Source organism: Halobacillus dabanensis, from assembly GCF_900114165.1.
GTDB lineage: Bacteria > Bacillota > Bacilli > Bacillales > Halobacillaceae > Halobacillus > Halobacillus dabanensis.
Map to the genome: position 1 here is coordinate 1 of NZ_FOSB01000017.1, position 53,357 is coordinate 53,357.

46 protein-coding genes, 3 pseudogenes and 1 riboswitch are annotated in these 53,357 nt (G+C 42.1%); of the genes and pseudogenes, 38 read left to right on the forward strand and 11 right to left on the reverse strand.

Annotation, left to right across the window (positions count from 1 at the left end):
* The 5 genes and pseudogenes from BMZ58_RS19565 to BMZ58_RS19585 all read left to right on the forward strand — a co-directional run.
* A pseudogene (locus BMZ58_RS19565) lies at positions 1-220 on the forward strand (transposase); the annotation flags it as partial.
* Positions 221-328: 108 nt separating this feature from the next.
* Positions 329-4,711, forward strand: a pseudogene (gene gltB / locus BMZ58_RS19570) (glutamate synthase large subunit); the annotation flags it as partial.
* Positions 4,712-4,730: 19 nt separating this feature from the next.
* Positions 4,731-6,218: a glutamate synthase subunit beta gene (locus BMZ58_RS19575; RefSeq protein ID WP_075038212.1), complete on the forward strand. Its 1,488-nt coding sequence runs from the start codon at positions 4,731-4,733 to the stop codon at positions 6,216-6,218.
* Between the two features lie 355 nt (positions 6,219-6,573).
* Positions 6,574-8,610: a catalase gene (locus tag BMZ58_RS19580; protein WP_075038213.1), complete on the forward strand. Its 2,037-nt coding sequence runs from the start codon at positions 6,574-6,576 to the stop codon at positions 8,608-8,610.
* A gap of 896 nt (positions 8,611-9,506) precedes the next feature.
* Positions 9,507-10,856 carry a dipeptidase gene (locus BMZ58_RS19585; RefSeq protein ID WP_139207383.1) on the forward strand — a complete coding sequence of 450 codons (1,350 nt, stop codon included), beginning with the start codon at positions 9,507-9,509 and terminating at the stop codon, positions 10,854-10,856.
* 30 nt (positions 10,857-10,886) lie between these two features.
* On the opposite strand, the gene BMZ58_RS19590 is transcribed toward BMZ58_RS19585, so the two are convergent.
* Positions 10,887-11,402, reverse strand: coding sequence for a GrpB family protein (locus BMZ58_RS19590; protein WP_075038215.1), 516 nt, complete (start codon positions 11,400-11,402; stop codon positions 10,887-10,889).
* 280 nt (positions 11,403-11,682) lie between these two features.
* Between BMZ58_RS19590 and BMZ58_RS19595 the strand changes: the two genes are divergently transcribed.
* The 15 genes from BMZ58_RS19595 (at position 11,683) to BMZ58_RS21365 (ending at position 27,513) form a co-directional block, all read left to right on the forward strand.
* Positions 11,683-12,612 (forward strand): hypothetical protein, encoded by a 930-nt coding sequence (locus BMZ58_RS19595; RefSeq protein ID WP_075038216.1) that lies wholly within the window; start codon positions 11,683-11,685, stop codon positions 12,610-12,612.
* 15 nt (positions 12,613-12,627) lie between these two features.
* On the forward strand, positions 12,628-12,981 hold the full coding sequence (locus tag BMZ58_RS19600) for a hypothetical protein (protein ID WP_075038217.1): 354 nt from the start codon (positions 12,628-12,630) through the stop codon (positions 12,979-12,981).
* 384 nt (positions 12,982-13,365) lie between these two features.
* Positions 13,366-13,530 carry a hypothetical protein gene (locus BMZ58_RS21280; RefSeq protein ID WP_167360124.1) on the forward strand — a complete coding sequence of 55 codons (165 nt, stop codon included), beginning with the start codon at positions 13,366-13,368 and terminating at the stop codon, positions 13,528-13,530.
* A 244-nt stretch (positions 13,531-13,774) separates the two neighbouring features.
* Positions 13,775-14,962, forward strand: a complete 1,188-nt coding sequence (locus BMZ58_RS19610; RefSeq protein WP_075038219.1) for a carboxylate--amine ligase — start codon at positions 13,775-13,777, stop codon at positions 14,960-14,962.
* 136 nt (positions 14,963-15,098) lie between these two features.
* The gene (locus BMZ58_RS19615) at positions 15,099-16,646 is read left to right on the forward strand and encodes a Mur ligase family protein (protein WP_075038220.1); all 1,548 of its coding nucleotides are present in this window, start codon (positions 15,099-15,101) and stop codon (positions 16,644-16,646) included.
* 45 nt (positions 16,647-16,691) lie between these two features.
* Complete coding sequence (gene cuyB / locus BMZ58_RS19620) at positions 16,692-17,402, forward strand: cysteate racemase (protein WP_075038221.1); 711 nt, start codon at positions 16,692-16,694, stop codon at positions 17,400-17,402.
* A gap of 58 nt (positions 17,403-17,460) precedes the next feature.
* Entirely contained in the window at positions 17,461-17,751 is a 291-nt protein-coding gene (locus BMZ58_RS19625) for a hypothetical protein (protein WP_075038222.1), read from the forward strand.
* A 380-nt stretch (positions 17,752-18,131) separates the two neighbouring features.
* Positions 18,132-19,025 (forward strand): permease-like cell division protein FtsX, encoded by an 894-nt coding sequence (ftsX, locus tag BMZ58_RS19630; protein WP_075038223.1) that lies wholly within the window; start codon positions 18,132-18,134, stop codon positions 19,023-19,025.
* Between the two features lie 52 nt (positions 19,026-19,077).
* Positions 19,078-20,427 (forward strand): murein hydrolase activator EnvC family protein, encoded by a 1,350-nt coding sequence (locus BMZ58_RS19635; protein ID WP_083412907.1) that lies wholly within the window; start codon positions 19,078-19,080, stop codon positions 20,425-20,427.
* Positions 20,428-21,008: 581 nt separating this feature from the next.
* Positions 21,009-21,977 carry a S8 family peptidase gene (locus BMZ58_RS19640; protein WP_075038224.1) on the forward strand — a complete coding sequence of 323 codons (969 nt, stop codon included), beginning with the start codon at positions 21,009-21,011 and terminating at the stop codon, positions 21,975-21,977.
* A gap of 619 nt (positions 21,978-22,596) precedes the next feature.
* The gene (locus tag BMZ58_RS21520; protein WP_244151678.1) at positions 22,597-22,749 is read left to right on the forward strand and encodes a S8/S53 family peptidase; all 153 of its coding nucleotides are present in this window, start codon (positions 22,597-22,599) and stop codon (positions 22,747-22,749) included.
* Positions 22,750-23,515: 766 nt separating this feature from the next.
* The gene (locus BMZ58_RS19650; RefSeq protein WP_075038225.1) at positions 23,516-24,703 is read left to right on the forward strand and encodes a ParM/StbA family protein; all 1,188 of its coding nucleotides are present in this window, start codon (positions 23,516-23,518) and stop codon (positions 24,701-24,703) included.
* Positions 24,704-24,713: 10 nt separating this feature from the next.
* The gene (locus BMZ58_RS19655; protein WP_075038226.1) at positions 24,714-25,313 is read left to right on the forward strand and encodes a hypothetical protein; all 600 of its coding nucleotides are present in this window, start codon (positions 24,714-24,716) and stop codon (positions 25,311-25,313) included.
* A gap of 113 nt (positions 25,314-25,426) precedes the next feature.
* Positions 25,427-26,122: an ABC transporter ATP-binding protein gene (locus BMZ58_RS19660; RefSeq protein ID WP_075038227.1), complete on the forward strand. Its 696-nt coding sequence runs from the start codon at positions 25,427-25,429 to the stop codon at positions 26,120-26,122.
* Positions 26,122-27,513 carry a hypothetical protein gene (locus BMZ58_RS21365; RefSeq protein ID WP_075038228.1) on the forward strand — a complete coding sequence of 464 codons (1,392 nt, stop codon included), beginning with the start codon at positions 26,122-26,124 and terminating at the stop codon, positions 27,511-27,513. The genes BMZ58_RS19660 and BMZ58_RS21365 overlap by 1 nt, the downstream gene beginning before the upstream one ends.
* 10 nt (positions 27,514-27,523) lie before the next feature.
* Here BMZ58_RS21365 and BMZ58_RS19670 read toward each other — a convergent pair whose 3' ends face one another.
* Complete coding sequence (locus BMZ58_RS19670) at positions 27,524-27,787, reverse strand: DNA alkylation repair protein (RefSeq protein ID WP_075038229.1); 264 nt, start codon at positions 27,785-27,787, stop codon at positions 27,524-27,526.
* Between the two features lie 129 nt (positions 27,788-27,916).
* Here BMZ58_RS19670 and BMZ58_RS19675 point away from each other — a divergent pair, with 129 nt between their 5' ends.
* From BMZ58_RS19675 to BMZ58_RS19705, 7 genes are all read left to right on the forward strand, one after another.
* Entirely contained in the window at positions 27,917-28,513 is a 597-nt protein-coding gene (locus BMZ58_RS19675) for a sensor histidine kinase (protein WP_075038230.1), read from the forward strand.
* The gene (locus BMZ58_RS19680) at positions 28,510-29,163 is read left to right on the forward strand and encodes a response regulator transcription factor (RefSeq protein ID WP_075038231.1); all 654 of its coding nucleotides are present in this window, start codon (positions 28,510-28,512) and stop codon (positions 29,161-29,163) included. The genes BMZ58_RS19675 and BMZ58_RS19680 overlap by 4 nt, the downstream gene beginning before the upstream one ends.
* 16 nt (positions 29,164-29,179) lie before the next feature.
* Positions 29,180-29,617, forward strand: coding sequence for a GAF domain-containing protein (locus BMZ58_RS19685; protein ID WP_075038232.1), 438 nt, complete (start codon positions 29,180-29,182; stop codon positions 29,615-29,617).
* Complete coding sequence (locus BMZ58_RS19690) at positions 29,614-30,954, forward strand: PAS domain-containing sensor histidine kinase (protein ID WP_083412909.1); 1,341 nt, start codon at positions 29,614-29,616, stop codon at positions 30,952-30,954. The genes BMZ58_RS19685 and BMZ58_RS19690 overlap by 4 nt, the downstream gene beginning before the upstream one ends.
* A gap of 219 nt (positions 30,955-31,173) precedes the next feature.
* Positions 31,174-31,296: a cytochrome C oxidase subunit II gene (locus tag BMZ58_RS19695; protein WP_075038255.1), complete on the forward strand. Its 123-nt coding sequence runs from the start codon at positions 31,174-31,176 to the stop codon at positions 31,294-31,296.
* 11 nt (positions 31,297-31,307) lie between these two features.
* Positions 31,308-31,781, forward strand: a complete 474-nt coding sequence (locus BMZ58_RS19700) for a cytochrome c oxidase subunit II (protein WP_075038233.1) — start codon at positions 31,308-31,310, stop codon at positions 31,779-31,781.
* A complete protein-coding gene (locus tag BMZ58_RS19705) occupies positions 31,778-33,436 on the forward strand; it encodes a b(o/a)3-type cytochrome-c oxidase subunit 1 (RefSeq protein WP_075038234.1) in 1,659 nt (552 codons plus the stop codon). The genes BMZ58_RS19700 and BMZ58_RS19705 overlap by 4 nt, the downstream gene beginning before the upstream one ends.
* A 189-nt stretch (positions 33,437-33,625) precedes the next feature.
* On the opposite strand, the gene BMZ58_RS19710 is transcribed toward BMZ58_RS19705, so the two are convergent.
* Positions 33,626-34,195 carry a biotin transporter BioY gene (locus BMZ58_RS19710; protein ID WP_075038235.1) on the reverse strand — a complete coding sequence of 190 codons (570 nt, stop codon included), beginning with the start codon at positions 34,193-34,195 and terminating at the stop codon, positions 33,626-33,628.
* A gap of 256 nt (positions 34,196-34,451) precedes the next feature.
* Between BMZ58_RS19710 and BMZ58_RS19715 the strand changes: the two genes are divergently transcribed.
* Positions 34,452-36,359 (forward strand): LTA synthase family protein, encoded by a 1,908-nt coding sequence (locus tag BMZ58_RS19715; RefSeq protein WP_075038236.1) that lies wholly within the window; start codon positions 34,452-34,454, stop codon positions 36,357-36,359.
* A gap of 294 nt (positions 36,360-36,653) precedes the next feature.
* Here BMZ58_RS19715 and BMZ58_RS19720 read toward each other — a convergent pair whose 3' ends face one another.
* The 7 genes from BMZ58_RS19720 to BMZ58_RS19750 form a co-directional block, all read right to left on the reverse strand.
* Positions 36,654-37,430, reverse strand: coding sequence for a sulfite exporter TauE/SafE family protein (locus tag BMZ58_RS19720; protein WP_075038237.1), 777 nt, complete (start codon positions 37,428-37,430; stop codon positions 36,654-36,656).
* Positions 37,431-37,507: 77 nt separating this feature from the next.
* Positions 37,508-37,738, reverse strand: a complete 231-nt coding sequence (locus BMZ58_RS19725; RefSeq protein ID WP_075038238.1) for a sulfurtransferase TusA family protein — start codon at positions 37,736-37,738, stop codon at positions 37,508-37,510.
* Positions 37,739-37,808: 70 nt separating this feature from the next.
* Positions 37,809-38,939 carry an MBL fold metallo-hydrolase gene (locus BMZ58_RS19730; protein ID WP_075038239.1) on the reverse strand — a complete coding sequence of 377 codons (1,131 nt, stop codon included), beginning with the start codon at positions 38,937-38,939 and terminating at the stop codon, positions 37,809-37,811.
* Positions 38,940-38,982: 43 nt separating this feature from the next.
* Complete coding sequence (locus tag BMZ58_RS19735; protein WP_075038240.1) at positions 38,983-39,546, reverse strand: sulfurtransferase TusA family protein; 564 nt, start codon at positions 39,544-39,546, stop codon at positions 38,983-38,985.
* Positions 39,547-39,592: 46 nt separating this feature from the next.
* Positions 39,593-39,889, reverse strand: a complete 297-nt coding sequence (locus BMZ58_RS19740; protein ID WP_075038241.1) for a rhodanese-like domain-containing protein — start codon at positions 39,887-39,889, stop codon at positions 39,593-39,595.
* Positions 39,890-39,904: 15 nt separating this feature from the next.
* On the reverse strand, positions 39,905-40,384 hold the full coding sequence (locus tag BMZ58_RS19745; RefSeq protein ID WP_075038242.1) for a DsrE/DsrF/DrsH-like family protein: 480 nt from the start codon (positions 40,382-40,384) through the stop codon (positions 39,905-39,907).
* Positions 40,385-40,441: 57 nt separating this feature from the next.
* Positions 40,442-40,699, reverse strand: coding sequence for a metal-sensitive transcriptional regulator (locus BMZ58_RS19750; RefSeq protein WP_075038243.1), 258 nt, complete (start codon positions 40,697-40,699; stop codon positions 40,442-40,444).
* A gap of 153 nt (positions 40,700-40,852) precedes the next feature.
* Between BMZ58_RS19750 and BMZ58_RS19755 the strand changes: the two genes are divergently transcribed.
* Positions 40,853-41,569, forward strand: coding sequence for a DUF421 domain-containing protein (locus tag BMZ58_RS19755; RefSeq protein ID WP_244151679.1), 717 nt, complete (start codon positions 40,853-40,855; stop codon positions 41,567-41,569).
* A gap of 109 nt (positions 41,570-41,678) precedes the next feature.
* Here the strand turns inward: BMZ58_RS19755 and BMZ58_RS19760 are convergent, their stop codons facing one another.
* Positions 41,679-42,062: a DUF302 domain-containing protein gene (locus BMZ58_RS19760; RefSeq protein WP_075038244.1), complete on the reverse strand. Its 384-nt coding sequence runs from the start codon at positions 42,060-42,062 to the stop codon at positions 41,679-41,681.
* A gap of 758 nt (positions 42,063-42,820) precedes the next feature.
* Positions 42,821-42,941, forward strand: a riboswitch (SAM riboswitch).
* Positions 42,942-43,022: 81 nt separating this feature from the next.
* Between BMZ58_RS19760 and BMZ58_RS19765 the strand changes: the two genes are divergently transcribed.
* From BMZ58_RS19765 to BMZ58_RS19805, 9 genes and pseudogenes are all read left to right on the forward strand, one after another.
* Entirely contained in the window at positions 43,023-44,051 is a 1,029-nt protein-coding gene (locus BMZ58_RS19765) for a methionine ABC transporter ATP-binding protein (RefSeq protein ID WP_075038245.1), read from the forward strand.
* Positions 44,041-44,703, forward strand: a complete 663-nt coding sequence (locus BMZ58_RS19770; RefSeq protein ID WP_075038246.1) for a methionine ABC transporter permease — start codon at positions 44,041-44,043, stop codon at positions 44,701-44,703. Before BMZ58_RS19765 ends, BMZ58_RS19770 begins: the two co-directional genes overlap by 11 nt.
* Before the next feature lie 11 nt (positions 44,704-44,714).
* Complete coding sequence (locus BMZ58_RS19775; protein WP_075038247.1) at positions 44,715-45,551, forward strand: MetQ/NlpA family ABC transporter substrate-binding protein; 837 nt, start codon at positions 44,715-44,717, stop codon at positions 45,549-45,551.
* Between the two features lie 71 nt (positions 45,552-45,622).
* A pseudogene (locus tag BMZ58_RS19780) lies at positions 45,623-46,750 on the forward strand (M20 family metallopeptidase); the annotation flags it as partial.
* A gap of 93 nt (positions 46,751-46,843) precedes the next feature.
* Complete coding sequence (locus tag BMZ58_RS19785; RefSeq protein ID WP_075038248.1) at positions 46,844-47,584, forward strand: Cof-type HAD-IIB family hydrolase; 741 nt, start codon at positions 46,844-46,846, stop codon at positions 47,582-47,584.
* Between the two features lie 543 nt (positions 47,585-48,127).
* Positions 48,128-49,276 (forward strand): acyl-CoA dehydrogenase family protein, encoded by a 1,149-nt coding sequence (locus BMZ58_RS19790; protein WP_075038249.1) that lies wholly within the window; start codon positions 48,128-48,130, stop codon positions 49,274-49,276.
* 12 nt (positions 49,277-49,288) lie between these two features.
* Positions 49,289-50,434 (forward strand): thiolase family protein, encoded by a 1,146-nt coding sequence (locus tag BMZ58_RS19795; protein ID WP_075038250.1) that lies wholly within the window; start codon positions 49,289-49,291, stop codon positions 50,432-50,434.
* Between the two features lie 2 nt (positions 50,435-50,436).
* Positions 50,437-51,204, forward strand: a complete 768-nt coding sequence (locus tag BMZ58_RS19800; RefSeq protein WP_075038251.1) for a 3-hydroxyacyl-CoA dehydrogenase — start codon at positions 50,437-50,439, stop codon at positions 51,202-51,204.
* A 232-nt stretch (positions 51,205-51,436) separates the two neighbouring features.
* The gene (locus BMZ58_RS19805) at positions 51,437-52,993 is read left to right on the forward strand and encodes a fatty acid--CoA ligase (protein ID WP_075038252.1); all 1,557 of its coding nucleotides are present in this window, start codon (positions 51,437-51,439) and stop codon (positions 52,991-52,993) included.
* Positions 52,994-53,357 lie beyond the last annotated feature (364 nt).

Below are 53,357 nucleotides of genomic sequence, written 5' to 3' on the forward strand. Positions count from 1 at the left end.
AAATGCGCCTGTATATTATGAACATAAACAACGCCAGGAAACCAAAGAATTTAAAGAGATATACAAAGAACGTGCAGCACAAGAACGAAAGAATGGGGAAATGAAGAATTTCCATGGTTTAGATCGTGCCGAAGGGTATGGTCTAAGAAGTGTGTCTTCACAAACCAAGTTAACGGCAATAGCGGTTAACTTGAAGAGGATAGCGAAGATAATATCCTCTACCTGAGGCCACCAGCCTCTCCCAAGATCCATTTTTATGGACCTTGGGAGTTTTTTTATGGGCTGAGCCGTATTCTCACAAAAAATACCGTACTTTTTCAGTGGTCTCATACTGACTCAGATTCCTCATCACTTTTTTGAAGCTCAATGTGAAAAAGAAGATATATACCTTCCTGAAGCCGGAAATTACGGCATTGGAATGGTTTTTCTACCAGAAGACCATGATACCAGAATCGAATGCATGGAAGCGTTCGAACGGATCGTAAAAGAGGAAGGTCAAGAGTTCCTCGGTTGGCGTACAGTGCCAGTCAACGATTCTTTCGTCGGGAATGATGCGAAGAAAACAAAACCTTTCATCAGACAAGGGTTCGTCGCTCCATCAGATCAGATTCAAACACAAATGGATTTAGAACGCCGTCTTTATATCATAAGAAAGCGTGCCGAGGTTGAAATTGCTACGAAAGATGGGTTTGATGATTTCTATATTAGTAGTCTTTCAACAAACACTATCGTATATAAAGGGATGCTGATTCCTGAACAGCTCGACTCCTTTTATATCGATTTGAATCATCCGGATTTCAAAACGGCCCTCGCTTTAGTGCACTCCCGCTTTAGCACGAACACATTCCCGAGCTGGAAACGGTCACACCCGAACCGTTATACCATCCACAATGGAGAGTTCAATACACTACGAGGCAATGTGAACTGGATGAGGGCACGCCAGGAACTTTGTAACTCTGAATATTTTAGTGAGGAAGATTTGGAGAAACTTCTTCCTGTCATCGATTCAAATGGTAGTGACTCTTCCATGTTTGATAATGCTTTTGAATTCTTATACTTGTCTGGCCGTTCCCTTGCTCATACGGCAATGATGATGGTCCCTGAACCTTGGTCGAATGATGAAACCATCCAGGAAGACAAGAAGAATTTCTATGAATATCATAGTTGCTTGATGGAACCTTGGGATGGCCCGGCTGCCCTTGCTTACACAGACGGAAAGCAAATCGGTGCTTGTCTTGACCGTAATGGTTTGCGTCCTGCACGTTATTACGTTACAAAAGGCGGCATGATTGTACTAGGCTCAGAAGTAGGGGCATTGGACATTTTTGCGGATGACATTTTATATAAAGATCGTTTAGCGCCAGGGAAAATGCTGCTTGTCGACTTAGAAGAAGGGAAGATCATCCCTGATGATGAGATTAAATTGCAGATTGCCCGTGAGCACCCTTATAAAGAATGGCTCGATGAACATAAATTCGAGTTGGCGGACCTTCCGGAGCCGATGGCGGAACATCGCCCAGTAGATAATCTGCTTGATCAGCAACTGGCATTCGGTTATACCACAGAAGAATTGAACAAAATTCTTATGCCAATGGTCAATGACAAAAAGGACCCGGTCGGATCTATGGGATATGACTCCCCTCTCGCGGTATTATCTAAGAAACCTCAGCTGCTGTATAGCTACTTCAAGCAGTTGTTTGCACAGGTAACGAACCCGCCGATTGATGCGATTAGGGAAAAGCTGATTACCATGGTCGAAACGACTATCGGGGCAGAAGGGAATCTAGTTGATCCAAAGCCGGATAGCTGTCGTCAGATTCGCTTGCAAACTCCGATTCTGACTAATCGTGAATTGGAACAGCTTCGTCAACAGAACATTGAAGGGTTCCGTGCACGTAACCTCTCTATTCTTTTCGACGCAAAAGAAGGGGGATTAAAGCCCGCCCTTGACCGTTTATGTAAGGAAGCTGATCAGGCGGTAGAAGAAGGAACAACATTACTAGTACTTTCCGACCGTGGCATCAGCGAAGAATTTGCGGCGATTCCATCGTTGCTGGCTGTGTCAGGTTTGCATCATCATTTGATTAGAAAAGGCACACGAACAAAAGTGAGTATCTTGATAGAATCAGGGGAAGCACGCGAAGTGCATCACTTTGCAACTTTACTTGGATACGGAGCGGAAGGGATCAACCCTTATCTTGCTTATGAATCCTTAAGAGATTTACTGGAGAGAGATCTTGTTCAAGCAGAATCACATGAAGATGCAGTCCAAACTTATATCAAATCTGCGACAGACGGAATTATTAAGGTTCTTTCCAAGATGGGTATTTCTACTATCCAAAGTTACCGTGGAGCTCAAATCTTTGAAGCGGTCGGGATTCATAAAGATGTTATCGATCAATACTTTACAAGGACGGCTTCTCGTCTGGGCGGCATTGGTCTTGACATCATCGAAAAAGAAGTCCTCATGCGTCATGAAGTAGCATATGGGGAAACACGTGGATCTAACCGTACACTCGAAGCTGGTGACGAATTCCAGTATCGTAAAAACGGGGAAGACCATCAATACAATCCTCAGACGATTGCTACCTTGCAACATGCGTGTCGCTCCAATGATTATGATCTTTTTAAACAATATTCGAAAATGCTTACAGATGAAAATGACAACTTGCAGTCTCTACGCGGTTTGCTTTCCTTTAAGGAGCGTCCATCTATTCCCGTGGATGAAGTAGAGTCTGTCGAAGATATATGCAAGAGATTTAAGACTGGTGCAATGTCCTTCGGGTCCATCAGTGAAGAAGCCCACGAAGCCCTTGCTATCGCGATGAATCGCATCGGTGGCCGAAGCAACTCAGGGGAAGGTGGAGAGGATCCGAAGCGTTTTACGCCAGAAGAAAATGGTGACTTGAAGCGAAGTGCGATCAAGCAAGTCGCATCCGGACGCTTTGGAGTGAATAGCCATTACCTTGTGAATGCCGATGAAATTCAAATCAAAGTGGCTCAAGGAGCTAAGCCTGGAGAAGGAGGACACCTGCCAGGTAAGAAAGTATACCCATGGGTAGCGGAAGTCCGTGGCTCCACGCCTGGTGTGGAACTGATTTCTCCACCACCGCACCATGATATTTACTCCATTGAAGATTTGGCAGAGTTGATTTACAACTTGAAAAACGCGAACCCTCAAGCACGTGTGAGTGTGAAATTGGTTTCCGCAGTCGGTGTCGGAACGATTGCTGCAGGTGTAGCAAAGGGACGTGCTGATCTTGTTTTGATCAGTGGTTACGACGGTGGTACAGGGGCCGCTCCACGAACGAGTATTAAACATACCGGTCTCCCTTGGGAAATCGGTCTAGCTGAAACTCACCAAACGCTTGTGCTCGACCGTTTGCGTGACCGAATTGTCGTCGAGACAGATGGTAAAATGATGACAGGGCGAGACGTCGTTGTCGCATCCTTGTTAGGGGCAGAAGAATATGGATTCTCAACTGCACCACTTGTAGTCCTTGGTTGTGTAATGATGCGTGTCTGTCATTTGAATACCTGCCCAGTAGGTGTAGCGACACAGGATCCAGAACTTCGTAAGAAATTTACGGGCGAAGCTGATCATTTGGAAAACTTCATGCGCTTCATTGCACAAGAAGCACGTGAAATCATGGCGGAACTTGGTTTCCGTACCATCAACGAAATGATCGGCCGTACAGATGTACTGGAAACCAACGAGGCCATCGATCACTGGAAAGCCAAAGGTATCGACTTGTCTGCTCTCCTTTACCAGCCTAATGTTCCAGCTGAATATGGGCGCTATGCTGTTAGAAAACAGGATCACGCGCTAGAGAAGACTCTTGATGTAGAGGAACTTCTTCCTTTATGCAAGAAAGCGATTGAGACAGGTGAGCCGGTAGAAGGCACAGGTTCCATCCGTAACATCCACCGTGTCACCGGTACAATTCTGGGGAGTGAGATTACTCGCCGTTACGGGGCAGAAGGGCTTCCGGATGATACCGTCAAACTTACTTTCAAAGGATCTGCTGGTCAAAGTTTCGGTGCATTTATTCCAAAAGGGGTAACATTGCGACTTGTCGGTGATTCCAATGATTACGTTGGAAAAGGTTTGTCTGGAGGTAAAATCATCGTCCATCCATCGCAGAAGTCGTCCTTCAAACCAGAAGAGAACACGATAATCGGTAATGTATCCTTTTATGGAGCATCCGACGGAGAGGCTTATATCAACGGTTTAGCCGGCGAACGTTTCTGTGTACGTAATAGTGGCGCAGAAGTCGTGGTCGAAGGAGTCGGTGACCATGGTTGTGAATACATGACCGGAGGTAAAGTCGTCGTACTCGGAGGAACAGGACGTAACTTCGCTGCAGGTATGTCCGGAGGTGTCGCTTACATTCTTGATGAAGGTAAGCAGCCATTTGAAACAAAATGCAACAAAGAACTTGTCCATTTGCATCAGCTTTCGGATGTACAAGAAATTCAAGAACTCTATGACATGATAGAAAAACATGTTTCTTATACAAATAGTCCATTAGGTCAAAAGATTCTAGCTAATTGGGGCGATTATGTATCTAAATTTGTCAAGGTCATCCCGAGAGATTACTTGGCTATGCAAGAGAAAATCAAGTATTTGAAAGATAGTGGTCTTGAGAAATTTGATGCAGAAATGACCGCTTTTGAAGAAAGAAACAAACCGGTAGAAACAGTCAAATAATGGCGAAGGGGGAGATCTGATGGGTAAGTCTACTGGATTCATGGAATACAATCGCCAATCAACACCGGAGCGCGATCCTGAAACACGAATAAAAGATTGGGAAGATTATAAACTTCCCCTGTCAGATGAAGAAGCACAAAAGCAAGGGGCACGCTGCATGGACTGTGGCGTTCCTACTTGCCACTCCGGAATGGAGATCAACGGCATCACAACAGGTTGCCCTGTGTATCACCTTATTCCAGAATGGAACGACCTTGTATATCAAGGAAAGTGGAAGGAAGCTTTGCAGAAGGAACATGAAATGAACAATTTCCCGGAATTCACAGGTTTCGCCTGTCCGGCACCTTGTGAAGGGGCATGTGTCTTAGGCATCAACGAACCTCCTGTGGCTATTCGTAGTGTCGAACGTTCCATTATCGAAAAAGGTTTTGAAGAAGGGTGGGTTCAACCACAACCACCAGCTTACCGTACGGGTAAACAGGTTGCTGTTGTCGGTTCAGGGCCTGCAGGGCTAGCAGCAGCAGCTCAGCTGAACAAAGCCGGTCATTGGGTCACCGTTTACGAACGGAACGATCGTGTAGGCGGGTTGCTGACGTATGGCATTCCAGAAATGAAGCTGCCTTATTCTGTTGTGGAACGTCGGGTCAACATTTTGAAGCAAGAGGGAATCAGATTCATGACGAACACGGAAGTAGGAAGAGACTACCCCGTGTCCCGTTTGAATGAAGAATATGATACCGTCATTCTTTGTGGTGGTGCTACTACTCCAAGGAACCTTGAGGTGGATGGACGGAACTTGAAAGGCATCCATTATGCAATGGATTTCCTTCATTCCAATACAAAAAGCCTTCTTGATTCCGATCATCAGGATGGAAATTACATCAGTGCGAAAGATAAAAATGTCATCGTTATCGGTGGTGGGGATACCGGAACCGACTGTATGGCTACATCTATGCGTCACGGATGTAAGACATTAACTCAATTCGATATTTATGATAAAAAAGGTTCGACACGTGATAACGAAGTCAACCCATGGCCACAGTTCCCTATCATTCACCGCGTCGAGTATGGTCAAAAAGAAGCAGAAGCGAAGTTTGATAAAGATCCACGTGCTTATGCTGTCATGACAAAGAAATTTGTAGGCGATGAAAACAACCGTATCAAAGAAGTGCATACAATAGATGTTGCGCTCTCTTATGATGAAAAAGGCAACAAAGTCCGTACCGAGATTCCAGGAACAGAAAAAGTATGGGAAGCAGACCTTGTCTTGCTTGCTATCGGTTTCAGTGGACCAGAACAAGATTTGATTGATAAGCTGGGTATTGAAACGACGGTGCGTTCGAACGTTGCTGCACAGTATGGGAAATATACGACGAATGTGGAAGGTGTTTTTGCAGCTGGAGACATGCGTCGTGGCCAAAGCCTAATTGTATGGGCAATTAATGAAGGGCGTGAAGTGGCCCGCGAATGCGACCGTTATATGATGGGAAGCACTCAACTGCCATAAACACTTCTATTTGAAGTGACTGGGGGATACACTTGTTGTCTTTCCTAATTTGAAATAAAGACGCGTGAAATCAAGATGATCCATTCTGATTTCACGCGTTTTTTGTTGTCTCCGCTTCTTTTGGTTATTTAGAAAACCATACTTGTACACTACTCCCTGAGTGTGTACGTATCCAGTTCTAATGTACAGTGGCTAGCTGACGTATTTCTAATTAGTATGGAAAGTAAGGTCAAATCGGTAAACACACCTATAAAACTATATGGTTGTGTTTATTTTGTCGAATGGATGGGTACTTACATTGTAATGGTTATTAAATACTTACCGTTCCAATGAATGGTTTACAAGGAGGAGCTCAATGAGTAACAAACGTACTAGTAAAGACGAGCAGCTTGATCAGTTTAGGGTAGACGACTCTGGAAAGCATCTGACGACAAACCATGGGGTCAAAGTATCGGAGGATGAATTCTCTCTGAAAGCCGGTGAACGTGGACCGACTCTTCTGGAGGACTTTCATTTTCGTGAAAAAATGACCCATTTCGACCATGAGCGTATCCCGGAGCGTATTGTGCACGCAAGAGGATTTTCCGCTCACGGGGAATTCCAATTGTATGAATCTCTTGAAAAATATACGAAGGCAGACTTCTTGAATGATACATCAAAAACAACGCCGACTTTTGTTAGGTTCTCGACCGTCGCCGGTTCCAAAGGTTCGGGAGAAACTGTACGTGATGTACGTGGTTTTTCAACGAAATTTTACACAGAAGAAGGGAACTATGATTTAGTCGGAAATAACATACCTGTATTCTTCATCCAGGACGCTATCAAATTTCCTGACCTTGTACACGCGCTAAAACCAGAGCCACATAACGGAATGCCTCAAGCGGCATCAGCCCATGATACATTTTGGGATTTTATTGCTCAAAACCAGGAGTCCGCTCATATGGCCATGTGGGCAATGTCCGACCGTGCCATTCCCAGAAGCTTTCGAATGATGGAAGGTTTCGGTGTCCATACCTTCCGTCTCGTAAACAAAGAAGGGAAAGCTCACTTCGTTAAGTTCCACTGGAAGCCGGTATTAGGTACACATTCCCTCGTATGGGACGAAGCACAGAAAATCAATGGTAAGGACACGGATTTCCACCGTGGTGATCTATTTAGTTCTATAGAGGATGGTGACTATCCTGAATATGAACTGGGTATTCAGGTTATACCGGAAGAAGACGAGTTCAATTTCGATTTTGATGTCCTCGATCCGACTAAAGTGTGGCCAGAAGAAGATGTACCGGTCCAAATCGTCGGTAAAATGACATTGAACCGAAATGTGGACAACGTATTTGCTGAAAACGAACAAGTCGCCTTCCACCCTGGAAATGTAGTACCTGGAATCGACTTTACCAATGACCCATTGCTTCAGGGGCGTCTATTCTCCTACACAGATACACAGTTGATTCGTTTAGGCGGACCGAACTTCCACGAGCTGCCGATTAATCGTCCTGTGTGCCCGTTCTTTAACAACCAGCGGGATGGATATGGCCGTCAGACGATAAATAGAGGGCAGGTCAGTTACCATAAAAATTCCTTGGCGAAAAATACACCAACCCCAGCAAGTGAAGAAGAGGGTGGCTATTCACACTACCAGGAGAAAGTGGAAGGGCATAAAGTACGCGCGCGGAGTGAAAGTTTCAAAGACCATTTCTCCCAAGCGACATTGTTCTGGAATAGTATGAGTGATCATGAAAAAGAACATATCATTCAAGCATTCAGTTTTGAGCTAGGAAAAGTAGAAAGTGAATCGGTCCGCGAGGATATCGTAGAAATGTTCTCTAACGTCAGCTTGGAGCTTGTCCAAGGATTCGCACCGAACATTGGTGTCACCCCTCCACAAAGTGGTGGTTCCGATGTAACTAAGGCTTCCCCAGCGCTAAGCCAAGCGAATACCGTACACAAGCCAGACACGCGTAAAGTTGGTGTCATATTGGCAAACGGATTCAATGACAAAGATGTGAAGAAGACGCTTGAAAAGCTTTCTGATGAGGGAATTGTGACGGAAATAATCAGTGAAAAGCAAGGAACCATCAAAGGTGAGAGCGGTACTGAATTAAAAGTGGATCATACATTCCTTACAATCGATTCCGTCCTGTATGATGCTCTCTATGCAGTCGGTGGGAAGGAGGAAGGAGAAGCGTTCAAAAAGCATGCTTCTCATTTCCTGAATGAAGCCTTTTCTCATTACAAACCACTTGGTGCCACTCATAATGGTATCGAATGGCTAAGCCTCAATAAACTGGACGGATATAATGGTGTGGTGACTGGGGATGATCCAAGTGGATTCGCAAAAGAATTTACGCAAGCTGTAGCCGCCCACCGTTATTGGGATCGACAAATGGTATAAATATGAAATAAAACCGACCTTGGGCCACCACCCAAGGTCGGTTTTTTTATGAAAAATATGTTGATTTCCCCCTTCCTATCTTCAACAAAATGGCAGTATTCCGGAAGACACAATTTCGAGTTATTGTGAGCGCTCTAGGGGCTACGGGAACGTTCCGCCCCTGGCCTATATGTGTTTCTCGAAATCACCTTACATGAACCTGCCATATGTGACTGGAAGAATTATGCTATAACGTCGGGGGGATAGCATTTTCCGCCCCCAATGCTTCTCTCCTGTGAAGGTAGTTTCGAGCATCTCTTTATCCGTATGGTGGGTGGGGAAAACGGGGAGACTCCTGCGGGAATGGATGGGCAGGCGAGACCCCGCAGAGCTTTAGCTCGAGGAGGCTCACCGCCCGCCCCACGGAAAGCGAACCTTTTCCCGTAGACCCTAAACTCCCCCTAAAGTCTCGAAACTGAGTCTTCCCTTAAAGGGAGCTTTAGTGGAGGATAAAAAGCCTAGTAGATAAGATTTTATGGGGGAAAAGGAACGATATTTCGTATAGATTGTTTAAATGGCGTGAATATAAGGGAAAGGAAGAACAAACACAAAAAAAGACGAAGAGGTGATCCCATGATTCGTACAATTTTAATGATCATTGGTTTAATCGTTGTGATTAGCTTCATTATTTCCATGCTATAATATCCTACTTACCACATGTATTATTAATCATAGGAGTGTCCAGTATAGATGACTGGCCACTCCTATTTAGTGTGCTGAGGTGCCTCGTAAAGTATGGGGGCTTATTTATGTTAACCTTATTATCATATTTAAATTACTTCCTGCCAATGAGGTCGTTTCATGCTATTCGGTAATCTCTTGTATAATAGAATAAACAGAATTTAGGAGGGCCTATGATGAAAGAAGCAGTGCAATTACATAAAGATCAGTTTATTGAGGAATTGAAACAGTATCTAAGCATTCCAAGCATATCTTCCTTATCGAAACACAAAGAAGACGTACAGCGAGCTGCAGATTGGACAGCAAATGCCTTGAAGGATGCAGGAATGGAAAATGTTGAAGTCATTCCGACAAACGGCCACCCTGTTGTATATGGGGACTATCTTCATGCTGAAGGAAAGCCTACTGTCCTCGTTTATGGTCATTATGATGTTCAACCGGAAGATCCAGTTGACTTGTGGGACACTCCTCCGTTTGACCCGGTCATACGTGATGGTAAATTGTATGCTCGTGGGGCTACAGATGATAAAGGCCAGCTCTTTATTCATATCAAAGCCGTAGATTTACTGATGAAAGAAGAAGGCGAACTTCCAGTCAACGTCAAATTCGTCATAGAAGGGGAAGAGGAGATTGCCAGTCCGAACCTTGCTCCGTTTATTAGTGAAAATGAAGGGAAGCTTGCCTGTGATGCTGTGGTCATAAGTGATACGTCCTTCAGTGAAAAAGGGCAGCCAGCTCTATGCACATCTCTTCGCGGAGCGCTTGCCATGGAATTGACTGTATCGACAGCTAATTCTGACTTGCATTCAGGAACTTATGGTGGCGGGGTGCCGAATTCCATTCATGCCCTCGTGCAATTGCTTGATTCCTTGCATGGGAAGGATGGGAAAATTGCAGTCGATGGTTTTTATGATGGTGTCCCTGAGCCCACGGAAGCTTTAAGAAATGAAGTGGCAGAGGTACCATTCAACGAAGAGCGGACAAAGCAGGAGCTAGACCTTGAGGATTTATATGGGGAAGAAGGGTTTACCTTCCAGGAGAGGGTCGGCATACGTCCAACTTTGGAGATTAATGGAATTACAGGTGGATTCCAGGGAGAAGGTTTGAAGACGATCGTCCCTAAACAAGCGAGTGCGAAAATCAGTTGCCGACTAGTCGGAGAGCAAGACCCTCAGGCGGTTTACGAGGCGATCGAGAATCATATCAATAAAAATAAGCCTGTGGGTGCTAAAGTGGGTCTCCATCAGTATATTAAGGCAGATCCTGTGGCGATCGATTCTCAAAACTCTTATATTCAAGCAGCAGCTGATGCTTTTGAAAATGTATATGATGTGCGTCCATTGTTCCCGAAAGAAGGCGGATCGATTCCGATTGTTGAAGTATTCGGGCGGGTGTTGGATGCTCCCGTCGTCTTGATGGGGTTCGGGTTGCCTACAGAGAACTTGCATGCACCTAACGAACACTTCCATCTTGAAAATTTCACAAAAGGAATAGAAACGGTTTGCGAATACTTTAAGAAGTTATAAGGTGGAAAGGTTGAGGGTCGTCTGTGATTCTCAACCTTTTTCTCTGGATTTTTTGATAATGGATAGTATGAACGGGCCTTTCATTTCTGTATATAAAGACCGTTGATGCTTATAGTCCTTTGCTAGTTGTTTTTTTAATGCGGTATACTCGGAAGCTTCCTCAGGATTTAATCTTAAATAATCTCGAAAAAATACTTTCTCGTTCCATTCTTCTCCATTCCATTCACATAGGTGCAAGTGACAGATGCCACGACCAGGAGCCCCTTTTCTAAAGAATCGACGTGTCTTTAATTCAGGTTTGGGAATATATTCATATCCTGCTCTTGATAGAGAGGGAATCAATCGAGAGAAATCGGTTAAATCATCCACCCCTAATAAGATATCAATGATTGGTTTAGCAACCATTCCTGGTATCGATGTGCTCCCGATATGTTCCATGGGGAGAGGAGATGGATCCAAAGTTCGAGTGATGATCTCCTTTTCTTTTTTAAATCTCAACTGCCAATCTGGATCGTAAGGGTAGAGCTCGACTGTATTATTCAACATCCTTTTTCTTCCTTTCTTCACAAGGGAAGCAGACTAACGTATGGTCGTTCTCTAATATAGCGTTCAAGAAGCCATTTTCACAGAAAAGTTCTTTACCACAAATTGTACAATATCCAACTTTTTCTTTCATAACGTACTCCCTTTCTTTTCCTTGTGTAAATGTTCAAGAATATTTACACTTTCATTCTAATAAGGAAACTATGAAACATCTGTCTTTTTTTGTCAAAAGGAATGTGTGAAATGTTAGAATAGTAAGAAGATACCAGTTAGGAGGATGAGTATGGAACAACCACAGACAAAGCCAAGATCATTTGGTGAGATACTTGATTATACATTCAGTATATCAAAGAAAAATTTTGGTCCACTATTTCTCGTTTTATTGATTTTAAGTCTACCAATATACATAATCGATTACTTGTTCATGGTGTTAAGCGGGGTCAGTATTTTCCGGGATTCTTTAGAAGGTGGTTTTACAGAAGGGTTTATCAATAATTTGGATTCGGCTGCGACGACACAGGAGATTGTCGCTAACAATCTTGGTTTGGGAATGGAGGTCATCTACCTAGTCCTGTCTACTGTACTCGCATTTATTCTCTACCCGATGGCACAAGCTTCCATTATTATCGCCACAAGTAAAGTAATGAAACAAGAAAGTTGGAAGAAAAGCCAGGTTATGAAAGGGGCATTTTCAAGATTTTTCCCACTAGTCGGTAGTACTGCATTGATGGGCGTCATCTTTGGGGTTGTCTTCTTCCTAGGTTTTCTCCTCCTTGGCATGATGGGAGGCGTCAGTTTTGCAAGGGATGGATTTGGTCCAGGCTTGATCATCACGATTATTCTTGCACTCGCCTTTTTGGGAGTTCTAGCTTATTTCGCGGTTAAGTTGAGTATGTTTTTTGGTTCTGTCGTTTTTCAAAAAGTTGCTCCAGGATTTTCGAAAAGCTGGAAACTGACAAAAGGAAGGTTCTGGGCAACATTAGGGTTGTTCATCGTATTCATGATCATCGCCTTCCTGCTTACCTCCGTTATGGAAGGAGTATCGGTGCTGTTGTTAGGCGGCAGTGTACTTGGCCGCATCTTTACAGATATAGCATCAATTATTACGACTTTATTCCTGATGGTGGGATATACCGTGTTGTTCTTTGACTTGAAAACGAGAAATGAAGCGGATGATTTGAAGGACATGATTGCCTCTTACAAAGAATCATGAACGTAGGTGAAACATATGAGCCAGCAAAATGAAGGCAAAGAGCGACTGAAAGAAATACTCGAAAAATCAGAGTACCAGGCCTATGAGAAGGAAACACAAACTGCCAGCCAACGGTTGATTGACTTAATTGGCCAATGGGTCGAAGGCCTGTTAGAGACATGGTTTCCTGATTTCCATATATCAGGAAGTACGATCAACGGCTGGATTTACTTCTTTGGCTTGATTGGTATCGGTATTCTAATATTTTTGATGGTAAAACTATCAGGTCGAATATCAGGGGAAAAAAAGCTGGCACAGAAGCGAACATTTTCTTCATCTGAAGATTTATCATGGTCACAGGAAAGACATTGGCAAAAGCGGATGAATTAGCTTCTAAAGGGCAATGGACTGAAGCCGCCCGCCATTTGTTCCTCGGTATGTTGGTGAACTTCGACGATTGAGGGTTAGTCGAAGCAAAAGCATGGAAAACAAACAGTGATTATTTTAAAGAGGTTGACTTTCGTCTCTAATCCCATTACTTTCCCTTTTCCTGACGCTTTTGAATTTCACCCAATATCTCCGGGTAGAGAAACAAGAAAACAGGACACCCCTTAATGGGTGTTCTGTTTTGGATGAAGGTGTATGAGGGAGTATTTTAATGCGTTTAAAAGAATTAAAAAAATATATTTACTTAATCGTAAAATCTGGTATTATATACTAGGATTTATTGATATATCCAGATTATTATTATTAGGGAAAGGGGATTATAGCATCATGCTTACATCTCTTTATATATTATCACTGACAGTTTTGCTTACGTTCCTTGTATTATATTCGGTTGATAAAGTCGTACGTCGCGTTAAGAAGGTTGAAAATACCACTGTCTCCCAAGAGCCGCTCCCTACTGAAATGGATTTCAGCCATCAATCGTTTAAATAAATACTAGTTTGTCTTTCAAAGTGACCCTGTCAGCCGGGGTCACTTTTTATATACCCTCACAAACTTTTTCATAGGAGTTCCCTATTCTTGAGGACTCAGTTTCAAGACGGGTGGGTTTACGTTTTGTTACCTAGGTGTTTGTGGTAGAATAAGAATGTTTACATATATGAAGAAAAAGCTGATGGCGATAGTTATTTATAATAAATGATTACAGATTCTAACTGATGGAAAAGGGGATTTCTCAATGGGAAATAAAGCGGTTGTTTTAGGAGCTAACTATTATATCGGACTAAGTACGATCAGGTGTCTTGGGGTGCACGATGTTCACGTAGCAGCAGTGGATTATGCCTGGGAAGGTGCGTACGGATTGGAGTCCAAATATTGTTCTGAAGCATTGATAGGCCCTCATTATAAAGAGGATCCAGCAGGCTTGGTTACTTTTTTAATTGATTATGCAAAAAATCAAGACAGCCCGCCTGTACTTATTCCGACAGCGGATCCATATGTCGAGTTCGTTGACGATCATCTTCCGGAATTACGGGAACATTTCCTTATTCCCCAAAAAGAACAAGGGTTATATACTAAGATAATGGACAAAGGCACCCTTCATACTTTGGCCTCCCGACATGGAGTAGCCGTACCTGAAACAGTCGAGATGGATGATGAAAACCTCGTTGGAAAAGTGGAAGAGGAAATCAAATACCCATGTCTGGTAAAGCCGGTCGATTCCCCAGCTTTTGTAGCCAAATTCAGAAGAAAACTTTTCAAAGTTTATAACAAGGAAGAACTGTTAGAGAAAGTACAACAAGCGAAAGAGGAAAATATAGAAGTCATCGTGCAAAGGATCATACCAGGGTTCGATGACCATATGTACACATTTGATGCTTATTTGAATCAAGACTCCAAAGTTACTCACTGGGTCACTTGTCAAAAGCTTCGTCAGTTCCCTGTAAATTATGGGGCTTCTGTGTATACTCAGCAGAAGTATGTGCCGGAACTCTATGATCTTGGTTCGAAGTTTTTAGAAGGTATCCAATACAAAGGATTCGCAGAAATCGAGTTCAAAAAAGATGCGGAAACAGGGGACTATTATTTGATTGAGATCAATGTTCGCATTACTAATTTGAATCATTTATTACAAAAGGCGGGGATCAATATCCCTTATATCACCTATCGTGAGCTAACCGGCAACCCTATAGAGCCTAAAGCGATAGAAGAAGATCAGAACCTCGTTTTCTGGTATGCTTACGAAGATTTATTAGCCGTAAGAGAATATATAAAAACAGGGCAACTGTCACCGCAGAAAGTACTCAAATCATATTTCAGGCCAAAAGCTCACGCGATTTGGGATCCGAAAGATCCGAAACCGGCTTTTGCCTTTGGTAAGAAGCTTGCAAACCTAGTTGTCGGTAAAGTGACGAATAAGAAATAAACTAGTGCTGCATGTTGCGGAGAATAGGAATAAGTGACCGTAGGAAATGCTAACCAATAGACGAACGGTGTGTACGGAGGAGAATCCATTTATCCAATCTAAATGGTAAAAACAATGGCAGGGAAGGTAGATACGAATGGCTAAGTTAAAAGAATTATTATCATCCATTGAAGTGCTTGAAGCATGGAATGATGTCGAATTGGAGGTCCGAGGGCTTGCTTACAATTCAAGGAGTGTGGAAGAAGGAGATGTATTCGTCTGTATAAAAGGGTTTAAGACAGATGGACACATGTATGTCGCAGAAGCGGTTAAAAATGGAGCCTCTGCAATTGTGGTCGAAGATTATCAACCCGGTTGGGATTCATTGCCACAATATCGTGTAAGTGATAGTCGTCGTGCCCTGGCAGCTTTAAGTGATGCCTATTACAACCATCCTTCCCAATCAATGAAAACGGTTGGGATTACAGCGACAAATGGTAAGACATCAACATCCTTCATGGCCGATGCAATTTTGGAGGAGCATAAATTGAAGACTGGCCTGATTGGTACAGTGGTGGTTAAATATGGGGATTACACGGAACCTACAGAACTGACAACGCCCGAGTCATTGGACTTGCATCGCTATTTCGCCCAAATGAGAGATAATGACGTGTCCCATGTCACTATGGAAGTATCCTCCTCTGCACTTGATTTAAGCCGTGTCGGTAGTGTGGACTTTGATATTGTGAGCCTTAACAATATCAGTCGCGAGCATATCGATTTACATGGGTCTTTTGAAGAATATTTCAATAGTAAAGCAAGCTTAATCCGTAATGCAGAAAAAGGGAAATGGGCAATCCTGAACTTGGACGACCCTTACTCTGCTTCTCTCGTAGAGGAAACGGAGGCGAACTTGCTGACCTTCAGCGTTGAAACAGGTGATGGCGATCTTATTTGTAAGAATCTCGATCTTTCTACTGGGCGAGCAAAATTCACTGTTGAAATCAGGAAGCCAATCATTGTGGAGGATGAAAGAATAGAACCACAGGAATTTACGATTGAATTATCTACACCTGGCTATCATTCCGTTTATAATTCCATGGTTGCTATAGCTGTTGGGTTGTTGAATGAGGTACCGATTCCAACAATCCAATCCGGCTTGAAAGGATTTGGTGGAGTAGAGCGTCGATTTGAAATGGTCTTTGAAGATGAATTTAAAATCCTTGATGATCACTTCGCGAATTACGGTAATATAAACGTTACACTGAACACACTGCAGCAAATGGATTACGAAAACCTTAAACTTGTCTATGCTATCCGTGGGAGTCGAGGGGTTACAGTAAACAGAGAGAACGCCAAGGCTATTGTTGAGTGGGCTCCGAAACTTGGACTAACTGAAGTGATTGCAACAGTCAGTCACTCTCATGTGTCGGAAAAGGATGTCGTGACAGAGGAAGAGTTGCGTGTCTTTCAGGAAATGATGAAGGAAGCTGGCATCCATGTTGACCTTTACCGGGAATTAGATGATGCTATTCACCATGCTTTGTCAGAAGTACAAGAGGATGATGTTGTCTTGTTAGCTGGTTGCCAAGGTATGGATCCAGGTGCTCAAATTGCACTTGAACAATTAAACAAAACACGACCAGATATAGATGAAGAGAAATTGTTTAAACCATTGAAAAACAGAGTAGCAGGAATCCTATAAGTCATCTTAGAAAAAGGTTCCGGTCTTTTGTAAGGAGGCAAAACAGTGAATGATAAAATCATCGGCATACTTGGGGGAATGGGACCTGAAGCTACAGCCGAATGTTATTTGAAGATCATCCGTGCGACGAACGCCAGTAAAGATCAAGATCATTTCCGGGTCATTATTGACAGCAATGCCAAAATCCCTGACCGTACGGAAGCGATTTCCGGCAGAGGTGCAAATCCTGTTCCAGAAATGATTCATACTGCTAAAAACCTTGAAAAGCTGAATGTAGATGTAGCATGCATCCCTTGTATGACATCCCACTATTTTATAGAGGAAGTCCAAAAAGCCGTCTCGTTCCCGTTACTGAATGCTTTTTTGGAGTTAAAGAAATATATTCAAGATTATTATCCTCATGTAAAGAAAATAGGAGTGCTTGCTACAACGGGGACGCTTGAAACAGGACTTTTTAACGAATATTTGGATTACCTTCATGTAATCAATCCCACTCCTTACACTCAAAATGATAAAGTGATGCGTGCGATTTATGGGAAGAATGGTATTAAAAGTGGCAATACAGGCGGTGAGCCATTACACCTTTTAAAAGAAGCCTCTCAGGAATTGATGGATAATGGTGCCGAACTCATTATCTCCGGTTGTACAGAAATTGGGCTTGTTTTAAAGCCTTACCACTTACCTGTACCATTGGTTGATCCAATGGAAGTCGTTGCTAATGTAGTCGTCAAAGAAACTGTATATCAAAAGTCATGAATGGCTCCTTGTGGTCTTATATTATAATGTAAAACCAATCTTCAAAGGGGTGCTCACAATGGCAAAAAGTGGATTTGAGCAATTTTTGTCAGAATCATTCAAGGAAGGCATCTACTTTCGGGAATTAAGGCTATCAGAAAGAGAAGTCGTCCGCTTGAAGTCTCACTTTCCTCTCGCTAATGTAAGACGCACAAGCGAAGTGAATGATGCGTATTGTAAGTCTTGGTATGAAGTTAATTTGTTACCTGTTGAAAAGAAATCGGAGAGTCTGAATTCGATACGGGAGGAAAATATGAGGTTGAAACGTGAGCTGGAGACCTTGAAGAAAATGAATATGGGAAAAACATAAGACAATTCTTTTGAGTTGTCTTTTTTTTTATCTTTATGCGGGCATAAAGACCTATTTAATTTAATGGGTCAGGAAAGGCACTTACGCAAAATTTGTCGAATAGACGACAGGGGATTCAGCATTCTGTAATGCTATGAAACATAAATGTAATAATAATTTGTCTTTATTTAGCGAATTTCTTTGATATAATGAATAAGGTAAATGAGACAGACGAGCAGGATTACATAGAATCGACATCATAGATAAACAAAAATGAGAGTTTAGTAGGAAGTGATATAAATTGTTCGATCAACATCACCGCAGTCAAGCATCTTATGTTTTGAGGGATACCGTTCAAAAAGAGAGAATGATTGAACGGATTGCATGGGGTGACCTGGGACATGAAGCTTAAAACATTCGGTCGCCATGGTAAAGAAGGGGTCAAAAGCTTGACAAGAAATAGATGGATGTCACTAGCTTCCATATCAGCTGTGACAGTCACTCTGTTGTTAGTCGGGGTATTTGCCGCACTCCTTTTGAACTTGAATGACATTGGAACACAAATAGAAGAAGACGTGGAAGTACGTGTCTTTATTGATAGAACATCAGAGGAAGCCAGCCAGGATCAATTACAAGCACAAATAGAAGAATTATCAGCTGTATCCTCTGTAGAATTTCAGTCGAAAGAAGAGGGTTTGAACCAGCTCATTGAAAGTCTAGGTGATGATGGAGAAGCCTTCGAATCATTAAAAGATGAAAACCCATTGAATGATGTTTTCGTTGTGAAAACAGAGCAACCAGAAGATACCATCATGGTTGCGCAGACAATTGAAGACTTTAATAGTGTGGAAAAAGTCGAGTATGCAAAAGAAACCGTGGAACGGCTATTTAGTGTAATGGACGTAGCGCGAAACGTCGGATTAGCGATTATAGCGGGACTTTTGTTTACAGCAATGTTCCTAATTGCTAATACTATTAGGATTACGATTGTTGCACGTAAGAGAGAGATTGAAATCATGAAAATGGTGGGTGCGACCAATTGGTTCATTCGTTGGCCATTTCTTTTTGAGGGAATATTAATCGGTATATTGGGATCAGCAATTCCAATTGTTGTAGTCGTATTCGGGTATGATTATCTCTACACAGAGATAACAACGAGATTTCCAACCCTATTCATCGAACTACTACCGGCTTACCCTTTCGTGTTAAAAGTATCCGCACTTTTACTCGCAATGGGAGTTCTCATTGGACTTTGGGGAAGTTTTACATCCATTCGTAAATATTTGAAAGTATAAACTATAAAACTACTATTCTATACACAGGGAAGGATCCGGGGGAGGAAAAGAAGTGAAGCTGAAAGTTTTAATAGCCGCTATGACCGTTAGCTTAGTTTTATCTGGACTACCAATCGATTCTAATACTGTTGCAGCTGAATCCAATCAGGAGAAGCTTGAGAAGAACCGGGAGAAACAATCGGAGAAAGAGCAAGAGAAAAAAGAAAAGCAAGAAGAGATTGATAGACTTCAAAAAGAACAAGAAAAAGTGAATGAAGAAATTGCTCGCTTGGACAAGCAAGTGATGGAAGCGATGAATGAGATTGAAACAAAAGAAAATGAAATTGCACAAACGAAAGAAAACATAGAGCAATTGAAAGCAGATATTGCAGAACTAGAAAAGCGGATCGCAGAACGTGATGAGTTGTTAAAAGACCGTGTGAAATCCATGTACCAAAATGGTGGGGCTGTTGATTATTTAGATGTCCTCATGGGTGCGGAGAGTTTTGGGAACTTCCTAGAGCGTGTCATGAGCTTGAACACTATCGCTTCACAGGATAAAGAAATATTAGAGCAGCACAAGGCAGATAAAGAAGAAGTCGAAAAGAAAAAAGCACAAGTAGAAGAAGAGCTAGCCTCTCTAGAAGAGAAGCTCGGAGAACTTGAAGGTTTGAAACAGGATTTAGAAAGTAAAAAGCAAGAAAAAAATGAATTAATGGAGAGCCTGGAGAAAGATGAAGAAATGGCTCATAACCATGTGATGGACCTTGAAGAAGAACAAGAAACATTAGCCGCACAAGAAGCAGCGATTCAAAAAGAAATTGAACGTCAGAAAAAGGCTGAAGAAGAAGCGAGAAGAAGAGCCGCAGAAAAAGCTGCCGCAGAAAAAGCAGCTGCAGAGAAGAAGGCATCTAATAGCTCTAGTGCTTCAACTACGAACAGTAGTTCAAGTTCCAGCACAGACTCTAGCTCAAGTTCGTCCAGCCAAGCATCATCGAATAGTGGATCATTTTTTGCTTGGCCATCGAGTGCACCTGTTAACTCTGAGTTTGATCGAAACAGAATTCACCCTATCTATGGAACTCCGAGACTTCACTCGGGAATAGATATGGCTGCAGGTGGTACAGTACCAATCCGTGCGTCTGCTGATGGAACCGTAATCCGAGCAAATTATTCTTCCAGTTACGGAAATGTAGTTATGATTTCTCATAGGTATAAAGGACAAACATTTACTACTGTGTATGCTCATATGAGAAGTGCTCCAGCAGTATCTGCCGGGCAATCCGTTTCTCAAGGACAGTTCCTCGGTAACATGGGAAGTACAGGTGACTCTACAGGACAGCACTTACACTTCGAAATTCATGAAGGTTCTTGGAATGGCAGTCGTTCTAACTCTGTAAACCCTCGTAAATACTTGCCTTAATGATAAAAAAAGGTTGCGCAAACATTGCGTAACCTTTTTTATATACAATTCCACTAAAACTCCCTTTTCCCTAAGACTCCATTTTCTTTAACAGGTAGGAGAGGAGAAATTTCAGTATAGAAGTATGTTATTCACATGTTGATAACTCTAAATAGCTATATACTTTCATAAAGCATTCTTGCTTTTATAGTAGAGGTGGATAGCTTTAGTTTTGGGTGTCTTGGAAGTGCGGTTGATAGCCGGGAGTGGTGATAATTGAGTCAAGTCTTCTTTACAAATAGGACAAATCCAGCGACCATTACTGCTACTAAAGGAGGAACGCTGACATTTGGTGCACACCTTTTTAATCATGCCTTTCAACCCTTTTATCGTTCTTTATAAGGAACATTATACTGTATATTTCTTGATTTACAAGTTTTATCAAGAAATTCAGTGCTTTTTTAAGAACAACAAAACCCGTCCCTAAGTCTCATTTATTCAATATAAGATAATAGAAGAGGGGAGGGTGTTATAATAAAATCAGAAGCGCTTCATGACCAGTCCTCGATCATTTATATTCTCATAACAATAGGAGGCAAAATATGAGTGAAATGAAGTTGATTCCTTATCGGATGGATGCAATCCTGGATAGCGCTAAAGAAATTCCAAGAGGAGTGCAGATGGTTGAAGCACAAAGTTTATGGGAAGAAACGGATCAAGGGGAAGGGAGTGTAGTTGCTGTCATTGATACAGGGTGTCAACTGGATCATCCTGATCTGGCTGGCCGGATAGTTGGCGGAAAAAATTTCACTAAGGATTATGATGGGGACCCTGAATTATTTGATGACAACAATGGCCACGGCACACACGTTGCTGGAACTATAGCTGCGATCGAGAATGAAGAAGGCGTTGTGGGCGTGGCACCTAAATCAAAACTTCTTATTTTGAAGGTGTTAGACAAAGAAGGCAGTGGAACTTATGAAGCGATTATTGATGCTATTAAATACGCTTCTGAGTGGCGAGGACAAAATAATGAACGTGTCCGGATAATATCTATGTCTCTAGGAGGCCCAGAGGATACCCCTGCGATGGAAGCATCAATTAAAGAGGCTATAGATAAAGGGATATCTATTGTTTGTGCTGCCGGTAATGAGGGGGATGGGCGAGAGGATACGATGGAATTCGCTTATCCTGGTGCTTATAATGAAGTCATTCAAGTAGGGGCGATCGATGAAGGACGCAGCTTAGCGGAATTTACCAATACTAATGACCAAATTGACCTTGTTGCTCCGGGTGTAAACATTATAAGTACCTATATAGAAGGTAAGTATGCACGCTTATCAGGTACTTCTATGGCTACTCCTCATGTAGCTGGTGGTCTTGCATTAATCATCCCTCTTGTAGAGAGCCAGTTTCAGAGGTCGATGTCCGAATCAGAGATCTTTTCTCAGCTTATCAAAAGAACAACCCCTCTAGGGCATTCTAAAGTCGCGGAAGGAAATGGCCTTATGACTCTAGCTCTTACTAAGAAATTAGAAGATTTATTCACACCTTATAATATCCATCAATAATAAAAACCTTTTCCCTGAAGGATCTATCTTTCAGGGTTTTTTATTTCAAGAATAGTAAAGTTTAAGGTTATTACTTTACTCATTTTAGTCTGCCCAGTCTATTCTCCCTGTGTTCCTAGAGTAAGAGCAAGAGCTTATCTTAGTAACCTAGGAAAAATAAGCTTACTATTTTCGTTTAGTGGAGCCACCTTGTGATTTTACCCTGTTATTAGTCCAGCATATTGAAAATAGGGAGAATTCTAAGTCCGTATATTTGTGTCGTTATAACTTATTTATTGTAAAAATATTATTTGTGTACAATTATGAATACATGTACGCAAAAAAGAATGCATGAAGTGTGCAATTATGTTTACATGCATTCAATTCTGCATGCATGCTGTCATATGAGTGTGTGTGCAAATGTGTGTGCATGTACACGTAAAAGTATACATAATATGCAATAATAAACACGTAAAAAAGCGTATTGACTATTTTCTGATTGATCACTAGATTTTATTAATGTCTCTAGGAGTCCTTAGGAACACGCCTGAGTTGGAAGCATCAATAAAAGAGTCTTATAGATAAAGACATATCTATCGTTTGTGCTGCCGGTAACGAGGGCGATGGGAGAGAGGATGCGATGGAATTCACTTATCCTGGTGCTTATAAGGAAGTCATACAAGCAGGAGCGATCGATGAAAGACGCAGCTTAGCCGAATTTACAAATACGAAAGACCAAATTGACCTTGTTGCGCAGGAGGTTAACATTTTAAGCACCTATTTAGAAGGTTAGTATGCACGCTTATCAGGTACCTCCATGGCTATCTTTCATGTTGCGGTCTTGCTTTAATCATACCTCTTGTTGAAAAACAATTTCAGAGGTCGATGTCCGAATCAGAAATCTTTTCTCAGCTCATTAAAAGAACAAACCCCTCTAGAGCATTCTAAAGCCGCAAAAGGGAATGGTCTTATGATTCTAGCTCTTATTAAGAAATTAGAAGATTTATTCAACACCTATAATATTGATCAATAATTAATTAATACATTTTCCCTGTAAGGACCTTTTTTTGGTTGGGATAGTAAATTTTCAAGAATAACATTCCTTCCTCTCTTTTTGTATCCTCTTATTTCCTCTCTCTCCCAGAATCCTATATCAAAATCTCATTTTTAGAACCAAGGGGAAACCAGCTTAATATTCTCGCTCGGGCTAGTCCGGCATATAGAAAACAAGGAAAATACTAAGTCCGTACTTTTGTGTCATAAAACCTACTTTAATGTAAGAATAGAGTTTGTGTACATTTTATGAATACAAGTGTACAAATAAGTTTACATGTGTGCGAAAAAGAACACCTAAAGTTTGCAACAGTGTTTTCATGTATACAAATGCGTGTGCATATTGGTATGAATGGATGTATGCAATTAAGAATACAAGTAAACAAAAATGCACACTTGTATGCAATAATGAACACGTAAAAAGGCGCATTGACTATTTTCTGATTGTTTAATAGATTTAAAGGAAGGTGAGGTCAAATATAGCAAATAAAAAGGAGAGCTGTTTAATGACAAAATCAAGAATTGCAGCTGTTGATGTTGGTAATGATGCTTTAAAGGCGAACTTTGGAAACTTGGAATCTTCTTTATATATTCCTAACGTACTCGCTAGAGATTTGGAGGATCGACCAGTCATTGGTATTGAAGATCTCGATGATAAGGATCCACTCGATAATTTACATATTCGAGTGCACTCCCCTGCTTTGCGTGAAAACAATGCGATTTACCGTGTAGGGAACTTAGCGACGAAAACAACAAATTCAACGGAGCTGGATCCGGGTAGTTATAAGTCAGAAGAAGATCAAACATTGATTATGCTATTTGCTTCACTGGCTTTGGATGCTGTGAATGGTAAGGATGCTTCATCTGCCAATAATAGCGTTGTGGAAGCGAATTATACATTGGGGACAGGCTTGCCTTTACGTGAAGTTAAAGAAGGTAAAGATGTAGGTTATCGCTCTCAATTACTAGGTTCTGTGCACCAGGTAGAGTTTCTGGTTACACCGAAGTATCAAGGGATGAAAGTTAATCTGAAGTTTGAAGAAGTGAAAGTATATCCAGAAGGATTTGCTGCCTATGTGAACCTTGTCATGGATAATGATTTGAATATCATCAATAAAGAATTAGTGGACAAGCAAATTCTTATCCAGGATATCGGTGGTCTATCCACAGATATCGCAGTTATTCGTAACCGCAATGTAGATGATGATAAAGCCCAAGGTTTCAATCTTGGAGTATCTGAATCTCTAGAAATGATTCGTGATGAAATTCTTACAAAGCATGGGGTAGAACTCGACAGCCGACGTGATGTGGTTGATATAATTACGCGTAAAAATGATCGTCATCACATCATGGTCCGTGGTAGCCGTACGAACGTCCACGATATTACGGATCGCATTTTACTTGAGCTTGCGAAGAAACAATATCGTTATTTGAGAAATGTCTGGCAGAAAAACTCTCAATCAGAAATCTGCTATTTCGTTGGTGGCGGTTCAGCTGTTCTGAAAGATTATATCAAGTCATTAAATAACAAACTGGATGGCTTCAATATTGAATTTTTTGAGGATGAAGATGAGAGCATCTGGATGATGGCTAACGCTTATTATAAGTTGATCTCTGATTATATTCGCAAGAACAAGAAAGTAGAAGAAAAACCAAATAAAAAAGTAGAACAAAAAGCCGGATCATCGAAGTAAGGTGATTTAGATGAGTCCTTCTAGAAAAAGTGTGGAGAGGGGACAATCGATTACGTTCCGAGTCCCCTCGGATACACCTGATCACTTATTGAAGCAACTATCCCAGTTGAAAGAAAATGAACGTAGAAATTTTTCCAGCAAAATTGCTCAATTCGTCTTAGAAGGTGTAAATGAATCGATGACGAAAGAAAAAGAGACAGTAACGATTCCACTGCCCAAAGCGCTTACGAAAGAGCAAAGGAACTGGATCAAACATGAACATTCCGAAGCATTAATTGGTAGTATCCTTTATCAACTCCTGATGGACCCTGTGAGAGCCACAACCTTATTGGCTTCTTTGAATAGCAATGCCTATGATATAAATGATGCATTATATTTACAGGAAGATGCAGCGGCAACAAAGGAAGAGGAACAAGACCAGGATCAGGATCAAGTCGAGAAAAAGTCTTTCATGCCTGAAACACCCCTTGAACTCGAAGATGATAGTGATTTGGAGGATATGAGTCTTGATTTGCTTCAGGAAGACCTTCATGAACAAGGAGAGGCCCAAGTAGAGGAAGAAGATGATGATGATTTGCTAGGTGATTTCCTATCAAGAATGAATAAGTAAAAGTAAGCCCCTCGTAAAAGAAGAGAGGGCTTATTTTTATACCTTTTATGGATAATTTTGAAACGAATTCACTTTTGCTTCGTAAGTAATAAAAAACGGTAGGGGGAGAATTAATGGAAAAGGCCGCCTTAGTTGTGAATCGATGTTGTGTGGATATTAGGAAAGAACGGATACTAACGGACATAGATTTTCAGGTGAATCAGGGGGAAATTTTAGCCCTCGTCGGCCATAATGGCGCAGGGAAATCCACTCTTATCAAAGCAATGATCGGGGCACGTGAGAAGGCATCCGGCACCTGTAAGATTGGAGACTATGACCAGGATAAACAATATAAGGAGTATAAAAGAAGTTTTACCAATATTCCAGAAGAGCCGGTTTTATTCAGTGAACTTACTGTTTTTCATCATTTCAAGCTTTATCAAAAAAGCTACAACATCGAAGAGGGTTTGTTTAACGAGAGAGTCGAGTATTATACCGGGGCCTTCGAGCTCACGGACAAAATGAACTCATTTCCGGAGTCGTTGTCAAAAGGGATGAGACAGAAGGTACAGACCATCTGCGCTTTACTTCCTGATGTACCGATTATCTTCATTGATGAACCTTTTATGGGTCTGGATGTCTATGCAGGCGCTACCCTCGAGCAAGTATTAAAGGATAAACGAAGGGAAGGTGTAGGATTTGTGTTGACGACTCATCAATTGGAAAAGCTTAGTACGTTAGCGGATCAATATGTCATGCTTTCAAATGGGAAGGTTTCCTCGAAAGGTACGGTTTCCGACTTCACTCAGTTAGATAGAAGGTTTACATGATGGCTATCTCAGATTCCATTTCCGTGTATCGTTGGCTGAGGAGAAAGAGACATGAAAAAAAGAAAACCCTTTATAAACAATCTTGGCAGTTGGTCGTTGATCCCGTGGTTCTGTTTTATAGCGCTCTGTTTGTCATTTTTTGTTTTTTTATTGGATATGATTGGCTGAAACAACTTCTCCCACTTGTTCAGGCAAGAGAAGGATTTGTAGAAAGGTATGTTCTAATCCTTCCTTTTATTATTGGATTCAACGCCACTCTTCAGGCATGGACCGATCCGTGTCTACGGTTTACCACGTCCGAATTACTGCTTAGCTTACTGCCCCACTCTCGACAGTCTATCGTAAAATATCTGATAATAGAAAAAATAGCTGTACAGTCTATCATAACTCTATGTATTGCCCTATTCGTTGGAATTCTCATGCCTTTTACACCCTCTGACCTCCTTTTATGGACACTTCTTTATTTATCCAGCATTCCGTTATCAGTTTTAGTGCAATGGAAACTGTTTTCTCAAAATAGATGGATGAAAGCGTTAGCCTTTCTTTTTATTGGTGGGCTCATACCGCTATTTTTTGTAGGAACTACTCCACTTATTTTATATAGTCTATTGTTGCTGGCTGTACTTCTTATCCTTTTTAAAAAAGGGGAACCTTCCTGGGATAGGGTGGCGGAAGTCAATGATGCAAGGGTTTGGAACATGTGGATTGTTAGCCAAATGACCAATGTGCAGGTTAAATCAGGACGGCGTTTTGGTGCAACGCAAAACGATTCGGAAAAAGACCGAAATCCAGACCTTTCTGTTCAAAAGTTATATGAACGAATTTGGATAGGTCACTTCAGACGTTCCTCTAACTACATTTGTCAAACTATACCAGTGTTGATGGTGATCACTGCAGTGGTACCGTGGCAGGTCAATTGGATGCTAGTCTTCACGCTTCCGCTCGCGGTACTTATTTATCAAGAAGTGGCTACAGGTATTTTTGCAGACCTTTTTCAGCAAGAAAATGCATTCCAATCACTTCCAATTGATGAAAGGAATAGTGTATCCAGCTATTTGAGATGGGTCTATATTGGATTTTTGCCTATACTTATGGCATTTGTCGGAGTCCAGTGGGCCCTCGGGGAACCTATAGTTGTATGGGTGATTCAGTTACTTGGAATCTCCCTTTGGGTGTACCATGACATGAAAAAAGTCATACATGAACGGCTAAAAATAATATTAAAGGAGAATTTTTTCCGAAATGAATGGATGAGGGGATTAGGTTTCCTGATTCTTGCCGCAGGAATCTACCATCCGTCATTCATGATATTCCTCCCTTTATTACTGCTATATCCTAATTTGCGTGCAAGGTTAAAACCTCAACGAGAAATGAAAAAGCCCTCTGTCTAATGTCAGAGGGTTATTTCAATTGATTGTGTTCAGCAAAAGCAATAAAGGATTTTTCTTCCTCTATCAAACCGCAGGCGCCGCACTGGACTTTCCTTTGCGGACCTTGATAAGCCATATGGAATGGATCCATATTTTCAGAGGAATATGTCTGGTCTAATTCCCCTGTTCTTGGATTCACCTTTATTGCTTTTGCTTCTTGTTCAATAAGGTTGAAACGGGAACGATTCGTTTTGCAATTGGGGCATAAATAAGGTTTTATAGCGTCCACCTCCATCCTTACGTTTCCCGAATCCCTGCCTTTTATTATTATTTAAGGCAGAAAATCGGGGAATGCCCTAATATCCCCAATATCATGGGGGAGGTATGATAGGAATAACATTACATTCGATAGAGGTGGATGAGAATGGACTGCACGAAAGATTCAAAAGTGGATACTTTAGCAAATATGTATGAAAGGATGATGTATGATTTTTCTTACGATCTGCATGAGAGGTACAGTCATCTGTTGACAGGAGTGCTCCATCAATTAGAGCAGGACGATAGTAAAAAAGGGATAGCACTACTAGTCTCCCACATCATTGAGGATATGAGAAATAAATCGAATGAAACAACACCGCTTTCTTTATATCGTAAAGGGTTATGGGCTGCTCTCAAACAGGTGGGAAGACAATTAGAAAACCGCTTTGGTGTAACCATCACTTTTCTTTCTACTAATCGTTGTCCAGAGATCTCTGACGAGGAAAAGTCAGTGTTATTCCGTTTGCTGCAAAGGACACTACAAACCATTGTGGAAATCGGAGATACAGACAAGATAGAAGTAAGAATTGATATGGAGCGTGTCACCTTTTCCTTTCAATCGGAACAAGAATATATTCCGAATAAGCAAAAGGATTTATTCATCCTTTTAGAGAAGAGAACAGACACACAGAGTAAATTGGAACGAGCAGGTAGACACTGGAGTTGGACCTATGTAATGAGAAAGGGGGAGACGGCGGAATGATATCTATTGTGATTGTTGATGACCATGCAGTTGTACGCTCAGGTCTGACTATGCTTTTAGAGGCTGTTAATGATTTTAGTGTAGTTGGAGAGGCTTCTGAAGGAGACGAAGCCTACGCTCAAGTGGAAGAAAAAAAGCCTGACGTGGTATTAATGGATTTATCGATGCCTCATGGTAAGGACGGTCTCTCAGCTACTTCAGAAATAAAAAAACAGTTTCCAGGCACTCAGATATTAATTTTGACTATGCATGATGATGAAGAATACTTGTTTCGGGCGATTGAGTTGGGAGCCTCCGGTTGTATTTTGAAGAATGCTCCTCATGAAGAATTAGTAAAAGCAATTCATCAAGTGGCTAGTGGGGATGCGTATCTTTATCCTTCAGCAACGAAACGGTTGATGGAAGAGTATATGGACAAGTTGAAAAACGGCTCAAAAATGGATTCCTATCGTTTACTGACAGACAGAGAACGAGAAGTTCTTGCCCTTGTAGCCAAAGGGTTTGCTAATAAAGATATTGCGCAAAAACTAGTGATCAGTGTAAAAACTGTCGAAGCTCATAAAGCGCATGTCATGGAAAAGCTTCAATTAAAAACAAGACCGGAATTAGTCGAATATGCCTGGAAAAAAGGGTTGATTGGCTATTCTTGATATAGGAGGGAAAGGGATGGGGGAGACGATGACTATCGAGAAAATTTGTCTGCACATTTCTCAAGTGACAGGCGCTTCACTTATAGCTGTCGCTGAATATAATCCTTCTTCTCAAGCCATTGAATGGGTCTATGCGGATCATCCATTGAATAATCGGTATAAACGCATGACGGTATCCTATGGTAAAGGTGTTGCCGGCAGAGTGATGCAGACGGCTACCCCTTTTTTATGTGAAGATACTGATCATCTTCCAGCACCGTTGAAAGAATATCCGATTATTCTGGCTGAGAAATTGCGTTCATTTATTGCTCTGCCCATATCCACATCATCTGTTTTCGGAGCCGTGCTTTTAATTGGTTACCGCACAACACAATCATTACCGGATATTGACACCTGTCGTCACCAAGTATCTTTACTCACCCGGTTTCTTCAGGAAAAGGAGGCAATAAAATGAAAGATAATCAATCCATACCTGTCGTATCCCCTCGGCAGGAAGGCTTTTTAATTGTCAGGGAGGACGGGATCATCACAAGTCTGAACGAAAAGGCGCAAGACCTTTTTCAATGGAAGGGGGGAGAAGTCGAGGTAGGAAATTTGTTTCTCCACATGTCTCTTGAAGATCTACATAAGTGTGAAAAAGGCGTATTGTTACAGCATTACATCAATCCTGAAGGGAGAAATCCTTATCCCGTTTTTATGGTTGTCCACACAGCCCGTACCAATGGCGCTTTATACTTTTATATTAGTATTCATAACCTTGTGGAAAGAAGTTTAATGGATCGTCAAGTTTATGAACCCTTAAAAGAACTGCTGGATACCAAATATGCGTTAGACGAATCTTCTATTGTTGCCGTTACAGATCAACGTGGGACTATCCGTTACGTAAACAAAAAATTTTCAGAGATATCGAAATATGAAGTGGATGAATTGATCGGTCAAGATCACCGGATTTTAAACTCTGGATATCATTCCAAAGCGTTTTTCAAAGAGCTTTGGAGAACGATTGGTACAGGGAACGTTTGGAAAGGAGAGGTGCGGAACAGAGCGAAAGATGGGACGTATTATTGGGTGGATACGACTATCGTGCCTTTTTTAAATGAAAAAGGCAAACCTTATCAGTACTTGGCGATAAGAAATGAAATCACAGAACGAAAACGGGTAGAAGCTGAATTACAACATATGATGACACGTCTTATTAACGTCCAAGAAAATGAACGAAAACATGTTTCCCGTGAACTTCATGATGGAGTAGGTCAAGAATTATATAGTTTGCTGATCAGTATGCATCGTTTGGAGAAGGAGTTCGGCCACCCATTAATTCAGCAGATGACAGCAGATATCAGTGGACTCATTCAAAATGTGAGAGACATGTCCTGGGAATTACGCCCTTCGGCCCTGGATGAATTAGGCTTGATCCCGGCTGTCCGATCCTTTTTGAACCGACTTGGTACATCCTATGGCCTGAAGGTGGATTTTCATACAGAAGTCCGTTGTCGTTTAGCTCCAGAAGTAGAAACGAGTATTTATCGTATCATTCAGGAAGCACTGACCAATGTACGGAAGTATTCGGGAGTAAAAAGGGCGAGAGTGAGCATATCAGAAGAAAATCAACGTGAGCTGTTGGTCTGTATTGAAGATGGAGGGGCTGGCTTTTCTCCCGATGAGTACAGGAATGGTGTAGGTTTGTTCAGCATGGAAGAGCGGGCTCGGTCGATCGGAGGTTTCCTTCAAATTCATTCCTCATACGGACAAGGTACAAAAATAGAATTAGCCATCCCCTTAGAAGCTTGAGTTGTTTCAAGCTTCTTTTTTATGGAAGAAACCTCTACCACATAAAGAGGGAGTATGGTCTTCTGGCTATTTTTGAATTGATTCCAGGGCCTTGCAATTAAGGGAGGCTTCCATTTAAGGGATTTCACTATGGAAGATGGGGGGATTCCCCAATACTTTCTCGAAAGGCCTCCCGATACAATGAAAGTAGGTCAAACAAAGATTGTAGGGGGCGGGGAAATGAAGAAAGACCACGATTCAAACCTGAATTTAAAAGGGACGTTCATCAGTGTCATGGCTGTTGGAGTAATCATCATCATTATGTGGGTGAGCATTTACTTTTTATATATCAACCGTTTGTAGGAGGGGATACTATGCATTTACACAAGTATGAAAAAAATTGGCTCATTTTCGGGATTGTAGCACTCATTCTATTTTTATCTGTCGTAGGGGTCAGTGCTTTTCATCAAGGCCATACACCTTCAGGGGGGCATATGAAGATCGACCCTGAAAAAGTGAATGAAACGGCACCATTCGATAACCCTGGGTTATATCAAAGGGAGGATGGAACTTATGAGGTCATCATGACTGCTAAAGCCTTTGGATATGACCCTGGTAAAGTCCAAGTTCCTGCAGGGAAAGAAATCACCTTTACCGCCACTAGTGAAGATGTGGTCCACAGTTTTTCCATTGTTAAAACGAATGTCAACATGATGGTCGTGCCAGGGGAGATCAACCATAAAAAACATACGTTTGATGAGCCTGGCACGTACTTGGTTGTGTGTAATGAGTATTGTGGATCAGGTCATCATTTCATGAGTACAGAAATCGAGGTGATAGAACAATGATTAATTCTAAAGTTCCCAAGGGGGAAAGAAAACTCGCGTTAGCAAACTTGGGTTTTGCCTATACTGCCTTTCTGATCGGTACATTATGTGGATTGTTCCAAGTTTTTATTAGAAATGATGCGTTAACCTTACCTTCATGGCTTGATTATTATCAAGTATTGACAGCTCACGGTTTGTTGTTAGCCATTGTTTTTACGACATATTTCATCTTTGCTTTCTTTCAAACAGGAATGAGTAGAACGCTTGGTGCGTTCGGTCCGAAAGTGCTGTCATGGAACTGGATTGGTTTTGCTATTACATCTGTAGGAACTATTCTTGTTGTTATTATGATCATTGCTGGTGAGGCTTCGGTGTTGTATACATTTTATGCACCACTACAGGCACATGGTTTGTTTTACATTGGTCTTGCTCTTTTCGTCATCGGTACATGGGTGCAGGGCTTTGCTCTTGTAGGTCACTACAGGGTATGGCGGAAACAGAATAAGGGAGAGCTTAGCCCTTTATTTGCCTTCATGACTGTCGCCACAGTCATCCTCTGGGTTATTGCTTGTCTTGGTGTGGTTGCTGCTGTCCTATTCCAGTTCATCCCCTGGGCCTTCGGTTGGGTAGAGGGCATTAACGTCGAGCTTAGCCGTTCATTATTTTGGTATTTTGGACACCCACTTGTCTATTTTTGGCTATTGCCCGCTTACATGGCGTGGTATGTGATTGTACCAAAGATTTTAGGGACGAAAGTTTTCAGTGATTCCCTTGCACGTCTATCCTTTGTACTGTTTATTCTGTTCTCCATTCCTGTCGGTTTTCACCACCAGTTAACAGAACCGGGGATTGCAAGCTTCTGGAAGTTTCTCCAGACGGTACTTACATTTATGGTTATTATCCCATCCCTTATGACGGCATTCTCCATGTTTGCGACATTTGAATTACGTGGACGTGAGCTCGGAGGGAGAGGGGTGTTCGGTTGGTTTCGTAAATTGCCATGGAAGGATGTTCGTTTTACTTCCATCTTCATTGCAATGGCGTTCTTTATACCTGGAGGTGCAGGGGGAATCATCAATGCTAGTTTTCAAATGAACGAAGTGATACACAATACCTTATGGGTGGTCGGCCACTTCCATATTACAGTAGGCACACCGGTGGCAATGACCTTTTTTGGACTGACATTCTGGTTGATTCCATACTTGACAGGGCGCAGGTTCACAAAATCACTTCAGAGGTTAGCTTTCATCCAGGTGATTTCCTGGTCAGTAGGCATGGTTTTTATGAGTACAGCCCAACACCTATTAGGTTTATTGGGAGCGCCGAGGCGGACAGCCTACACGGGTTATGCTCATGATGATGCCCTAGCCTGGTTTGACGGCATATTGTCCAATCATGTGACAATGGCTGTCGGCGGGTCCATCCTTTTTCTCTCGGCCGCATTGCTGGTCTTCATAGTAGTCCAACTATGGTGGATCGCTCCTCAGGCCAATGAAAAAAACAGGGAAACTTTCCCTGTTGCCCCAAGTGATTCATCTGCTACCCCGCACTTCTTAGAAAATTGGAAACTATGGATTGGAATAGCTTTTGTCCTTATAGCTATTGCGTACACGGTTCCGCTGGCTGACATGATTCAGCATGCACCACCGGGTTCTGGACGCTTTCAAACTTGGTAAAGGGGGATGGGGACATGACATTTGCTTTTGCATTTACAATATCGATGGTTCCTTTGTTTATCGTCATTAGTACTATTTTGGTAGATTTACAAACAGAAGAAGAATGAAAGAAAAAACGGCCGGAGTCAAATTCCGGCCGTTTTTTCTTTCATTTCCTGGGGAATAACAACCTTTCATTAAATAAAATTACTAAGCAGCAGAAGGAGTATCTCCTTTAATAAGACGAGCCTGGATAAGTCTTCTTCTAACGGTGATACCGATCCAACTGGCAAGAAAAGCTTTGATTAGACCGACTGCTATGAATGGATAAACACCGGCAGTTAGAGCTTGACTCCATGTCATATCAAGTACGAATTTTAGTTGGAAGGTGCCACAGACTAGCGTAATGATCATTCCGACCATATTGGCAACAATAGCCATTGGCAAACTGAAAGTTGTTTTCTCGAGGGTATATCCGGTAACGAATGCTGTTAAAATGAAGCCGAATATATACCCTCCTGTCGGTCCTGCTAGTACTTGCGCACCTCCGCTGAAACCAGCAAAGACAGGTAAACCCACTGCCCCTAACGCAGCATAGCCGATCATCGCTACAGCCCCTTGTCTACTTCCAAGAATGGTTGCGGTCAGACCTACCGCTAATGTTTGACCGCTGATCGGTACAATTGGCAGAGGAATTTCTATCTGAGCCATGATTGCAGTGAGAGCTGCGAAAATGGCCCCGTTTACTATGAATCTTAATTTTTCACTGTGACCTGACATTTGTGCCTCCCTCCTTATGTAAACTTATTTTTATATAGGTTAACATATAAAGTGTGAAGGAGATAGAGGGTATTGGTGGAATTGGATGATATAGGAAAAATGTCAGGGTGGTAGGTAAAGAGTTTCATTTTTTATGCAGGAACCTTTAATGTTAGCGTTGCAAATGTGACAGAGTATTAAAACTATCCGTAGAATGGTACAAAAAAGCTTTGATATAAGGTAGAATAGGGTAATGTAATTTAACGGAGGTTTTACAATGTTTACAAACAATAAATATATTAATAAAAACACAGGATTTAAACTATTAGTCTATGCACTTGTAATAGGTTTATTTTGGCTGAAGATGTCCTACATACAAGGGAACATTTTCTCGTTGAATGTAGAAAACTCGAATGAAGCAAAGATTTTAGCATTCAACCCGTTGAGTAGTATCTTCCTTATCTTCGGTATTGGAATATTATTAGGCGGACGCCGCGGAATGTTCGTCTCTTATATTTTGGGTTCCATCCTTTTGTATGTGAATATTCTTTTTTACCGGGAATATAGTGATTTCATTACAATCCCTATGTTGAGTCAGGTAGCAAACTTGGCTGATTTAGGGGGCAGTATCGGTACCATTCTTGAGTATTCGGATATTTTGCTGTTTGTAGATGTGTTGATTGCTGCTTTTCTATTATTCTATTTGAAACCTTCTCGATTTCAGGTATTCAAACCGAAACGTAGGGAAGGGTTCATTCTAGCGATTATAGCGATCCCTTTGTTCATGATTAACTTACAGTGGGCCGAAACGGAGCGTACAGACCTATTGGAACGTACATTTGACCGAAATATGCTGGTCAAATACATTGGCTTGATCAATTACCATGTGTATGATGCAGTTCTTCAAGGTCAGACGGAAATGAAACGGTCTTTTGCAGATAGTAACGAATTAGTACCCGCGATTAACTACCTGAATGAAAATAAACAAGAAGACAGTAACAGGTTGGAAGGTGTCGCGGAAGGTAAAAATGTTATTGTCCTTTCTCTTGAGAGTACACAAACGTTCGTTGTTGACAATACTCTTCATGGGGAAGAGGTAACACCATATTTTAACGATTTGAAAGAAGAAGGAATATACTTTGATAATTTCTATCACCAGGTAAAGCAAGGACGAACATCAGACTCTGAATTCTTGCTTGCCAACTCCATGTATCCATTAAACCGTGGAGCCGTATTTTTCACTCATTCGGGGAACGAATATAGAGGCTTACCAAACCTCTTGAGTGAAAATGGATACTTCACCAATGTGATGCATGCCAACGACAAAACGTTTTGGAATCGTAATGTCATGTATGATTCATTGGGATATGATGAATTTTTCTCGAAAGAAGATTATCCTGTAACCCCTGAAAAATCCTACAGTTGGGGATATTTGGATGAATACTTTTTCCAGGATTCATTGAATATGATGAAAGAGATGGAACAACCATTTTACTCGAAAATGATTACTTTAACGAACCACTATCCATTTACGCTTCCAGAAGATAAAAAGTATATTGAAGAAGGTGAAACAGGTAGTGGAACATTAAACCGTTATTTCCAAACAATCCGCTATCAGGATGAAGCGTTGAAGCAATTTGTAGAGGAATTCAAGAACTCTGATTTGTATGAAGACACGATTCTCGTCATCTATGGTGACCACTTCGGTATTTCTGAAAACCACCAAAAGGCAATGGGAGAATACCTGGATAAAGAAATCAATGATTATGAGCAGTTCCAGTTACAACGAGTACCACTATTGATTTATGGTAAAGGAATTGACGCTGAGAAGAACCATACCGTTGGCGGTCAAATCGATCTTCGCCCTACTCTGACAAATTTGTTAGGGATTAAAGATGAAAACCCTATTCAATTCGGTCATGATTTAATGGATAAAGATAGAAGAGAGTTGATGGTTACTCGCGAAGGTAACTTTGCCAATGAAGACTATGTTGGTATTCAAGGCACATGTTACGATCGTGAAACAGGTGAGGAAATAGAAAGTGATGTTTGTGAGGAAGGTTTTGAAAAAGCACAAGAGGAACTGGAAACATCTGATTCTATCATCTACGGTGATTTGCTGCGATATCTGGATGAAACAGAAATGATAGAAGAGGAAATGAAGAGTAATAAAAAAGAAGAATAGTCAATAACCCCTCCTTTTGCAGAACGGTGCAAAAGGAGGGGTTTTATATGCTCTTTTCTTTTGTAATTGGCAGTATTGTGTAAGACTCGATTTCGAGATATTTGTGGAATTTACAGGGCGCACAACCCGAGGAGGCTTGCCGTCTTCCCCGCGGAAAGCGAGTAGCTTCCAAGCCCCCATTCGCATTTCACCAGATGCCTCGAAACTGAGTCTTAAGCAAACTGGAGCATTTGTGGGAAGGTTATCTTCCTTCAGCCGTTTTGGTTTATACGCTTTTCTTAGTGATAGGTGAATTTAAAAGATATCCAGCCAAACTTTTATAGTTGTCCCTAATATAAGCAGGGCGAGTATGGTTTGAAGGGCCTTTGTGTTTACTTTCTTACCGGCCATAGCCCCAAGTGGCGCTGCGATCAAGCTAGCTACTACCATGATCGCAGCTGGTAAATATTCGACCTGACCAGTGGTTACTTTACCAACTGTCGCTCCAATGGACGATATCAAGGTAATCGCAAGGGAAGAAGCGATTGTCATACGTGTTGGAATCTTTAATACGACAAGCATGATTGGTACTAACAAGAACGCTCCTGCAGCACCAACAATACCAGCCCCGACACCTACAATTAAAGCGAGTACCGCTGCTAGTGGTTTGTTGAATGTTACCTCATCTAATGGCTTGTCATCAATACCTTTTTTAGGTATGAACATCATGACAGTAGCTATTAGTGCAAGAATTCCATAGATGATGTTGATTCCGTCTTCGGTCATGAATCTTGACCCATATCCTCCAATGAAGCTACCGATAAGAATGCTGACACCCATGTAGAGAATGAGGGATTTGTTCAAATAACCGCCTTTCCGGTATGCCCATACACCACCGATGGTCGCAAAGAAAACCTGAACGGCACTGATGCCGGATACTTCGTGGGCGGTGAAGGCTGTGGAACCTACAAGTGAGGGAATGTATAATAACATTGGATACTTAATGATGGATCCGCCAATCCCAAGCATTCCCGAAATATAAGAACCTATGAAGCCGATGAGAAAGATCGTGATAATTAATCCGAATTCCATAGTCTGTTTACCTCCTAAAAAAGGGAACCATCCGAGGTTCCCTTTTATCCATAATGGTTGTAATCAGGTGTCTACGATTACTCTCCCTTTTTAATCCAAAACTTGAATACACCGTTGTCTTCTTCTGTCTGTAGAAGTTCGTGACCACCGGATTTCGCCCAAGCAGTCAAGTCAGCTTTTGCACCTTGATCTGTTGCTTGGATTTCAAGTACATCTCCAGCTTCGATATCTTTCATCGCTTTCTTCGTTTTTACGATTGGCATTGGGCAAGCTAGTCCTGTTGCATCAAGTGTTTTTGTTACGTTCATAATTGAATACCTCCAAAAAGTGATTTAAATAATTTAGTGGGAGCCCGGCTAAACCAGGCTCAGGTGTTGTTTATCTTACGGCACAACGGTTAGGGCCGATTTCCATTTCACGCTGTTCTTCGTTTTCTGGGTTGATTTTACCCATGTTTGTTTCGCGGATTTCCTGATATGCGTTCGGTTGTGGCGGCAGGTCCTCTGTCACCATTTTTCTGAACTCATCTTGATTATCAATATTCAAACCGTGGTTCTTTTCAAATAGTGTACCTAGTTTTTCTGCTACAGTTCCATCTTCATTCAGCTCCTCCATAATCATGAAGTGAGCAGGAAGAACGATTAGCTCGTCTGAAAGGTCTTTATAGCGTGTATAAAGGGTTTCTCTTAAATCCATCACCCAGTCGTCCGCTTTACCGGCAAGGTCTGGACGTCCGATAGAGTCGATGAATAAGATGTCTCCTGTCATCAAGTATTGATCATCCACGACGAAAGAAGTGGAACCTTTCGTGTGACCAGGGGAATACAGGGCATTGATATCGATGTTGGTATTTCCAACAGTGACATTGTCACCGTCACGAAGGGGTTTGTACTCAAACGTTACTTCTCCGGCATCCTCAGGAGGCAACCAGTAAGTGGCGCCTGTTAGTTCTGCAATAGTACGTCCGCCAGAAATATGGTCGGCATGCAGGTGCGTATCAAATACGTTCGTGATTTTCACTCCGAGTTTTTTAGCGAAATCTACATACACATCCGTCATTCTTGTAGAATCAATGATTGCGGCTTCCTCGTTGGAAACAACCATGTAAGATAGGCAGCCTTTTCCGATACGGACGAATTGGTAAAGCTCTCCGCCGTCTTTCAAGTCGCTGATTTTAATTGGCTCTAAGTGCTCACTCCAGGCTTTCATGCCACCTTCAACGGAGTAGACATTTTCAAATCCTTCTTCATCAAGCATTTCTGCAACCATCTGAGAGGATCCGCCTTTGGCACAAACGACGGAAATCTCACTATCCTTTGGCAGTTGGTCGACAATTTCTTCGACACCATCAAGAAGGTCAAAGTAAGGTACGTTCAAGTAAGAAAAGTTTTTACCTTCAATTTTCCAATCCTGATATGCATCTTCTGTGCGTACGTCAAGAAGGAAAAGCTCTTCGTTATTCAACACTTTATTTGTGATTTCTTTTACCGTCATGTTTTTAACAGTCATTTTATTACCTCCCCGGGTATTTATTTTCTTAAAAAAATCAATGTTATAGATTGGTAGTTTCTCCGGACCAGCCAATCATGCCTGGCACTACATTATAAACATTCTGGAAACCTTTTTCTGTTAACTTTTGTGCAGCAAGATCACTGCGATTCCCCGTACGGCAAACGATATATACATTTTTCAAGCGATCGAGTTCCTCTGCACGTTCATCCAGCTCACCTAATGGGATGGATATTGCTTCAGGGATGTGTTCAAAAGCGTACTCCGCAGATTCACGGACGTCTAGTAAAAGAATATCATCGTTTTTGCGCAGCGAATCTAAGTCTTCATTGTCAACGATATTAGGATGTTTGATCTCTTGTTCATCTTCGCCGCTTGATTTGCGAACATAGTGCTTGAGTACGTCTCCCTCTTCAATCGTACCCAAGTATTGATGACCTGCACTTTTCGCCCAAGCTTCGAGGTCTGCTTTAGACCCTTTATCTGTGGCCTGAATTTCAAGAACTTGCCCATCTTCGATATCTTTCATCGTTTTCTTAGTTTTAACGATCGGCATAGGGCATGCCAATCCTTTGGCATCTAGCGTAAGATTTGTTTTCAGTTCCATTCTTACATTCCTCCTCTACCCTTACAGGTATAATGTTTGTGAAAAATTATTTAGTAGGACCTTCCCAGCTCATCATGCCGCCTTCCATGTTCGTCACATCGAACCCTTTTTCTTCAAGGATTTGTGATGCGCGGCCACTACGGCCACCAGAACGGCAAACCATGATATACGGTTTATTTTTATTCAATTCACCTGCACGCGCTTCTACAGTATCTAGAGCGATGTGTTTGGCGCCAGGAATCATTCCTTCCGCTACTTCCTCGTCTTCACGAACATCGATAATGTTCAGTTCTTTTCCTTCCGCTAATTGTTGTTCCACTTCTTTTGCTGTCATTGTTTTCATAAATCATACCTCCTATTAGATGAACAGGTTAACATTGCCCTCTTCTGCATCCGCTAGATAAGCAGCAACACCTGCGTATTCAATTTCATCAAGCAGCTCTTCTTTCTGTAAGCCCAGAAGATCCATGGTCATCGTACATGCAACAAGGTTTATCTCCTGTTCCTGAGCCATTTCAATAAGATCAGGTAAGGGCATTGCATTGTGTTTTTTCATAACATCTTTAATCATCTTTGGACCAAACCCAGCAAAGTTCATTTTAGAAATGCCCATTTTATTAGCCCCGCGAGGCATCATTTTGCCGAACATCTTTTCTACAAAGCTCTTTTTCACTTGAATGTTTTCCTCTTTCCGAAGTGCGTTCAGTCCCCAAAATGTGTGGAATATGGTTACCTCGTGATCGTAAGCTGCTGCTCCGTTCGCAATAATATAAGCAGCCATCGCTTTATCATAATCTCCGCTGAACAGAATAATATTCGTCTTTTTTGTCTCAGACATTTTTCATCCTCCTATTTTGTAAAAGTACCCGCACGGGTATTTAGATTTGCAAAAAAATTACCTGCTTTTGACAAGCATTTGAACAGCTTCGTTAATAGAATCTTCTTTATTTTCTTGATTACCAGCATCCTGGATGCACTCCACAAGGTTTGAGCTTACAATAAGCCCCATCGCGCGGTCAATAGCACTTCTGGAAGCGGAAAGTTGCGTGATGACATCTTTGCAGTCTTTATTATCTTCCATCATTTTCAGTACCCCTCGGAGCTGACCTTCTAATCGTTTAACTCTGTTTTTCATGGCATCATTGTATTCCATTCAAGTGACCTCCCTTGTGAAGTTTTTTATTCATTGTTGAATAGTACAAGACCAATAATATACCCCTAGAGGTATAATGTCAACATCCTGGTATTTATTTTTAGGATAAGTAGAAAAACGTGTGCAAAGATAAGGGGAGAGGTGATGGTTAGTATGGAAGATGTATGGATGGATACGTTTAAAGTGCTCGGAAGAATAGTAACGATATTGCCATTACTGTTAGGGGTAGGATTATTTATGGGGAAAAGGTCAATCGGAGAATTACCGGTATTCGATTTTTTGGTTGTCCTTGTCCTGGGCTCTGTAGTAGGGGCTGATATAGCAGACCCCAAAATCAACCATGTACATACTGTAACGGCTATTATCGCTATTGCTCTTTTACAAAAGTTTATTGTGTGGATGAAATTACGTAATCGAACAATCGGTAAAGTGTTAACCTTTGAACCTACGATTGTGGTCTTTCGGGGAGAGATGGTGGAAGAAAATATTTCACGTATCCATTATTCCGTCGATAATATTCTTCAGATGCTAAGAGAGCAACAGGTGTTTGTCCTTAATGATGTAGAGCTTGCCCTCATAGAACCGAATGGACAGTTATCAGTAAAATTGAAAAAAGAAAAAGAAAGCGCCACCCGGGAAGAAATGGGCGTTTTGTATAGGGGCGGGGGTTATGATGTACCTCTTATTCTGGACGGAGAATTACAAGAGGATATCTTGTTTCGGATGGGGAGGGATCAAGAATGGTTACAAACTGTTCTTGGAAATTATAAAGTGTCAGAGGTTTTCTATGGTGCGCTCACGAATCAGGGAGAGTTTCATTTTTCTTTAAAGGGGGAGAAGGTGGGAGATCTGCCCCCGATTGAACACTAAGAAAGAGTTATGGAAGAATTCGACATAGCAATTTAAGAATACAATAAAGTTATTTAGTAATTTGGCTGAGGTATTAAAGGAGCTGCTCAGTAAAAGCAGCTCTCTTTATTTATACGCTTTCGTCCATACAATGCATTAAACGGTGTTCAATGTCACGCGCCATCTCCTGGATGTTGGCATCTTCGACCATTTGAGTAAGGGAAGTCGGTTTAGGCATCCCGATTTTCGTTTTTTCTCCGTCTTCATAAATAACCATTTTACAAGGTAAGAAATAACCAGCCATCACATTTTCGTGCAATACACGCTGAGCCTCTTTAGGATTACAGACTTCAAGTACTTTGAATTCTTTTTCGAAAGCCAGGCCTTTCTCATGAAGCTTGTCTTTGAGGTCGAAGTTCCATAAAACTCCGAACTTTTCTTCCTTAAGGCTTGCTTCCAGCGCCTCCACTGCGTCATCAATCCCTTTATTTGTTTCCACTGTGTAGTGAAACATAGAATACCTCCTTAAAATGACTTCTCTTTAAATATACCCGTCGCCGTATTAAATTAATCATCTCCATTCCCTTCCACAAACACTCCCTATTCTTGAAGACTCAGTTTCGAGACTTTTTATGGGTGGATAGGTGCGGCGGGGAATGACTCGCTTTCCGCGGGAGCGCGGTGAGCCTCCTTAGGCTAAAGCCTTGCGGGGTTTCACCAAGCACTTTTTCCCGCAGGAGTCTCGCCATTCCCCTCTGCACCTTGCGAAAATCGATTCTCGAAACCACTCCAAGAAAAAGTAGGATTTAATGGGAGCGGGCTGATGAGAATAAGGTACTCCCATGATGGAAACCTTGCTATAGAGTGTTATATTCCCATAGGACAGGGATGCTGGAAGACGCTCCTTCCTGGTAAAGGGATTCGTTTCTCATTAACTTCGAATGGGGTGGTGGAGAAGCTGCGAGACTCCCGTGGGAGAAGGAGGTAGGCGAGATCCCGTAGTGCGGCAGACCGCCCGAGGAAGCTCGCCAGGTCCCCCACAGGAAAGCGAGTAGCTTCCCCACCACCCCTGACTCTCCATACGGCAACGGATCCCGTTTATCTCGAAATCGAGTCTTCCGGAATACTGCCATTTTGCTGAATAAATTTAAGGAATAAGTGTCTTTTGTCATATAACAAAGATTTTTCAAAAAAGTTTAGTGAGTTAAATTGACAAAGGTTTAGGAGTGTATTATGATTGGCAACATCAATGAAAAAAGCAAATGACTTTTCTTCTTATCTAGAGAGGTGGAGGGACTGGCCCTACGAAACCTCGGCAGCGGAACTGATCCGTCGAAAACGATCAGAAACTGTGCCAACTCCAGCATGTGCTTATGCACGTGAAAGATGAGAAGAGACGGCATCTCATAAATTTTGGGAGCCCCTCTTCTTATTTTTTAGAAGAGGGGCTCTTTTTGCATCTAGGAGGGACAAAATGATTCAGTTCGAAAAGGTATCAAAGGTTTACCAGCATAATGGCAATGATTTGCGTGCAGTGGATGGGGTGGATTTTACCGTACATAAGGGAGAAATTTTCGGAGTGATCGGGTTCAGTGGAGCTGGTAAAAGTACCTTGATCCGATTAGTCAACTTACTGGAGCGTCCTACGGAAGGAAGAGTACTCGTCAATGGGGAGGATTTGACGCAGCTACCTAAACCGGATTTAAGGAAAGTAAGAAAAAGAATTGGAATGATCTTTCAACATTTTAACTTGCTTGAATCCAAAACCGTTCATCATAATGTTGCTTTTCCTTTATCTTTATCCGGGACACCGAAAAAAGAAGTGGATCAAAGAGTAAATGAAATTCTGGAGTTTGTCGGGTTATCGGACAAAGCGAAACAATACCCGGAGGAGTTATCCGGTGGGCAGAAGCAAAGGGTAGGTATCGCTAGAGCATTGGCAACTTCGCCTGACATCTTACTGTGTGACGAAGCGACATCAGCTTTAGACCCTGAAACTACTAAATCGATTCTTAAATTGTTGCAGAAAGTCCGGGATGAGTATGGGATTACTATTCTGATGATTACACACGAGATGAACGTAGTCCGTGAGGTATGTGATCGGATTGCAGTGATGGAAAGTGGAAAAGTGATTGAAAAAGGATCGATCTTTGACTTGTTTTCTAATCCACAGCATCCGACTACACAAAATTTTGTGCGGACGGTGATGGAAAATGATATCCCTGCCTCTATTCTTAATGGGATTGAAGAGAGAGGGGCATCAAGGAATATTTACAGGGTTACTTTTGTAGATGAAAGTGCAGGTCAGCCTGTCCTCTCCCAAGTAGCGAAAAAATTCGATGTGGAAGTCAATGTATTATTTGGCCAAATCACCGAGCTCCAAGGTATCCCGTTCGGTCACCTTGTCGTAGAACTTCAAGGAGAAGATCAAGAAGTCCTACGAGTAATCAATCACATTCAACAAACCGTTTCCGTTCAGGAGGTGACTTCAAATGCAGGTTAATTTAATGGATTTTTGGCCGCGGATTTGGGAAGCGACGTATCAAACGTTACTGATGGTAGGGATCTCTCTATTAGCAGCCACATTAATTGGATTGCCTTTAGGGATTATCCTTGTAGTGACAAGGCAAGGGGGCTTACTGGAAAATAAACCAGTCTTTAATGCGTTTAGTACTGTGGTGAACTTTTTCCGTTCTATACCCTTCATCATCTTACTCGTTGCCATTTTGCCTTTTACCAGATTTGTTGTCGGCTCTTCGATTGGAACAGCTGCTGCGGTGGTACCACTCGTGATTTTTTCCGCTCCTTATATAGCTAGATTAGTAGAAAGCAGTTTATTAGAAGTCAAACCAGGAGTCATTGAAGCAGCGGAAGCCATGGGAGCGAGTCCTTGGCAGATTATCCGTCGTGTATATATACCCGAGGGTTTAAGTTCTATCGTTCTTAATTTGACGATTGCCACGATCGGCTTAGTTGGTGCATCTGCTATGGCCGGCTTTGTCGGTGGAGGAGGTCTTGGAGATCTGGCAATCTCTTATGGTTATCAGCGTTTTGAAACAGACATTATGATTGCCACAGTTTTACTACTTGTATTGATCGTACAAATCACTCAAACTATCGGAAATTTTGCATCTAAAAAAATTCGCAGACAATAGGAGGATTCATCATGAAAAAATGGATTATATCATTAAGTATTTTATTAACAATAGGACTAGTATTAGCAGGTTGCTCAAATGAAGGGGACGCTGCGTCAGAAGAGACGAAAAAGGTCAAAGTAGGATTGAACGGTTCCGGTGTTCCGATCTGGGAGAAAATTAAAGAAAAAGCAGCAGAAGAGAATATTGAAATTGAATTGGTTGAATTTGCTGATTATGTAAGACCTAACATGGCACTTGCTGATGGAGATATAGATTTGAATGCTTTCCAAACCGTCTCTTACTTCGATTCTTTTATCGAGGAACATGACCTCGATCTCGCTCCTATTGGTACAACCTTGATTGCACCTATGGGTGTCTACTCTGAAAAATATGAAGATGTCAGCAATATTCCTGAAGGTAGTTCTATTGCATTGCCGAAAGAAGCAACAAATATGGGACGTGCACTACTTTTACTAGAACAATCCGGTCTCATCGGCTTACCGGAGGATTTTGATGGCAATGGTGATTTAAGCAAAATAGAAGATAACCCGAAAAACTTAACATTTGAACCAATAGTAGCTGCTCAAACACCACGCGTCCTGCCGGATGTAGCAGCTTCCATCATTAACAATGGTGTAGCTGTGGAGGCGGGTTTTGTCCCAGTGGAAGATGCGATTGCCATTGAAGATGAAACAGCTCAACCTTACATCAACATTATCGCCGCTCGTGCAGATGAAACAGATAATGAAGTTTATCAAACGATTGTAGACCTTTATCAAGAAGAAGACGTCGCGAACCACATTGAAGAAGTTTACAATCAATCATTAATCCCTACATTCGTCCCGTTGGAGGAAATCGGGTGGTAAAGGAGAGGTCTTATGGGAATCGATGTGAAACAGTCATTCGAAGAAGCCTTAGCTGACAGTATAGATAAAAAAAGGAAAAATATATCCAAACAAGTCATCTCATTCATGCCAATCCGGAAATAGGAAATGAAGAATATTATGCTTCTCAACAATTGATAGCTCTTCTGGAGGCAGCTGATTTCGAAGTGGACGATAATATTCCGGAGCATCCGACAGCTTTCAGAGCACGTAAAAGTTCAGGTATTCCTGGACCGAAGATTGGTTATTTGGCAGAATATGATGCATTACCGGGGCTCGGACATGCCTGTGGTCATAATATCATAGGTACTACTTCTGTAGCTGCAGCGATTGCATTGAGTGAATTTTTGCCAAAAACAGGCGGAGAAGTAGTTGTGCTCGGAACTCCGGCGGAAGAGGGAGGACCGAACGGGAGTGCAAAAGGCACATTTGTAAGACATGGTCTCGTTCAGGATCTCGATGCTTGCATGATGGTACATCCGCTTGGCCGAACGATAGGGTCTGCACCTACACTTGCGGTAGACCCGGTGGACTTTGAATTCTTTGGAAAAGCCGCACACGCAGCGAGTAACCCAGAGGATGGAATTAATGCCTTAGACGCGGTGCTTCAGCTATACAACGGTCTGAATGCTTTAAGACAACATGTAACAGAGGACGTCCGCATCCATGGGGTGATTTTAAATGGTGGAGATGCTCCGAACATTGTTCCTGAATATGCACGCGCGCGTTTTTATTTGAGAGCCGCTACAAGAGAAACGTGTGACACTCTGACTCAAAAGGCAGACAATATCGCTAAAGGAGCAGCTGATATGACAGGTGCTTCCTACAAAATGACTCGGATACAAAATGGCGTGGATAATTTTAAAGTTACTCCCCGGTTCGATCGTATATTCCAAGAAAAAATCACAGCACTTGGTGAAGAGTATTATGAAGAAAGAAAAGGCTTAGGCTCCACAGATGCCGGGAATATCAGTCAAGTAGTGCCAACCATCCACCCCTATATTAAAATTGGTCCTGAAAGTCTAGTGGCTCATACAGACCAATTCAGAGAAGCGGCCTGCTCTCAAGAAGGGGATGAGGCTCTGATCAAAGGTGCAAAGGCACTAGGGCATACAGGCCTTGTGTTATTGACAGACCCAAAGGCGTTAGAAGAAATAAAAATAGAATATAGAGGACAATAATCATCAGCCAGGCCCAAGAGGTCTGGCTGATGAATTGTGTAGGAGTGCTCGTTGTATTAAAATGGGGTGGAGAGAAGAGAGGACGTGACATTAATGACAAGAGAGATAAAATTAATCGCTCTGGATATGGACGGAACCCTCGTCAATAATGAGGGGGAAGTTTCACAAGCAAATGCTGCAGCTATTAAAAAAGCAAAAGAAAAAGGTATTCATGTCGTACTCAGTACAGGACGTTCGTTATCCCGTTGCCGTGATATTGCAGAATCGCTTGGACGCTCTTCCTACATCGTGACGATCAACGGCGGAGAGATTTATGACCACGAGTTTAACCTCGTAGACCAAAATATATTAGCACATAAACATGTCGAACGCCTGTGGGAGTTGAAAAATGAGCATGACCTTTATTTCTGGTCTTCGACAGTTCAAGGCTTATATAACACCCAAAATCCTTTTGATAAAGAAATTCTGGACTATGAGTGGCTTAAGTTCGGATACGATATAGAGGATGACGAGGTAAGACGGGTGATCCTTGATGAGCTGAATGCGAATGAAGATCTGGAAGTAACCAATTCCAGTCCTACAAATATTGAAATTAATCCGGTCGGTGTCAATAAAGCGGCAGCCCTTTTAAAGGTTTGTGAATGGCTGGATATTGAGATGAAGCAAGTGATGGCTGTAGGAGATAGTATGAATGATATGGCTATGATAAGAGAAGCTGGCCTTGGTGTCGCTATGGGTAATGCTCAGGATGCTGTCAAGAAAGAAGCAGCATTTGTTACAACTTCTAATCAAGAAGATGGGGTAGCTTTTGCTATAGAAAAAATTATCGGGTAGTCCAAAGAAAAACAGTCCAAACCGGGCTGTTTTTTCATTCCCCTTTACATAAAAGCTCCCTATTCTGTAAGACTCAGTTTCGAGGCTGTGGTTGGGTGCGAATGGTTTGTTGGGAACCACTCGCTTACCGTGGGCAGGTGTTGAGCTTCCTCAGACTTCGTCTTCCGGGATCTCACCTATCATGTTCATCCCACAGGAGTCTCCCAATTCCCCACAAACCATTACTTAAATTAGGATATCGAAATTATATAAGAACAGTAATAGGGAACTTTCATGGGAGGGGCTATTATATGCTTTCCTGCAATGTTGCACCAGTAATGTATTATGGAAAGTATCAAGAAGAATGATTTCACACTCAAAGCCTCGAAATCAAGTATTCAAGAATACTGCCATTTAACTGAAGAGTATATGGAGGGGGGGTTATTTGTCTAAAAAAAACTAAATAGGTAAAAGTGTAAGCGTTTTCTGAATTAGGCAGGAAACCCAAGGTGGGGGAGAGAAATACATGAAGTAGTTAAGAGATAACCATCAGGGAGGACGAAAATGAAAGCATCATACATAACAGAAGAACATGAAATCCTACGTAAATCATTAAAGCAGTTTTTAGAGAAAGAAGCTTACCCGTATTACAAAGAGTGGGAGAAGAAAGGTGAGATCCCCCGCTCGTTCTGGAAAAAGCTTGGAGAGCAAGGATATTTGTGCCCATGGCTGAGGGAAGAGTATGGAGGTTACGAGGCTGACTTTGGGTATTCCGTTATTATCAATGAAGAATTAGAAAAGGTCGGCACAGGTTTAATTGGAATTGGCTTGCATAATGACATTGTTGTTCCTTACCTCGAAGCTTATGGAACAGAAGAGCAAAAGCGGAAGTGGCTTCCTAAATGTACGACAGGGGAGTGTATAACAGCAATAGCGATGACGGAGCCTGGAGCTGGATCTGATTTAGCTGCTATTCAAACATCTGCCAAAGAAACCGGCGATTATTATACCGTCAATGGTGAAAAAACATTTATCACGAACGGTATTCATGCGGATTTAATTGTCGTCGTTTGTAAAACAGATCCTAAAGCGGAACCTGCGTATAAAGGAGTCAGTCTTCTAGTGATTGAAAGAGATACTCCTGGTTTCACCAGAGGAAGGAAATTGGAGAAGATAGGACTGCATAGCCAGGATACCTCAGAACTTATTTTTGAGGAAGCGGCTGTCCCTAAAGGAAATCTATTAGGAAAACAAGGGGAAGGTTTTTATTACTTGATGAATCAACTACAACAAGAACGATTGATTGTAGGAATCGGGGCGATCGCTTCTTGTGAGCGTATGCTTGAATTGACAATCAATTATGTAAAAGAACGGAAAGCTTTTGGAAGTACGATTGCTTCCTTCCAGAATACTCAATTTAAGTTAGCGGAATTGCACACAGAAATAGAAATTGGACGGACGTTTTTAGACCGGACGATAGAAGCACATATGAAAGGTGAAGATGTGGTTAAGGAAGTATCTATGTCCAAATGGTGGACGACTGACTTGGTCAAAAAGGTGGCCGTGGAATGTATGCATCTTCATGGCGGTTACGGCTATATGGAGGAATATGAAATTGCTAGGAGGTTCCGTGATGCACCAGTGACTGCCATTTATGCAGGATCTAATGAAATTATGAAAACGATTATTGCTAAAAAAATGGATTTAGTTTAGGGAGGGTACGTAATGAATGAAGTGGTGATCGTAGAAGCCATCCGGACTCCTGTCGGGAAAAGGAATGGTGCCTTGAGTGAAGTCAGACCTGATGTTTTATTTGCTGATTTATTACAAGAGTTGGTGAAGCGAGCGTCATTAGAGCCTTCAGAGGTGGAGGATGTTATTGCTGGTTGTGTGAGTCAAATTGGCGAACAAGCAGGGGATATTGCAAGGATTGCTGCTTTGACAGCAGGATTTCCTATAGAAGTTCCGGGGGTTACCCTTGATCGTCAATGCGGATCGAGCCAGCAGGCGATCCATTTCGCCTCTCAAGCGATCGCTTGCGGAGATATGGATGTAGTTATTGCTGGTGGAGTTGAAAGCATGTCGCGAGTTCCTATGTTTTCAAATATGAAAGGGACCACTTTCAATGACAGATTAACCTCCCGCTTTGAAATGATCAATCAGGGTCAATCTGCAGAGAGGATTGCCGAAAAGTGGGGATTAAGCAGATATGATTTGGATTCCTATGCAGCCGAAAGTCACGAAAGAGCACTGAAGGCAACAGAAGAAGGACGTTTTGAAAGGGAAATGATGCCTGTAACGGTCGGAGGAGATGGCGGTGTATTGTATCAGGATGAAGGCCCAAGACCGGGTACAACAGTAGATACTCTTGGTGCTCTGAAGACTGTCTTCCAAGAAAACGGAAAAATAACAGCTGGGAATGCGAGCCAAATTAGTGACGGTGCGGCGGCTGTACTTTTAATGTCCCGGAAGAAGGCAGAGGCATTGGGGTTGAAGCCGCGTTTCAGAGTGTTATCACGTGCTGTCGTCGGTTCCGATCCCACTTTAATGCTTACAGGACCAGTACCAGCTACATATCAAGCACTACAAAAAGCTGGGCTGAGTATGGGGGATATAGATTTGTTTGAAGTAAACGAAGCCTTTGCTCCAGTTCCTTTATTCTGGATGAAAGAAACGGGAGTGACTCATGAAAAGCTCAATGTAAATGGAGGTGCAATTGCTCTCGGTCACCCTCTAGGAGCCACGGGTGCGAAACTTATGACGAGCTTAGTCCATGAATTGGAAAGGTCGGGGGGACGTTACGGTTTGCTTGCAATCTGTGAAGGTCATGGTATGGCGAATGGTACAGTCATTGAAAGATTGGAGGGGTGAAAGTGGAATTAGAAGAAGTAGTAGCGGTTGTGACAGGTGGCGCTTCAGGACTTGGCGAAGCTACTGTAAGAAAAATCGTTAGAAATGGTGGCCGGGCAGCCATCGTAGATCAAAATGATCGAAAGGGTGAAGAACTGGCTCAGGAAATTGGCCCTAGCGCCATTTTTGTGAAAACAGATGTCACTTCCGAAGAAGAAATCAATCGGATGTTGGATGTTTGTTTAGCTACTTTTGGCAAAGTGAATACCGTCGTCAATTGTGCAGGTATTGTCATTGGAGAAAAAGTGGTGGGAAGAGAAGGTCCCCACCATCTGGAGTCTTTTTCTAAAGTGATTGAGGTGAATTTGATTGGCACATTCAATGTCATCCGTCTTGCTGCCTCTAAAATGCAAGAAAATGATGTGAATGAATATGGAGAGCGAGGCGTGATTATTAATACAGCTTCTATTGCCGCTTTTGATGGGCAGATAGGGCAGGCAGCCTACAGTGCATCCAAGGGTGGTGTTGCTGGAATGACCTTGCCTATATCAAGGGAGCTAGCCCGTCATGGTGTGCGAGTCATGGCGATAGCACCAGGACTGTTTGAAACGCCTATGTTTGAGCAATTGCCGGAAGAAGCACGCGACGCATTAGGGAAAATGACGCCATTCCCTCAAAGGTTGGGTAAACCATATGAATTTGCGAAGTTAGCTTTAAGCATCATAGATAATCCAATGCTGAATGGGGAGGTGATCCGTTTAGACGGAGCCATACGTATGCAACCGAAATGAGTTGGGTGTCAATCTTGCTTTAGAGGTAGGAAGGTAGCTTTTTTGATTCGTTTCACTCCTGTAAGACATTTTTGTAGGGAAGGAAAGCGCGCCTTGCCTGCACTGTTCATCGACCTCTGTCTCTTGGCAATGTTTCTGGTTAATTGAATGAACTCTGATAAACGAAGGTTTTCTATGCTCTATATTCTATACCTTCGTTAAACAGAGAAAAAACAAAGAGGAGTCGATAAAGATGGGACCAACACTACGGAGTATGTTTGAGCAGACGGTGGCTAAGTATGCGGATAAAGAAGGTTTAGTGGATCTTCGTTTGGGAACACGGTGGTCATATGCGGAATGGGATCGGGAAGTCAATCGTGCAGCTAATGCTCTCCGTGCTTCCGGGGTGGAGAAAGGAGATAAAGTGTCGACAGTCCTTTTCAATACTTCGGAATTTGCGACAACATTGTTTGCATGCATGAAGATTGGTGCTATATTCAATCCAATCAATTTCCGCTTGACGGAACAGGAGATTGCGTTCATTTTGCAGGATGCTGATCCGAAAGTGGTCGTATTTGAAAAAATGACATCAGCTCCAATCGCTCCTGTAGCTAAAACAATGTCAAATGTCGAATTTTGGTCCATCGATGAAGAAGAACTTCCTTACGCTATGAACTATTATGAGCGGATTGAGGGTGTGACTTCAGAGCGTCCAGTGTGTGAGTTAGATGAAAATGATCCTTATGCCATTATGTATACTTCAGGGACTACCGGCCTTCCTAAAGGTGTCGTTCATACCCACCGACATATGGTGGACCAGGCTTTGATAATGACAGCTTGCTTGAGGCTTACAGAAAAGGATCGTGGGTTGACAGTCGCTCCGATTTTCCATTGTGCAGAATTACACTGCGCTTTCTTCCCTCGTGTCATGATTGGAGCAACGAATGTACTGTTGCACCACTTTGAGGCAACTGAAGTTATTGAAACGGTGAAGCAGGAACAAATCACCTCTTTCTTTGCAGCACCTACGATGTGGAATATGATGTTGCAGGAAGACTTTTCAAAAGAGGACTTCCAAACACTACGTCAAGGCCTCTACGGAGGAGCGCCAATGGCTCCGGCTCTGACGATGCAGCTGCATGATGCCTTAGGAGTCCAACTCCTCCAGGCATATGGTATGACAGAGATGGGGCCAGCAATCACTGCTTTGACAGAAGAAGAGCAAGTGTCTAAAGCTGGTTCAGCAGGAAGGGCGTTACTGAATCATGAAGTACGAGTAGTAAGAACAAATGAACATGGACCAGCGGAGCCTGAAGAAATATGTAAACCGCGAGAACTCGGGGAAATTATAGTTAGAGGACCGAGCATGATGAAGGAATATTACAATAGGCCGGAAGCGACTGAGGAAGTTTTATACAAAGGCTGGTATCATACCGGAGATATAGGGTCCTATGATGAGGACGGATATCTCTGGGTGAGCGACCGGGTGAAAGATATGATTATTTCTGGTGGAGAGAATATTTATTCCAGAGAAGTGGAGGATGTCTTATTTGACCATCCGAGTGTTTTAGATGCGGCTGTCGTAGGTGAACCGGATGATATGTGGGGAGAGCGTGTTGTTGCATATATAGTGAGGAAAGACAGCGATATAACAGATCAGCATTTGGATGAGTTTTGTACCTCTGGAAATAGATTGGCAAGATATAAGCGGCCACGTCGGTATGAATTTGTCGATGAACTGCCGAGGAACGCGAGTGGAAAACTGCAGAAATTTAAATTAAGGGAACGAAGCGCAACGGTGAAAGAATAATGGCTTATCAAAAACAAGGCTGCTGGTGACGACCAGCAGCCTTGTTTTTATTAAAGTAAAGCTCCCTATTCTTGAAGACTCAGTTTCGAGACTTTTATTGAGTGGATGGGGCTGCGGGGAATAGCTCGCTTTCCGCGGGAGCGCGGTGAGCCTCCTCAAGCTTTGCTCTTCGGGGTCTCACCAAGCACTTTTTTCCCGCAGGAGTCTCACCATTCCCCTCCGCCCCTTTGCCATATAAGGGTCTCGAAACCACTTACGGAAAAAGCTGCTTCATACACATGGTAATTGGAGAAGAATGAGCTCCTAATAAGCTATTCTGCACGCGGAAAGCCTGTTATAGAGCGATTTACGCTTATAACAACAG

What these genes read in the sequence shown, in the direction of transcription:
- BMZ58_RS19575 (WP_075038212.1), top strand. Translation starts at nt 4,731, where the DNA reads ATGGGTAAGTCTACTGGATTCATGGAATACAATCGCCAATCAACACCG.
- BMZ58_RS19580 (WP_075038213.1), top strand. Translation starts at nt 6,574, where the DNA reads ATGAGTAACAAACGTACTAGTAAAGACGAGCAGCTTGATCAGTTTAGG.
- BMZ58_RS19585 (WP_139207383.1), top strand. Translation starts at nt 9,507, where the DNA reads ATGAAAGAAGCAGTGCAATTACATAAAGATCAGTTTATTGAGGAATTG.
- BMZ58_RS19590 (WP_075038215.1), bottom strand. Translation starts at nt 11,402, where the DNA reads ATGTTGAATAATACAGTCGAGCTCTACCCTTACGATCCAGATTGGCAG.
- BMZ58_RS19595 (WP_075038216.1), top strand. Translation starts at nt 11,683, where the DNA reads ATGGAACAACCACAGACAAAGCCAAGATCATTTGGTGAGATACTTGAT.
- BMZ58_RS19600 (WP_075038217.1), top strand. Translation starts at nt 12,628, where the DNA reads ATGAGCCAGCAAAATGAAGGCAAAGAGCGACTGAAAGAAATACTCGAA.
- BMZ58_RS21280 (WP_167360124.1), top strand. Translation starts at nt 13,366, where the DNA reads ATGCTTACATCTCTTTATATATTATCACTGACAGTTTTGCTTACGTTC.
- BMZ58_RS19610 (WP_075038219.1), top strand. Translation starts at nt 13,775, where the DNA reads ATGGGAAATAAAGCGGTTGTTTTAGGAGCTAACTATTATATCGGACTA.
- BMZ58_RS19615 (WP_075038220.1), top strand. Translation starts at nt 15,099, where the DNA reads ATGGCTAAGTTAAAAGAATTATTATCATCCATTGAAGTGCTTGAAGCA.
- BMZ58_RS19625 (WP_075038222.1), top strand. Translation starts at nt 17,461, where the DNA reads ATGGCAAAAAGTGGATTTGAGCAATTTTTGTCAGAATCATTCAAGGAA.
- ftsX (WP_075038223.1), top strand. Translation starts at nt 18,132, where the DNA reads ATGAAGCTTAAAACATTCGGTCGCCATGGTAAAGAAGGGGTCAAAAGC.
- BMZ58_RS19640 (WP_075038224.1), top strand. Translation starts at nt 21,009, where the DNA reads ATGAGTGAAATGAAGTTGATTCCTTATCGGATGGATGCAATCCTGGAT.
- BMZ58_RS21520 (WP_244151678.1), top strand. Translation starts at nt 22,597, where the DNA reads ATGGAATTCACTTATCCTGGTGCTTATAAGGAAGTCATACAAGCAGGA.
- BMZ58_RS19650 (WP_075038225.1), top strand. Translation starts at nt 23,516, where the DNA reads ATGACAAAATCAAGAATTGCAGCTGTTGATGTTGGTAATGATGCTTTA.
- BMZ58_RS19655 (WP_075038226.1), top strand. Translation starts at nt 24,714, where the DNA reads ATGAGTCCTTCTAGAAAAAGTGTGGAGAGGGGACAATCGATTACGTTC.
- BMZ58_RS19660 (WP_075038227.1), top strand. Translation starts at nt 25,427, where the DNA reads ATGGAAAAGGCCGCCTTAGTTGTGAATCGATGTTGTGTGGATATTAGG.
- BMZ58_RS21365 (WP_075038228.1), top strand. Translation starts at nt 26,122, where the DNA reads ATGGCTATCTCAGATTCCATTTCCGTGTATCGTTGGCTGAGGAGAAAG.
- BMZ58_RS19670 (WP_075038229.1), bottom strand. Translation starts at nt 27,787, where the DNA reads ATGGAGGTGGACGCTATAAAACCTTATTTATGCCCCAATTGCAAAACG.
- BMZ58_RS19675 (WP_075038230.1), top strand. Translation starts at nt 27,917, where the DNA reads ATGGACTGCACGAAAGATTCAAAAGTGGATACTTTAGCAAATATGTAT.
- BMZ58_RS19680 (WP_075038231.1), top strand. Translation starts at nt 28,510, where the DNA reads ATGATATCTATTGTGATTGTTGATGACCATGCAGTTGTACGCTCAGGT.
- BMZ58_RS19685 (WP_075038232.1), top strand. Translation starts at nt 29,180, where the DNA reads ATGGGGGAGACGATGACTATCGAGAAAATTTGTCTGCACATTTCTCAA.
- BMZ58_RS19690 (WP_083412909.1), top strand. Translation starts at nt 29,614, where the DNA reads ATGAAAGATAATCAATCCATACCTGTCGTATCCCCTCGGCAGGAAGGC.
- BMZ58_RS19695 (WP_075038255.1), top strand. Translation starts at nt 31,174, where the DNA reads ATGAAGAAAGACCACGATTCAAACCTGAATTTAAAAGGGACGTTCATC.
- BMZ58_RS19700 (WP_075038233.1), top strand. Translation starts at nt 31,308, where the DNA reads ATGCATTTACACAAGTATGAAAAAAATTGGCTCATTTTCGGGATTGTA.
- BMZ58_RS19705 (WP_075038234.1), top strand. Translation starts at nt 31,778, where the DNA reads ATGATTAATTCTAAAGTTCCCAAGGGGGAAAGAAAACTCGCGTTAGCA.
- BMZ58_RS19710 (WP_075038235.1), bottom strand. Translation starts at nt 34,195, where the DNA reads ATGTCAGGTCACAGTGAAAAATTAAGATTCATAGTAAACGGGGCCATT.
- BMZ58_RS19715 (WP_075038236.1), top strand. Translation starts at nt 34,452, where the DNA reads ATGTTTACAAACAATAAATATATTAATAAAAACACAGGATTTAAACTA.
- BMZ58_RS19720 (WP_075038237.1), bottom strand. Translation starts at nt 37,430, where the DNA reads ATGGAATTCGGATTAATTATCACGATCTTTCTCATCGGCTTCATAGGT.
- BMZ58_RS19725 (WP_075038238.1), bottom strand. Translation starts at nt 37,738, where the DNA reads ATGAACGTAACAAAAACACTTGATGCAACAGGACTAGCTTGCCCAATG.
- BMZ58_RS19730 (WP_075038239.1), bottom strand. Translation starts at nt 38,939, where the DNA reads ATGACTGTTAAAAACATGACGGTAAAAGAAATCACAAATAAAGTGTTG.
- BMZ58_RS19735 (WP_075038240.1), bottom strand. Translation starts at nt 39,546, where the DNA reads ATGGAACTGAAAACAAATCTTACGCTAGATGCCAAAGGATTGGCATGC.
- BMZ58_RS19740 (WP_075038241.1), bottom strand. Translation starts at nt 39,889, where the DNA reads ATGAAAACAATGACAGCAAAAGAAGTGGAACAACAATTAGCGGAAGGA.
- BMZ58_RS19745 (WP_075038242.1), bottom strand. Translation starts at nt 40,384, where the DNA reads ATGTCTGAGACAAAAAAGACGAATATTATTCTGTTCAGCGGAGATTAT.
- BMZ58_RS19750 (WP_075038243.1), bottom strand. Translation starts at nt 40,699, where the DNA reads ATGGAATACAATGATGCCATGAAAAACAGAGTTAAACGATTAGAAGGT.
- BMZ58_RS19755 (WP_244151679.1), top strand. Translation starts at nt 40,853, where the DNA reads ATGGAAGATGTATGGATGGATACGTTTAAAGTGCTCGGAAGAATAGTA.
- BMZ58_RS19760 (WP_075038244.1), bottom strand. Translation starts at nt 42,062, where the DNA reads ATGTTTCACTACACAGTGGAAACAAATAAAGGGATTGATGACGCAGTG.
- BMZ58_RS19765 (WP_075038245.1), top strand. Translation starts at nt 43,023, where the DNA reads ATGATTCAGTTCGAAAAGGTATCAAAGGTTTACCAGCATAATGGCAAT.
- BMZ58_RS19770 (WP_075038246.1), top strand. Translation starts at nt 44,041, where the DNA reads ATGCAGGTTAATTTAATGGATTTTTGGCCGCGGATTTGGGAAGCGACG.
- BMZ58_RS19775 (WP_075038247.1), top strand. Translation starts at nt 44,715, where the DNA reads ATGAAAAAATGGATTATATCATTAAGTATTTTATTAACAATAGGACTA.
- BMZ58_RS19785 (WP_075038248.1), top strand. Translation starts at nt 46,844, where the DNA reads ATGACAAGAGAGATAAAATTAATCGCTCTGGATATGGACGGAACCCTC.
- BMZ58_RS19790 (WP_075038249.1), top strand. Translation starts at nt 48,128, where the DNA reads ATGAAAGCATCATACATAACAGAAGAACATGAAATCCTACGTAAATCA.
- BMZ58_RS19795 (WP_075038250.1), top strand. Translation starts at nt 49,289, where the DNA reads ATGAATGAAGTGGTGATCGTAGAAGCCATCCGGACTCCTGTCGGGAAA.
- BMZ58_RS19805 (WP_075038252.1), top strand. Translation starts at nt 51,437, where the DNA reads ATGGGACCAACACTACGGAGTATGTTTGAGCAGACGGTGGCTAAGTAT.